We start from the raw sequence: 57,671 nt of genomic DNA, 5'->3' as shown, positions 1-57,671 counted from the left end.
ATTTATAGTAGTCAATTAGTGATGTAAGATATCCAAATATCGTTATAAAAACCATAGTGGGTAATGAGGCAATAAGCACTCCAGGAAGTAATGATGATCATGGCACTTTAAATGCTGGACTGACTTTAAACAATAATGATAGTCCTACATATAAATTGAGCATTAAGTAAAGTGAAAAAACAATGTAAAAGTAAATACTTCTGCCTAGGTCGCTGGCTTTATGTACTCCAAACAGTTTGTAAACTGATAAGTATAGTAATGAAGATATAAAAATATAAAGTGCAATGCAAACAACAATTAAAAATCCTTTAAGTCTATTAAAAAAGTAATTACCCGTTGTTTCATGTTTATAAATATAATTTATGCTATAGGTAAACTTCCCAAAGCCACTAGATGAAATAATCAAAGAAGCTAAAAATAAAGTAATTATCAAAATGTATGTTTTAGCATTTCAAGTCTGCGGTATTGAATTTATAAATGATTCTAGTCCAGGAATTATTCTTCTAAGAATTTCATCATTAAATAAGCTACTAAAATCACCAGGAATTAATGATATAGCAACACTAACACTCATTATTATAGGTATAAATGATACTAATGAATAGAATGCAAATGATACAGGAATAAAAACAAATTCCCTGCTAGTAAATCTTTTGTAAACTCTACCAACAAGCTCGCTTAATTTGTTTTTATTCTTTTTTAGTCTTATAGGCACAGCAATTAGCATAATTATTTTGATAAAAAACTTAATCACAATTTCCAAAAGCGATGTTTTAGTTTTTTTAACAGACAAAATATTTTTGCTAAATAACGATTTTTTTAGCATCTTATTATATGTTCTGTTCATTTTCTTAACATTTTTATTCGTATATAAATTCATTATGCTACCTTATTCAAAATTATACTTGCTTTAGCAGCATTTTTACTATGAATGCTTTTATTAAGGGGCTGTATTATTAAAAGTTAAATTAAGGATATAAAAAAATAGAAGTTGCCTTCTATTTGATCTTAATTATCTTTCTTTGCTTTCAACTACAGAATAGTCAAAGTCTGTTGGAACTTTTTTGCCAAAGTGTTCAACTTCAACAGTAACTTTATGAATAGATTCATTTGCTTCTAACACTTTACCAAGTGTGCCTTTAAATGGCCCATCAATAATTTCTACTATTTCACCAACAGTAAATTTGTCAATAATTTTGCCTGAATTAAAGTCTTCAATTAATTGCTTTTCTTTTTCAAAAGCTAAATCAATTTCCTTTTTAGTAACTGGAGTTGGTTTAGTTCCTTTTCCAGCAGAACCAATAAGCCCTGTCACATATTGTGTGTTACGCACAACAAATCAAGCTTTATCAGTCATATCCATGTTAATGAAAATGTATCCACCATACATGTTGCTCATCTTAACTTTATATGGCTCACCAAGCGCTTTTTTCTCAGCTTCTTTTGCAGTTAAAACAGGTTTTTTGAAAATTTTAAATGCACCTTCTTCAGTAGCATTTTGATTAAAACACTCTTCGACTTGTTCACTAACAATACGGTTTTTTAAAGACTCAACAACCTTATCCTCTTTACCTGAAACCGTACTAATCATATATCACATAAAACGTTGCATAAGTACTAAACGCCTCCTGTTTTAATTCCTGATTTTGTGAAAATAAAAGTAATTAAAGTAACAAAGCCAACAACAATTAAAGTAAATATCATCGAGAAAACAATAACTTGCACAAAAGCTGCTCAACTCTTTTTAGATGACGGCCATCTAACTCTTTTTAATTCTTTAACAAATTTACGCACCAAAAACTTTTTCTTTTTTGCTTCTTTTGTTTCTGCTTCAATTTTATTTTTCTTAACCATTATTTTTCTTCCTTGTGCATTGTGTGCTTATTACATTTTCTACAAAACTTTTTAACTGTAATTCTATCAACAGACATCAGGCTTTTATTGGTGGAATAATTCATGCTGTGGCATTCTTCACAACTTAGTGTTACTTTTTTTCTAAGCATAGTTTTAATTATATATAAAATCTTAAAATTTTAAGCTTTTAAATTCTATGAGACTCAGGCAGAATAAAAAGTTATTATTTTTCTAACAATAGCCTCTTTAAAAAGATTCAATTTATATGTTGAATGCGGCGATCATTTTTTAGACAAAAGCAGCTGAATATTATGAACATCATTTTTACTAAAATACCTATAAAACAGCCTTTTAAAGTCTTCTTCATCAGCCTTTTGATAGACTTCATTCTCTGCAGAATCATCAGTAATATAAATCATTTCATCAATTGATGACATGTTTAAATCAATAGAGCGTTTTCTGCGTAGTCAAAAATTTAGTTTGTTTAAACAAAAATTTTTGACAACTTGATTAACATAAGCATAAAAATTAGAATCACTTTGGTATTTATACTTGCGTAAAATATTAGGGCATTCGTATAAAAATTCATTGTAAATATCATCAGCAGTGATTGGCACTTTTCTATATGAAAAAATAGCTTTGTTAATTGCATTATAAATTTCTTGTTTTAGGCAATGATTAATTGCCATAATTATCTCTAAATTAGACATATTGGGCAATATTTGCTCCAATTGATTATTATTTGCTAAGTGTTTTTTAAACGTAAAAATACTTTTATTCACTTCTATTAACTAATTCAAATAATAAAATTCCTGTAGCCACAGATACATTCATTGACTGAACAGTACCAAATTGTGGAATATAAACTTTGACATCCGTTGCATTAACTACTGGTTTAGAAACGCCTTTTTCTTCATTACCAACTACTAGTGCGCAATTGCCTGTATATTGAACTTTGTTATAAGGCACTGCATTTTCATCTAATAATGAAGAGTAAATTCAAAAACCTCATTTTTTAAGCTTTTCAATGCTTGAGGCAATGTTGCTAACTTTAATGATTTTGACTCCTACAAACCCGCCTGAACTTACTTTTAAGACTGTTGAAGTAACATCAGTAGATCTATCTTTAGGAATAATAATATGTTTGATTCCTGCTGCATTTGCTGTTCTTATGATTGCTCCAAAATTGTGTGGATCATGTATATGGTCTAAAATTAATACATTTTTAGGATTATCTTTTTTAATGACATCTATTTCATAGTAATTAAAATCTTTTAAAAACAGCAAGTATCCTTGATGATTTTCTGAGTTATATTCTTTAAAAAATGAAGCATCTTTGACTACTATTTTTATATTTGAAAACTCCTTAAGTTTATCAGCGTGTGATTTACTTAGAACATAAACAGCTTCAATTGGCAATTTGGCCTTAATTGCGTCTATAACTGAGTTTTTGCCACACATATATAATTTTTTCATAAAGATACCCTCAATTTTTAATAAATTAGTTTAGTGTTGATAAGTGCTAAATTAAGCTATTTTTAATTAATTTTTCTCTTAATTTATCGGCTTTTTTATAGTCTTTTATGCCTATAAAATAGCGTCATTGGTCATATATCTCTAAATATCTATTATAAAAGCTTATGTTTGTTAATTCTTTGTGGAAAAGTGAAAGTAAGAAAAATAAATCTTTTGCCCTCTCTAATGATGGTTCTTTATTAAATTTCTTAATTTCATTATTTAGCATAAAGTTAAAGTCAGAAAACTCAAGCTGTGAAACTGCTTCTAAGCCTTTAGTAACAAATTCTGATTTACTGTAGTTTTCTTTGTTAAGAATTTCATTTTTGTAATTTACAAAAATTTTAAATAACACTTTTTTATACTTATTTTCTATAGCTTTCATGTTTTCAATAAGCTCACTAGTTATATTAATGCTTGCACTAACTTTAGCATTGAAAAATATCAACTTTAAAATTGCTGCTCCATATTTATTTATAAAATCTTCTGCAAGTATAACGTTGCCTACTGATTTAGACATTTTTTCGCCATCAAGATTAAGCTGCCCACAACGAATTCACTCTTTAGCTAATTGCTTTTGATATAAGGCATAATGTTGAATATTTTCATTTTCATGGTGTGGAAATGTTAAATCCATTCCGCCACCATGGATATCAACACCATCGCTTCCAAAATGCTTGTCAATAAGTGCACTACATTCAGTGTGTCAACCAGGTCTGCCCATACCAAAACTAGATCTAAATTTAATGCCTACTGCTGTAGATTTTCAAAGAGCAAAATCGCCTTTAAACCTTTTAAGCAAGCTGTTTTCGTCAAAAACCATATTGTCAATATTTTGATTAGAAACTAGTCCATAGTTACTTTTATTTTTTAAAACATCAAATCAAACATTACCATTTGCATCTTTGTATGCATTTTCAGTCTGATATAGTTTTTCAACATATTTATTGATGACATTTATATTTTTAGTTACTTTTTCAATTTTGCTAATTGTATTCACATTAAGCATTCTTAATAATCTTTGATAGCTTTTAAAATAAAACGAAGCAACTTCACTTTCTTTAACGTCCATCTGAATTGCTTTATTAATGATTTTGTCATCAACATCAGTAATGTTGTGAACAAATTTAAATTCCTTGTTCAATTCCCTATAAGCCTTAAGCATAAAGTCAAAAGTAATAATTGGCCTTAGATTTCCTATATGAGGCTCATTATAAACTGTCGGCCCACAAACATAAATTTTTAACATAACAAAATTATATTATAGTAAGCAATTATTGATTATTTACAGCTTTTTAATATTTGTTTTTTAGTAGAACAATTTATGCGCTTAGCTTTATAAATTTTGCTTGTATTAAAATATAAAACTTATAACTATAAATTAATTTTAAAATTTTGTTAACATTTTTAATTTTTTATTTAAAATAAATATGTTATGAATTTTCACAACCTATATAATCGAAAGAGCACAATTATGAACATTAAGAATATTTTCTTAATGATGTTTTAATTTGGCTCTAATTTATTAGGTATTTTCAAAATTAATATTTATTGTTTTGTTAATTTATCAGTAGCGAAATAAAGTAGGGCAAAATCCTTCTTTATTTTGTTTTTTATTAACTTTCAAACTCTTAGTTCATAACACTGAAACTTTTTTAAATAATTTAGATACTAATAACGCTATAAATTAGCCTAATATGGAGGCTTATGCCTAAAATTAATCTTAAGAAACATGTGTGACATAAATATGCAATCTCTGGTGGTGTTTTAGCTGGAATAACAGCAATAACACTTGGCGCAATGTATGGTTATTCAAAAACTTCAAATGAAAAGTTAGGAAGAAAAAACTTTACTGATGAAGCTGAATTAAAAAATATTTTTATAGACAGAAATGCTAAGCCTGAATCATATTTTTTAGAAGTACACAATAATAAGCACAAAGTACACTATGATCCGCTCACTGAAGTTGTAACTGATGGCAAAACTAAATTAAGTTCAACTGAGTACTTGGACAAATATTACGCAAAGCACCACGCTTTGCCATATTTGAACATAAAATATGGTTCATTCAACTTTTATAACCAATACATTGAAGCTGTTAGCCCACTAGAGTTTTACAAATTCACTGAATGATTCATGAAAAATGTGTCTTGAGGCCCTGAAATTATCACTCTTAAGTCATTTTCAATTGTCAAAGGTGTTGAAATGGCTGGAAACAGCATAACTTTAGGTTCACACTCAAACAAAAACAAAGAATACACAACCATCAAGTTTTTCCCTGATGCATTTTTTGGCACACTTCCAATTTACTCTAGCCTAAGTGGTAGAGGTAATGCTCAAGATTCACTAACTTACAAACTAAACAAAAGTGTGTTAAATGAACCTGAATTAAGAAAGTTTTTAGAAAACATTGGCAAGTATAATGCACTTGCTAATATTTCAAACAAAACTATCAATGAGCAATTCTTTAGAGGAATTACAAATGTTAGATATCTAAAAAATCAAAAAGTTTTTGCGCTAAGACGTCCAGAATGAGAAAAAGAAGTTTTAAAAACTACTTATTCAGCTGTTGAAAAAAACAGATTGGTTCAAAAATCACCTTATTTATTAGTTGTAGCAGCTAATAATTTGGCTGAGGCTAAAGAAAAATTTGCAAGCAAGCTAAAAGAATACAAAGATAAAGATTCACTAAAACTTTTAGATGGTTTTAGTGCTGAAAATGTTAACTTTGAAGAAAAAGTTATTGCAAATGCAGAAATTAAAGTAAATGAATACAACAATACAAATGAAATAGTTGACAAGCAATTACTTATTCATTTTGAAGATGGTTCATCATACACAATCCACAGTGCTTTTGGCGAAATTTTAAATGCAACACAAGAGCAAAATGGTCAAAAATCATTTAAAACTTTAGGCAAATATGTGCAATTTGATAAAGCTTTAAAAGATGCTAAAAATTTAATTGAAGATTTAACTTCTCGTTTCATTGAACAAATTAGAGCTAGATTTGAGTCAAATAAATTTTCTGAAGAAGTTCTTAAAAAATCACTACCGCAATTTAGTGTATTAAATGGGCTTTATAGAGAGTGACTAACTTTAAGACAAACCATAGAAAATATGGAGGCTGACTTACGTAACTATGCGGGGGCAAGAAAAGCTTTTGAGGATGCTGATAAATTAATAAAAAAACTTGAAGAAGAAATTAAAAAAGCAAATAGTGACGAAACTAAAAAGAAAGATTTAGAAGCTCAAAAAACAAAAGCAAATGCTGATAAAAAAGCTGCTGAAACTGTGATCAACATTGAAATTTTCAAAAAAACTCGTGAAGCTAGAATCAAAGAGAGAGAAAATTTTATTAAATCTCTTGAAGGCCAGGCCACACAGTTCAAAGAGGCTATAAGCAAGGCAAAATCAGATGCTAAGCTAAAGCACACTTTAGAACAAGAACTAAGAAGAATTGAATTTACAGTAAAAAATGCTCATCAGTTAAATGAAGATGACAATAGTTTATTGAATGAGCTAAAGGGTATTAATGGCACCGGTTCAAATGGCAATCACAATGACAATCAGCAAAAGCTGGTTGATGCTTTAACCAAAGTAATAACTAAAAACAAGGATAAAGCTTCAGCTTTATTAGATACAGTCAAAAAATCTGGAAAAATAATTGAGCTTACAAGTAAATTATCTTCTCAATTTGGCATTAAAACAGATGAAATTGAAACATTAAATGCACTTGTTGCAATGTATGATTCATTTACTAATGATCCAAGCATTGATAAATTGCAAGCAGAATCATTTTCATCTAAAAACTCTGATGAAAAAGTTAAGCTTTTAAAGCAAGTTGATAAAACTGTTTTTGAAACTAATCAACAATTAAACAGATTAGTTACTGGAGCAAACCCAACAGAGCAATTTGTCGAAAAAGACTATTTTGCAGTAGATGTGGCTTATTTACCTAATGAGCTAATTTCTATAGAAACATTAGTTGATGCTAATACTAAAGCAAAACTAAATTGAAGAGATTTTTACAACTTGGATGAATTCGTTAAAGACAGAAAAAATATTTTGCCTGATGGTGCAACAGAATTTTTTGCTTACTCTAAGTTTGTTAATGACCAAAAAGATGAATTAAGCAAGAAAAATGCACACTTGGGCGCCGATTTTGATTATTCCAAAATTTCTGACAAGCGTGAATCTGTTAAAGAAGATTTAGCAAAGGTAGATGCTGAGATAGCTAAATTTGACAATAAAGTTGAGGCGGTTAAAAAACTAGTTGCGCCTTATTTTGAAAACAAAGACTTGTTCCCTGACGAATTTTCATTGCTATATTCAGAAGTTCTAGATCCTAAAGCCAACAAAAAGAATTTTGATGAGTTTTGAAGTTCTAATGCTGATGTAGTTTTAGAATACTTAACAAAAGCTTTAGGTGATGAAAATGGCACTAATGATGAAGAAGGCAAAACAATTAATGGTTTTATCAAAAAACATAGCCAAGCAGAGTTCACTGAGCTAACTAAACTTTTTGCAGAAAGCTCAAAATTAATTGAAAAAATTAATTCAGGCAAGTCAACTGATGATGATAAATTAAAAGAAATAGAACTAGGCAAAAAGATCAGAGATCTTAGAGATAAAATTGACGAAAATGATGACCACATTAAAAACAAAATTGCTAGAGTTATAAATGCTAAAATTGATTTCCAGAAAGCAATCAACTTAGTTAATGAACTTAAAAAAGATATTGCTGAGTATAAGAAAAATATTGCAAAAAGATATAACTCAACCTTCTTGATGCAATTATCAGACTACCAATTAAGATTTTTAAGCTCACAAAGTGTTAAAGAAAACAGTGAATTAGCAAATGCATATAAAAAGCTAATTAGCTCATTTAATAACTCATCAGCTAACTTGAATAAAAAAGTTGAAGAGTACATTAATTTAGTTGAAGAAAACAAGAAGCAAATTGCTAAGACACTAAGTAATGAAGATTATGCTGGCTGATATTCATTACTAAAACATGGTGATGAAGCTGCTATTGGGAAAAAGTTAAAAGAGACTCAAACAACTATTAATAAAAGACAAATTAGAGAGACAGCATTTAAAACCAAATGAGAGAAAACTGCAAAAAGTGCATTGTTAGAAGTGCTTAAAAATCACAAACTTGATGATTCTAAAACATTAACAGATACTTTAAAATCATATGCTGACCGCGTGCTTGCTATAATTAAAGAATTTTTTGAAAAAGCCAGTGATAAATCGCAGTCAGTTTACGACCAACTTAAGAAAAAATATGTTGATGACTTGAAAAAGATTGAGGATTCTTTAAAGAGTAAAAAATCCGAGAAAGCTTCACTAAGTGGCAAATCTGAAAGTGCTGCAAAAATTACTAAACTAAATCAAGAAATAGATAAACTTTTTGCTGAATCAGTTGTTGTTGCTGAGCAATTAGAACAACTCAAATTTTTCAAAAACTGGCATAAAACAGGCTTTAATGAATTAAATGATATTAAGAAAAAAATTGATTCAAACACTCTCCCTGCCTTGCATTTATTAATTCCATTCAACAAGCTTGAAGCTGAATTAAGCGTGTTCTTAAATGATAAAGATTCTGCATTGGAAACTAACTTATTTAAAGAACTTAATAGACTTAAAAAGGTTTTAAGCGAGATAAATTCAGAAATAAGAACCAAAATTAGACCAATGGTTCATAACGAGGCTAAGGCTTACTTTGAAGCATATGAGTCATACCTAACTTACAAGACAGAACTTGATGGACTAAGAGCAGATAAGGACTTATTAGAACAAGGCAATAAGTACCTTATGGAATTAAAGAGAGACAAAGAGCATCCCGATTATGCTAACTTCTACAACAATCTTTACAAAAAGTTTGAAGAAGATTCAAGCAAAATTGAAGCATCATTGCTTGGTTCATTGTCACTAAAAGATGATCTTCTTTCAATATTTGAATCTAAAGCAAAAAGTGAAAAAGCAAATGTTGCGACATTTAAAAAAGATTTATCAAGCTTTACAAATGCTTTAGCTAAAGATATTATGCATGATGAAGTTGTAGCAAGAGCTGCCTCATACTTAAATGATTTTAAAAAATCTAATTCTACACTTGCTAGTGAAATGAAGAAAATTGAAGCATCAGAAAATTCTTCAGAGCTAGGCAAGAATCTAAAAACATTTAATGAAACCATAACAGGCGCATATGAAAAAGAAGCAGAAACCTTTATAAAAACTTTCAAGGAAAACATAATTGTTGAACAATACAAACTTCTTTTTAGAGAACTTAAAGCTTCAAAAGCTGGCGAGGAAAATGAATCTGAAGGCAACAAGAAAGTTCCTGAGTTTTTAAAGAAATTTGAAAGGGCATCTAATGGTGGCGGATCTGTTAGAGATAGGGTAAGCAGATTAAGAAGCTTACCTCTTCCAGGCAGCAGCGGCACAAGAAATCAAATAAATTCTGAACTTGATAATTTCCTAAATGCCCTATATTCTAACGTTAATGGTGTTGAAGTTTCAACAATTGAAACATTTAAAAAATTTGTTGCTGAGTTGCAGAAAAAAGCAACTAATTTAGTTTCTAAAATACTTAGTGAAAACCAAAAACATAAATCTCAAAAAGATAAATTTTCTAATGAACTTCTAAAACATTTCAATGCTGAAGTTGAATCAATTTACAAACAAATTGGTAAAGATGACTATGACAACTCAAATGTTGTTTCTGGCTTGTCTGCACTTTCAAATATAGTTTCAGAATTCAATAAAAAATTTAATATCGAAACATCGCAAAATAGTGAACTAGCTAACTATGTGGCTGAGTTTAATAATTTATCAAAAAGACTAGAAGAAATTGTTAAGGATCTATCAGCTTACAAAACACTGATATTAGGTTTTCTAAATAATGAAGGTTGGGAAACAAGAACAAATGCTAATATTTCGAAATTCCAAACATCATGATTTACTACACCATTTATTGAGTTGCTTAAATCTGATAGTACCAAATTAGAAAAACTTACTAGTTATATTAGCAACAAAAAAGATTTAGATGAAAATACCAAAAAAGCTTATTTACAGGCTTTAACGGCTGAAAACTTAGACAAAATAAAGGCCGAACTTGATAAATTTAAAGATCTTCCGCAGCTAACTCCAAAAGCGGGCACAAGTGCTATAAATCCAGAAGTTCTATTCAACTCATTTGTTAAAAGGATGACTGAAGTTGAAAAACACATTGATAAAAGTGTTGAAGAATTTGGTGAATATCTAGGCAGCTTGGGTGAATACTTTGATACCTTAATTGCTCCTGCTTTAAGAGACCATAAATTATATAAAGCATACAATCACTCATTAGCTCATTCAGCTAAAATTGTTGAAAACATTAGAAAAACTCAATTGCTAAAAGAAGCTAGAGAACTAGATAAAAATGTTCAAGCAAGACAAATAACTAATGAAGACGATGTTATTGTGGCTAAGTCAAAAATTGAGCTTATTGACATACTAACTAAGAAAAATATTCTTAAACCTAATGCTACAAAAGAGGAAATTGATAAATTAATATTCAAAGCTGACATTTCTGATATTAACAAAAAAGGAAGTGTGCTTGAAGTAACTATCAAAAATGTTGATTCTGAAAATCCTTTTGGTTCACAAACTAAATTTGGAAGCAAATTTGTTAAGTTTTCAGTAGATGCTAATGCTAATAAAAGTGTTCTTAAAAATATGAATGAATTTTTCTCAGTATTAGGCTACAAGAAAATGGTTGCTCCTTCAGTTATAAAAGAAGAAAATGAAGTTAACAACCCTGAAACAGGCAAATCTGAAAGATCATATGATGTTTTTGCTGATGCATATGAAGGATTAACAGACGAGCTTTTAAAAGAAGTGCCTTATGCTGGTGAATGATTAGATGGCTTACATATTAAAAAGTCAATTAACTCTGATGGGGTTATGGAATACTCACTAGAAAATGGTAAATATTTAGGTTTTACCAAAAACAGCCGTGTTGGATTGTGAGCTATTTTAAAAATGTCTGATCCAAACTTTAAAGGTATATCAACTGACTTTCTTAAATTTGTTGGAGCTCATGAATATGGCCACCATATAACCTTAAATGGTGCACATGATTTAAGTAATAAAGGTAGTGATCCAATATTTGTTAGTGCTCTTACACCAAATTCAACTCCTAATATTAACAACTACTACAGCAAGGATGCTGTTGAGCTATACTTAAAAGCACGTACTCATGTTGAATTAGGCACAAAACGTCTATTAGATGAGTTTGGCGCTTTAAAAGACTATGGTGAATATGCTGAATTCCGTTTTGCTAAGAAGGGCAAAGATGGCAAGATAACTTTTGAAGATAAGACTGAAGATGCAATTAAATCACTGGAAAAAGAATCAGACATTTGGGGTGTTGGTTTAGAAGACAGAGATTTATGAAAAGCCCTATCAAACAAGAACAGACGTTTCTTGCAAGACTTTGCTGGAATGCTAGAAGCTGTTAAAAATAGAAGAGAGCAAAATGGCTTAACAGCAAATGGTGATGAAAAATGATTAAGTCCTTTTGATATGTGAGTTATTAATGCTATTGACTACTACTCAGGTACGCTTAACCCAACTGTTAACAGCGCATTTAAAGATGCAGCCAAAGTTAAATATATGGTTAAGAATGATAAAGGCGAGTATGAGTTCAAAGAGGCTAGCCTTTCAATGCTTAAAGGCATAATCAAAGATGGTAAGGGCAATTTAATTGAATTTGAAGAAGTTACTAAAAATGGTTCAAAACAAATTGAGCCTAAAGTTGTTGAAGGAATTAAAGATGCTGAAGGCAACTATAAATTAATAACTAAAGTTCTAATGCATAATGCTGATGGCTCTCCTGTAATTAGTGTTCCTTTAAATGTTGACTTAACTGACACAAAGAGTCTATATTATGACAAGAATGCTGTTAAATTTGTTAATGACAAAATAAATACAATTGTTAAAACAATTAAGTCATTAATAGTTGACAGGTTTAATATTAATGGTTGAGACACTTCTGACACTCGTTTGTCGTTAGACCCAAAAATTATTGTTGATTATCCTGAAACTAGGAATATATTTGGTGCAGGATTGCCAAGTGATGTAACTAAGATGTTCTTTAACATTTACAAGAACTATCTTACTAATAGAGATCCTGACCAGGGAACCTATAAAAAAGGCACAGACGGCAAAACACCATTTATAAAATACTACAACAAAGATGGTTCAGAAAACACATCGGCCGACTTCCCTAAATCAATTCCAAGTAACTTAATTTATGGAAATCCTATACATTATATAAACAGAAATAATAATGGCATCCCTGCAAGCACAAGCACTTCATCAACTGACATAAAACTAGGCCATGTTCTTAGCGCGTTATTCAATTCAGGTAACTCACTAAACAACAACATAAATGGTGGCGCTGGCCAAGTGTTGTGAATTGACAAAGACACAATCTATATGCCTAACGTTAAGTTAGAAACAGCATTTACTGATCCTTTCTTTGCTCAAACACTCCCTAGTGACTATCTTCAAGTGTTTAACTCTAAGAAAATCATTAAATGATTGTCTAAATACACACCAACTTTCATAACATCAAGCGCCAACCCTAATGGTGTTTGAAATATGCTTAATAGTTCAGGTCAAATTGTTACATTCCCAGATACTTCACAAGCTGACTTTACACAAGTAACTAAATTAAAAATGAACTACACGGAAAGTCTAAAACGTTTAGATCATAATGTGTTAACTGGTTTATTTAATTCATTTGCTTCTGAAGTTATAAAAGATGGCTCTATTGAGTTTGAAGACTACAAGAAATGGTTAGACTTTGTTAACGTTGACTTGACTAAAGCTAAATATGATAAAACTACTGATACAGTTAACTGAACATTGGATTATGTAAAGTCTAAAATTGATATAGAAAAATTCAAAAAAGCCTATAAAACAGAGATAATAGACAAATTAGGTAATATGACAGAAATGTCCGAAGAAGAGAAAAATGTCTTCAGAGAATTCTACAAAAAAGCTAATGAAGATTCTACCAACCAAATGTGAGCTAATGACATTATGAGAAGATTTAGCTCATCACTATTTGCAATGTTTAACTCGGCTTTAACATTTGACAAGCTTAAAGATAAAAATAAAGATGCAATGTGAATCTTTGACCAAAAACATGGCTATGGAGAGTTTAAAAAACAAGAGTTTAAAATTAATGGCGCTGATAGAAAGAAATGAGAAATTGGTGCTGAAGACACAATCAAAACTTATGGAAGTATCGCAAAAGACTTTGGTGTTGACTTAAAAGCCATAAACTTAGTCGACTCCCTTGTGTTTGATAGCAAAATTCAACTTTACACAGACCAAACAATTGTGCATGTTTCATTACAACAATTTGAGCTAGTTAATATATTCACATCATTAGCTAACGCTGCCTTCCATACAGGGCCATCTGATGATGTTAAGAATTACTTTATTAACAAAACTGAGCGTAAATTTAATGAATTGTTCTCTGACTATACATATAACTTTGCTGAAGTTATAAACCGTGATAACTTGCAAATAACATACTCTCCTTCAAATCATGACTTTGGCAACACTCCTTCATTCTTATCAAATATTAGTGAAGCTAATACAGGATTAGAATATGTTGTTGATGGTACTACTACTGCTAAGTGAAAATCTAAAGCACTTAAATTAAGTGATAGGGGCGGTCGTGGTGGAATTACGAATGCAATCTTGGATTATGAAAGATTGGCTGATAATGAAGAAAAACATAAAGCAAATGCACTAAATCTAAGATACAAAAAGGCAATTTTATCAGATGATAAAAACCTTAGCGATGATTCAAACTACAACAACAGTTACTTTGGAGAGTTTCAATCAATTAATAATGGTTGATTTAAAGACAGATGATACCGTGACTTTTTAAACTTTAAACTTTATGATGATAAAGGTGCTGAAATAGTTGATGACACTATCAGAATTAAAGACTTGGAAGGAAAAGTAGTTAATACTAGGGCTAGAGCTTACTGACAATACTACATTCAGTCACAAGGTGTTGGTAAGAGAAACATTTCAGGTATCTGAAGAGATGGAAGCAAGGATGCTGTGGCAATGTTTGGTTATCTATCAAGCGATGTTGCTGACAAAGCAAACTATCTAGCTTTTAAAGATAGACAAACTGGAGAAATTAAAACTCTTAAACTAACCAAAGATAACACAAGCAACATGTTCTATTACAAAAATCAACACATTGAAAACGAAAAGAAATTCAATGAAGCTAAGAGTGATGAAGAAAGAAGCAAAATCCGTCATACTCTGGCAGATGAACAATATGACTACAGTGACTCTAACGGCAAGCATAAGGGTAAAGGATTTGTTTCTTGAGTAAGTGACTATGGCATTATGTCTAAATATAGAAATGCCATATTATTGCCAGGACATACATATTCAGTTTACTTCTCTAGTGATGAGCAAGGAACTAAAGATATACTAAATACAGACCTAGGATCATGGGAATCAATTGCTGAAAACGGTAAGACATTCTCACAAGCTTCAATAAGAATGGCTAAGGGCGAGAAGCCTTATAAAATAGATGAAAACGGCAATAATGTTTATGAAAATATATTATATGTTTATGACCAATTTAATGGGGTTAAATAATAAAGGAGACTAACATGAAAAGAATTAAAAAGCTTTTATTAGGTGCAATTGCATTCAATTCTGCCTTAGTGCCACTTGTGGCTGCTAAGTGCGGCAAAATTGAAAGAAATTATGACCTTGGCCTAGTTTCTGAACCTATTAACTCCCTTAATTACATTAAGTTTTCATCTGTTAATAAAGTCTTGCCATCTTTAGTTGAAGCTCCTATTAAAGCAGCTCCTGATGAAGCGCTTAAAAGAATTTTAAGCCTTCCTGAGTTACCTATTGGTTCATATAACAATGAACAAAGACTAACTCCGCAAGAAATTAAAGAGGGCAAAACTCAAATTGATAAATATTTTGAAAAAGTTGCCCCTGCAGCTACTCCTAGTTCTAGATTTTATCCACTTGATCAATTGGGCTCAACAACTGGTTCGCTTAGTTCTGACAGAGATGAGTATCAGCCAGTAAGCATCTTGCAATCTGGTGGTAATGCAATTCAGTCTATGAACATTTTGCTTAACGAAGGCAAGAGTCGTTGAAGCAATGGCGACGAAGTAGTTGCTGATGATTATATTGATGCCATTCACTATATTCTAGACTTATCAACAGGTAGTCAAAAGTTAACAACTATTTTGCAAAGAAAGTTCGCTTATGCACAAGCTGTTGTTGATATTCAGCAAGAGTACATAAAAGAATTTGGCATCACTTACCAAAACCCATTTCAATATCCATTATTTAAAAAAATAGATAAAAAAGTTATATATGACGTTTTCGATCCGTCATATAAAGAACTTTATCCATCACAAATTGAACAAATTCTTAAAGACGGTAAATTTAAGGGCAAAAATTTAAGCCAAAGTGAAGTTAATGAACTCAAAACTAAAGAGCGCAAAATTCTAGATAAACTTAAGGATGCAGTTAAAAAATTAGGACTATATTCTGGAAGAATTTACTGAAATTATTCAAATAGAGAAATTCTTTCAAGTGTTCCATACTCACCTGACTTTGATCCTGACAAGGACGAAACAATCATTATGCTTCCTAACCCTGAATACTTGCATGGCAAGCATAGTGAAGAGGAATTAAAACAAATTCCACAACGTAAAGCTGTAAAAATTAAGAAATATCTTTTTAGTGATCCTAGACAAAAGTATTCTGATTTGTTTAAAGAACTTATGAAAAAATCAAGAGCACTAAAAGCTAAGCTTTCAATTTCTTACAATGACAGCAACGTTGATTCATATAATCAGGCTGTAAATAAGCTTTATAAGGAAAATACTTTAGTTAATGACTTTATAGATTCATTCAAACCTAAACACTATAGATGACATAGAGAACTAGCTCTAGATGAGTATTCATTAAGAGTTGAATACTCAGCGAGTGAGCCTTCGTCACTGTCAAATGTTGTGCAAGATATGCAGTCAAACTTATTCCCAATTAACCGTAAGTTTGTAGAAATAAACGGTGGAATTAATGAATTTGGACTAAAACAAGAAAAATTCCTAACTGCTGGTTCTTTTCTTCTAAGCGATTTAGTGCTTGGTCCACAAGGATACTTATTGCTTACTAAAAATCCAAAATATTATTCTTCAGATAAAACATCAAGTGAAAGAATCAAAATCTTCTTTAGCTCTGATCCTAATATAAATGCAGCCTTATATGATGATAAATATATAGCAGCAACTAGAATTCCTGCAATTCAACAATTAGCATACTGAACTGATAAAGAATATAGAAAATACATGAAAAAATCATCAGGTTTTGGAACAATTGCTTTAGCTTTCAACCTTGATGATGAAAGATTTAGAAAGCTTTCTAACAATTCTGATTCAAAATACTTGTATGATGAAGATTTAAGAAATGCTATCTACTATGCAATTAATAGAGATGAAATGCTTAATATAGTTGGCTGAAACTCTTCATATCCAGTTATAACATGAACTGCTTTTGGTCAAGGATCTTCATCATTTGGTGATGCTATTGAAGTAGGTTTTGACCACTTGGAAACATATACAAAATATGACACTGAGTTTAAAACACCTATTCCAGTGCAAAACTATAGTCACTTAAATCACTTGTCTAAATCATATAAATTTGAACATGTTGATAGAACTGACAAAGGTTTTCAATTGAAAATAGCTAATCAATATATGGATGCATTTAAGAAAAAACATCCTAACTTGAAGAAAATAACACTTAAATATATTTCAAATTCAACTGACGAGCATCAAAATGCTGGTATTGCCTTACAAGATTTTATGTCTAAAGCATTTAATGGATTTTTAGATATAGAAATTAAGAGCTTGCCTGAAAACGTTTATGAAGACTTTAGAACAAAAGGTGAATTTGACTTGCTTTATAGAAACTTTGATGCCTTCGGTTCTGATGCGTATAGTTATGTAAAAGTGTTCTTTAGAACTGATGGTATAGATAGCGAAAATGCTAAGCAAACTGGTTTTAGAAACAACCCTTCGGGTTCATGAACATATGAAAAGTACTTTAAAGAATTAGGCTATAAATTAGATGAAAACGGCAAAGTTATAATTTCGGATGAAGATAAAAAGATAGTTGATAAAATCAAATTCCGTTTAGGTTTAGCTAACTCTGCTGAAAGAGTTTGAAATAAAATTGTTGAGCTTTCTTTAAGAAAAGAAACATACAAAGACGAGCAAGGACATATTCAACACGAATCATTAAGTCAATTTAATGACAGAGTCACATCATTCTTTACTAACCAGTTTACTGATGAAGAAATAAAAGAAGGCTGAACTGAACAAAGTGCTTTTGCCATAATAGCCGGCTTAGAAAAAATAGTTCGTGAAGCTGCACCTGTTGTGCCATTAATGGAAGTTGATACTTACTGAGAAATTTCTAGAGTAGGTGGTACTGAAAGTTTATTTACTTACTCATTACAATTTGCTTATGACACGGCATTTCCGCCTAAGAAAAACTTGCCAACTGATGTAAGAGAAGAGGAGTTATAGGAGTATTTATGGAAAATTTAAAACAGAAAAATGAAAGTTCATTTTTTGTTGATGATCTTTCAGAAATATCAGGAAAATTAGTTGAACAAAAGCAACTAGTAGACTTTGATAACAAATTTAAACGTAAGTTAAAATGACATCAAAAAATATTTAACATAAAATCGCCTTGAGTGGCAAGTATGCTAAAAGCATTTGCAGTCATTTTAGAGTTTTTTCTAGTTGCCTTTATTGTTATTACTATAACTTTCTTCTTAATTAACTCAGTTCCTGGTGGCACAGGTTTAACAGCCGGCTTAGATGAAGCAGCTAGAAGAGCTGTTGAAGAAAAATACGGATTAAACCAGCCTCTTATTATTAGATATGGCATTTATTTGAAAAACATAATTCACCTAGACTTCGGAATTTCGTTATCAGTTTTCCCTGGGGAAAGAATTAATGATTTTGTGTGAGTACGTTTTTACAAGAGTTTCTTAATTGGAATTTTCTCAGTTATGCTTACTTTAGTAATGGGAATTCCTTTAGGAGTTTATGTAGGTATGAATCCTGATAAACTTCCTGATCATATTGCGACTTTAGTTGTCTCAATTTTCTCATCAATTCCATCACTAGTATTTGCCCTATGGCTCTTATTGATAGGCAGAAAATTAAATCTTCCATATATTTTCAATGAAAAAGATATCTCAACTTATGTTCTCCCTGGCTTAGCCCTTTCATTAGGTTCAATAATTGTATATATTAAATATATAAGAACTGAACTTAATAGAGAACTAAACTCACAACACTGCAAATTCTGTTATCTAAAAGGTATTACAAAACGTCGTTTTGTTTGAACACATGCACTCAAACCAGCACTATTCCCAATTGCAACATTTTTCCCAGTTGTTATATTCGGTAGCTTTATTGGTAGCGTGTTTATTGAACAAATCTTCTTTATAACTGGTTCTGGTGGCTTGCTGCTTAATGCTATTACTTCAAAGGACTTTAATATAATTTTATTTATGGTGACCTTATTCTCTTTAATAACAATTCTTTCATATACATGCCGTGATGCACTTTATAAGATAATTGACCCAAGAGTGAGAAGAAAGGGCTAAAATGGCTAAGCTATCTGAATGAATTAAGAATTGAAACAATAAGAGAAAAAGAAGGGAAGAAAGCCCAAATAATGTCCTTGGCGAAGAATTAGCACCAAACAGATTTTTAAGACCTTTAGCTTACAAAGAATGACAAATTGTTGGAAATTTATTTGAGTTTAATGAAACTAGCAAAATGCATAAGCAACAAAATTCTTTTGTTGAGTTCTTCTATCGTTTTAGTCGCTCATTTGCTGGCGTATTTGGTTTTGTAACTCTTGTTATATTAATATTGCTAGCTCTTATTATTCCTTTAGTAACAAAACATAACCCATTAGAATTGTCTGTTGAAAACAGATTTGAAACATTCTTTACAAACGGTCACATTTTTGGTACAGATTCAGTAGGTAGAGACTTATGAGCTAGATTATGATATGGCCTTAGATATTCACTTGCTTTATCATTTATTGCAACATTTATTCAAGTTATAGTTGGCTTAATTATTGGAATTATGATGGGTCACTTTAGAATATTTGACAAAATAATGACCTTCATTATTAAAATAATTTCAAACGTTCCATCAATAATCATTCTTATTACAATTACTATTATTATTAAGCCAACTTTCTGAGTAATGATCTTTGCCTTATCATTTACATCATGAGCTGGTATTGCTAACCAAATGCGTTCTCAAGTATTGCGTGCTAAGTCATTTGAGTGAGTTAGTGCATCTAAAATTTTGGGAACTCCAACATATAAAGTGTTGATGAATTACTTGCCAATTTTAATTCCGCTACTAATTACTGAAATAGTATTTCACATCCCAGGAATTATTCTTTCAGAAACATCACTAGCTTTTATAGGTTTGTCTATTCCAAACGTCGCTACTTTAGGAAACTTAATTAGTGAAGGATCAAAAAACTTTACAGTTTTCCCACGTTATGTACTTGTACCTTCATTTATGCTTATTTTAGTTACTGCTTCTATTCAATTAATGTCAGGTGCAGTGCAAGATAGCTTGCTAAGACAAAGATAGGAAAAATATGAATCAAGAAGAAACACAAATTAAGCATAATAAATCGCAAGGCTATAACAAAAAGTTTCCTAAACCACTTATTTATAATAATTTTCCTGCGCCTTTAGATATGATGGAAATAAAGGCCGAAAAAGATAAAGGTTTTTGAAGGAGTTTTATTGACTACTGAAAAAACCTTGGTAAGCAAATCAAGAGAATATTTAAAAAAGATAAAACCGAAGTTGACTTGTTTACAGGCACAAAAGTCGAAGATGTTTTTGGAGTCCCAACTAATGTTGCTGCTGAAATTGAAGATATTTACTTAACATTTAAAAATCCTGCTAATCCTAAGGAAAAGAACTTAGTACTTAGGGGACCAAGCTTAAAAATATATGAAGGTAAGATTCATGCCCTTATCGGTGAATCTGGTTCTGGCAAGTCTGTTATTACATCCTTACTTTATGGTCTTACTGGATCAAATGCCATAATTGAAGGTGGCAAGATTAGATTATATGGTCTAGAAGTGCAAAACTTTACAACATATAACTGAGAGAAATCTAAACTAAGAGGAAGAATTATTTCTGCTGTTTTCCAAAACCCTATGTCAATATTGGATCCAACAATGAAGGTTGGAAACCAAATAATGGAAGGTATGTTAGTTAATAAGCTAGTAAAAAACAAAAAAGAAGCTTATCAAGAATCTTTAAAATACTTGAGATTAACTAAAATTAACAATCCTGAAGATATTATGAAGAAATATCCTCATGAGCTCTCAGGGGGTATGATTCAAAGGGTTGCAATTGCATCAATTGTATCATTGAAACCAAAAATTTTGGTTATGGATGAGCCTACTACTGCTCTAGACCCTACTGTGCAGGCCTTAGTTCTTGACATTATTAGAGAGTTACAAGAAACTTTTAATATAGCAATTGCCTTTATTACTCATGACCTAGGTGTTGTTGCTTCTATATCTGACTTTATAAATATTATGTATGCAGGTCAGATTGTTGAATCAGGCACAAAAGAAGAAATTCTTTACAATGCTCAGCATCCATATACTTGAGGCTTGATTACATCAATGCCTGATTATAATAGAGGTGAAAGGCTACAAGTTATTAGAGGTGCAGTGCCTTCAAATTTAAATAATATTGAAGGTGATGCATTTGCTGTTCGTAACGATTATGCCTTAAATGTAGACTTTTTTGATGAACCACCAATGTATCAAATTTCTCCAACTCATTTTGTAAAAAGCAATTTATTGAATGAGCAAGCTCCTGAATACGAGCCGCCTAAAGTTATTAGAAAATTATGAAATAAATATGACGAAACCTTAAAATCTATTTATGGTGATAACTTTTTAGTGGATAACTCTGTATATGATCATTACAAGCAAAAAGCTGATGAACATAATAAGATAGCTAATGAGCTAAATGATGAAAGACAAAGCATTCTAGAAAAAAGAAATGATAATGAAAATGCTGGGGATGAGCCTTCAAAGAAACCAGATACAGAAAGTAATAATTCTGCCAAAAAAGTCTATAAAACAGCCAACAAGGGCAAAGTATCAATGTTTTTTGATAAGTATTATGGCGATTCAAGTGGAGGCATAAATGAGTAAACAGTACTATGTTGAAAAAAGAGCTTTTGGTAACACACTTTATCGTGAAGTTGTTGAAGGAACAGATGAAATGCTTAATGCTTATCCAGAAAAAAATGCTTTGGTTCAAATTAGGAACCTAGACATTGTCTATGGCTCGGGTGCTAAATCATTTCCTGCTATTAAAGATTTAAATTTAAATATTTATGATGGTGAAGTTCTAGGACTGGTTGGGGAATCTGGTTCAGGTAAATCTACAACAGGTAGAGCCATCATCGGTCTAACTCCTTATGAGTTTGGTCAAATTAAAATTTTAGATAGAATTGTGCCTAAAAACATTGATAAGGGGTGAAAGTTTAGTAAAAAATACAAAGATACTATTAACTTTATGGTAAACAAAGTTCAAATGATCTTTCAAGATCCAACAAACTCACTTAACCCTTTTAAAAATGTTGAATATGTTGTTGGTGAAGGTTTATCAAATACTAAGAATGCTAAGTTAATTTATCTTACTGACTTTGATGAAGCAACTTTTATGGCTATAAATAGCTTGATTCAGTTAAAAGATCCTGAAAATATTATTTATGACTCTCCTCTTAAAAAATATCAAGAAGAGGGGGAAACTATTGAATCATCATACAATTTTGTTTTTGTTGAGTTTGTTAAACTTTTAGAGCAAAGAGCAAGTGAAAAACCAGAAATTTATGATGACATATATAAGAAGATTTTGGTTGAAAAAGAAGAAAGAGACAAAATGTCTAGTCTTTCTGAAAAGCAATGCAAGAGATTTTTAGTTATAGACATTTTGAAACAAGTTGGTTTAGATGACACTGTTTTAGGAAGATTCCCATTGGAATTTTCAGGTGGTCAGCAACAACGTCTTGGAATTTGTAGAGCTGTTGTTTTAAGGCCTAAATTATTAATAGCTGATGAACCAATTTCTGCTTTAGACGTATCAATACAAGCACAAGTTATAAATATTTTTAATGATTTAAAAGAAAAATACCACCTTACAATTTTATTTATAGCCCATGACTTAAGAATGGTTGAATATGTTTCTGACAGGATAGCTGTTATCAACCGTGGAACTTTACTAGAAATTGGCCCAACTGATGAAATTATAAATAACCCTTACCACCCATATACAAAGAGCTTGCTAGATGCCGTTCCTTCTATTGAAAAGGAAAAGGGCTCTCTTATGGGAAAAATTTATGATCATAAAATTCATAACTATACAGAAGAATATCAACCTAAGTGACATAATGTTGGAAACAAACATTTTGTTCTAGCAACTGCTTCTGAAATAGAACAATACAGGCTTGAATCTGGAACAAAAGAGAGACACTAGTCTCTTTTTTGTTTAACATTGTTTTATAGAACTTTTGGCTTTATTTCTTCTCATAATTTACCTAAATTAAATTACTAATGAACAATTAATTTAGAATAATTACTATCCTTAAAAATTTCTAGTTTGTAACTCTTATATTCAGGAGTTGGATTTAAGTTTAACTTAAAGTGTAATTCTAACTTTCCAGGATTAATAAATTCGTAATCAAATTCAATATCTTTTTCATAATCAGACAATTTTGATAATACATCCTTGACAATTGCAGACACAATATTATTCTCTAAATATGGGACATTATTGTCGTCAAATTTAATGAATTTATAATAGCTTGCTGGCGATAAATTAGGAAATGAAACTGATAAATGATTTATTTTTTCTTTTTCAACAGGGATTATTTTGCTTCCGTTAGATTTTTTAACAGATAGCACAACAAATGGTGTTACTGTTGCTGCAACACCTGCTGTAGCTAGTGTGGGATATAGAATTCACTTAGCTTTCTTGCCCATTTCTAAACCTTTCAAACATTTCTATTGTTGGATTTTCCTTTAGTTCAATTATTTCTTTTATTTGCTCACTTGAAAATTTAAATTTATAAGGTTGCGTTCTCTCATCACTTTTATCATTAATTTTTAGTTTTATTAATCCTGAATATGGATCCAACATAGGTCTTATCACTTTTTGACTATTGTTTATTACTACACTGTGCTCTGAATTCTTGCTCTTTTCATTTGTCTTTCATATCAGTCTATAACTAGTATTGAAATTGCCTTTAAAATTAAAAGGTATGAATAGACCTTTATTTTGACCTGAGACTGAATTTACCAACTTGCCTTGTTTATAGTCAAATTCATAGTAATCATTTATGACTATATTTTTTATATCCACGCCTTTGTTATAAATTGATGATGTTGTTTCTGTCTCTACTGGTATTGCACTTTTGCTTAAAGATTGGTTATGAATAGAATCAATTAACAGGGTTCCAAATGACTGATTTTTTATAAAATGAGCGTTCGCATCCATAACTTTTTTAAGACCGTCAAAACTGTCCTGGTTTGGATATGTTTCTTTTAAATAAGGAGTGCCCTCTCACTCTCTTTTGTAGAATCCAGTTTCATTATGTTTGCTACTTTCTGATTTAATTTGAACTAAATTTACTAACTTTTTATCCTGAGATAGTGGGTTAATGTTAATGTTCATATTCAGATATTTCACTTCTTCTTTTGTTTTACCAAATTCATCGAATCTGAAATTGTAATACTCAGGAATTTTAATAACAGCTTTATTTTTTATTGCATTTATTGTTTTATCCCTGTTATGTAATTTGCTTAATTTGACTTCCCAAAAGTCATGGTCTCGACCGCTTGCTGAGTAGATTGATTTAATTGGAAAAGTTACGACAATATTTTCTAAATCATCAAATGTTAAGCCTAAATAATCAGAAGTAAGGGTCATTACTTGAAGCATTGCGCTACCATCAGTTGTTCTAGAAACATAGTATTTAGTGTCTTTTAAAGAATCATATTCATCAAAATTCTTTTCAAGCTCATCTTTGTAAAACTTTATATTCTGTGTGTTCTCAGGTGTTTGCTCAACTACCTTATTATTAATTGAGAGGCTAAAGCTTAAATCTTCGTCACTATCAATTGATGTAGGTGAAACTCTTCAATATCTAAGTACAAATTTATTGCCATTAAAAATCCTCCTAATTTCAATGGCTCCTCTTTTAAATAAATTCTTATGCCTTTTTAAGGAAGTATCAAAAAATGAAAATGCTTTCCCAGAATCAGATCAATCCACATATCGTATGCCCGTGGCATTAGTTAGATATTCTCTGTTGTCAATATAAACCACATTTGACTGTTTTATAGTGCTATTATTCAAATCGCTTATTAATAAATTACCTGGTAATATAATAGTAAACAAACTCCTCAATTGCATTTTTTCTTAATCTATAATAAGCTGATTTTGACATAATACTTTTAGCACTATTTTCATTATGATCTATAAAATATTGTTTAATAAATTCTGCATTGTTTTCATTCATATAGTCAAATGTTCCATAAAACCTAGACTTATAATTACTTAACGAATCATCCTTGTAGCCAAATAATTTGCTTGCCTTTTCCCTTATTAATTTTGCTTTGTTCATTTCATTATCAATAAAGCAAAGAGTTTTAATCATGTTTATTTTTTCTTTGATTGGAATTTCTGATGTTGTGTCTTTTATATAATGGTTTTTGTCCATTTTTCTCCTTTCACTATAAATAAGGGAGTTTCTATGGCAAAGATAAAAAAGTTGAAAAAAATGGGAAAAGAAGCCTGTTTTTCCCATTTTTTGCAATTTGTTCTAGTTAATTTTCTGATTTTTCAAAAAATCTGCTGATTAAAGGTTGTGTGTTTTTAGTAATTGAAATTAGTTCAAGATTCAGTTTTAATATTTCCTTAACTAAATTATTCTTGTCTTCATTTGTTTTAAGGTTGCAGTATAAAATATCATTTTCAATATAAAAGTCTATATTATTTGATTCTAAATATGGCTTAAGAAGCAGATGGTTATTCACTTTTATCTTAGTATTAAAATGATTGTTGTCTTTTTCTAAATCATTTATCGAGCCTGAGTATAATAATTTTCCTTCAGATAGCAAAGTAAAGCTGTCAATATATTTTTCTAATTCATCTAGGATATGACTAGAAATAAAAATTGTTTTGCCTTCCAAATGTAACTGTTTTAAAGTATTAAACAGTTTAATTCTTGAACTAGGATCCAAGTTAGCAGCAGGCTCATCTAATATCAAAATTTCAGGATCATTAATGAGCGCTTGAATTAGCATAATAGATTTCTTTTGGCCTGAAGACATATAAGCAGGACTTTTGGACATATCTGGCACATGAAAACCATAGTTGTCCATAATATAATTTATTCTGTCTTTGATAACTTTTTTATCAACTCCTGACATTAGTGCAAGTGAGTAAAGATATTCAGTAGCTGATAAATTTTTAGGAAAAATAGTCACTTCAGGAATATACCCTATTTTCTTTTTAGCAGATGAATTGGTAAATTCTAAGCCGTTAATAAATATTTTTCCAAACATACCAGGATAGAAACCTAAAATGGATCTTATTGTCGTTGTTTTGCCAGATCCATTATTGCCTACAAAGCCATGAAATTGTCCTTTTTTAACATTAAAACTCAAGTCGTCTACGGCTTTTTTATAGGTCTGTGGGGCAATTTTAAATATCATTGATAAATGTTGTACCGAAAGAGCTACATCAGCTTCAGGCTTATGATACTGTTTATGTTTAGCTTCAGCAAACATATGGCTATTTTCTCTTCATTTTTTATAAATTGAAACTAATGAATTTCTATTCTTTTTCATTATTTAAAATTCTTTCTTTCAAATTGTAAATAGCCTAATGTTATAAATGTCAATGATACTAAAAGTGTTATTCCTATGGATGTCGGTGTTTCTATGTAATTTTTTCTTTCAAGTTCAATTAAATTGTCATTTAATTTAACTACTTTAATGATGCTTTGTTTGTAGTTTTTGTTGAATTTGCTGAATTTGTCTTTGCTTTCTGATAAATAAGGAATCAAATTTTTGGTCTCTAGTAAATTAGCAAAATTACCGTTTTGCCTTTCGCCCACTATATTAAATATATTAATTGTTCAAAATAGTTGGCTAAAAGCATTAATTGCTCTTTCACGCATAATTGATATATAACTATTTAATCTTGTTTTTTGAATTTCACTAAGTGTTTTTGTATCAAATCTTGCCTTTATATAATCATCAAGTGCTGACGAATACTCCTTAAAATTAGGGCTTTGTAACAAATCATATGATAAGATAGTGCTCTTATCTTTTAAATGCTCAAGCAACTTTTTAAGGTTTTGATCTTTTTCACTTTTGGCTTTTTCTTCAATTTTGGTTTTTACAAGATCAAAATTATGTTTTTCTTCAAGCAATGTATATTTAGTTAATCCGGTTAGAAAATCAATTATTTCTAGAGCATTAACCGCGTCCACAGTCCCTGTTAAATAGCCTTTTAGGCCTAAAATATTGAACAGAACATTTTTTATTAAGTCAAAGTTCTTTTTCTCTAAGATTTTATTAATTACTTTTTTAGTGAACTCATCAAAGTTTTCAAAATTTCTATTTTGAATGTCATTAAAACCAATTCTAAAAAGTGGTTTTTCTTCAAATCTATCTCAATCAAATATGTCCTTGAAATTGCTGATGTTGTAGCCTAAAGAATAAAGATCATTGCTTGTTGTTTTAACCAAAATTTGATTATTGATGTCTAAGTTGTACTTGGTTTTTAGATATTCAATTGCATCTTTATTTAATTCACCAGTTTTTTTATTTATTACGCTTGATTTATTGTCTAAAATGTTGTAATTTAAAGTGACATTTCAGTTTCTTAAATTTCTATCATAAGCTGTAAAAGTAGGGAAATAATATTCTTTAAAGTTTGACCAGTATATGTGTGAGTAAAATGATTTTTTAACTTTGTTTGCTAACTCTTCAATTGATTCTCTTTTTTCAACTTTAAAGGTTTTAGAAAAAGGATTAAATGCTAAATTTTCTTGATTTTCTAGCATATTAGCAGTACTTTGATTCTCAATTAATAAATCATCTTGAGACTTAATTCTTTTATTTAAATTCTCAACTGCTTTTGACGAATCGCCCTTTAAATCAGGCGAATTAGGAATAAGTATTATTGGTCTGTTAGCAGCTTGATACGTGGTTTGTATTACATCAGTACCTGATGAAAACTTAATAAATCCTAGCGTCATAATTCCTAAAACAGGAATAACTGACACTATAACTTGAAACACTTTGGATTCTACAAAATTTTGCACAATTGCTGCTATTCCTAAAGCAAGAGTGGCGCATAATAAACCTGCACCAAAAAATGATAATGATGAAAGCAGTGCTTTTGTAAATTTGAATGGAATAATTAGCTGACTAATAAAAAACATTGTGCTCATTAATGCCATTGAAATAATAAGACCAATTACACTAGCTAACACGTTAGTAAAAAATATGTGCTTTCTTCTAATTGGCTTTGAATAAAGTAAGTATTCTATTCCTTCGTTTTTGTAACGATAAAAAAATGTTTGTGTTACAAAAGATGAAATAACAAAAGAAGCTATCATACAGAAATTAGCTGAAAGTTCGATATACTGATTGCTGTCTAATATTCTTTGCACATCACCTGTGCCTATTGCAAGTCTTACGCAAGTAACTAAGATTATATAAAAACTCCCTATAACTAAGGGTGAAATATAAGAGCTTGCTAAGCGGAAGTAAATCTTAAGTTGCATTCTGAAAAATGCACCCATTTTTCCTCCTTTTAAAATTTAGCGGCTAAATTTTATTGTTTATTTAAGAAAAAAGTGTTCAATGGTTTTTCCCAATCCAGCTTTTTTATTGGTAAATGGGGAAATAACATCAGCAATATTTTTAAGACTCTGGGTTGAGTTTTTCATGGCAATTAATTGGCCAACACGGTTAACACATGTTGCGTCATTTAATGTATCGCCAATATGCACACATTCTTCAGGACTAACGCCTCTAGCCTTAGCATAAGCTATTTCCGCTAAGCCTTTAGTTGAGCCTGTTGGTGTAAGTTCTAAAACTTCATTGCGATTGCCTGTAAAGGCTATTTCACATGTCTCTCTGAATCTTTCCTTTAGCATCATTGCAAAAGCATATAACTTTTTCTTGCATGGGTGTCAAAGCACCATTTTGTTAATTTCAGTGTCATTTTTAAAATGTCTATATCTTTTTGCTTTGCCTCTAGTTCAGCGTAATGCAATTGATATTAATCAATTGTGTGTGAAAGCTAAATCCTTTGTGTCAGAGTTAAAAATCACACTTATGCCGTGCTTAACTATTTCACTATAGATTTTCTCAACATCGTTTTTTTCAAACTTACCAAAGTGAATCACCTTACCATCTTGCTTAATGTAAGCTCCATTCCAAGCAATGAAATTATCTAAACATTGCATTGGTTCTAAAAACACATTTGATGGCTTAGTTGGCGGTCTGCCTGTTGAAACAACAACTTCAATTCCTGCTTCTCTAGCTTTTTTTATATACTCTAAATTTTCAGCACTAATTCTTTTATGACCATTAATTTTTAAATCTATGGTTGTGCCATCTAAATCAACAAAAATGATCTTAGGTTTAACTACATTTTTCATAATTTAAATTCTATATTAATTTTAAGTTTATCCAATAATGTTAGTAACTATTAGCTTGGTGGGAACATTTATGGAAAATTTAAAATCATATATTTGGCTTATTAAGCAAATGTTTATTGTGTGCACTATAATTATGGAAAGCAAAACTTTACTGGAGGCTTATGAATGTTGTTGTAATTGGCTCAGTAAATTATGATCTTTATGCAAAGATCGATAATGAAATTGTCTTAAAAGACTCTAATCCTTCAAATATTTATAGCACATTGGGTGGTGTTGCTTATAATGTTGCAAAGAATCTAAAGCTTGCAAATGTCAACGCAACTTTAATTGCTGCTGTTGGTAATGATTTAGAGGCACAATGAATTAAAGAGCAATTAGATAATGACTTAATTAGTTATAGACTAATTGTCAAAAATGACTATAAATCAGCCAAATACGTCGCTTTTTTAGACAAGAATTCTGATATGAATGTTGCTGCTAGTGATACTAAAATAACTGAAGCAGTTAATTATGATGATTTAATGAAGTACAAAGACATATTGGACAGTGCCACTTATATTTGTCTGGATGCTAATCTTAGTGAAGACTTGATTACTAAAATTTGCAAAAATTATGGTCATAAATTTATTATTGCTGAAGGGGTTTCTTCTCATAAGATTTTAAAGTTTAAGCCTGTTTTACAGTACTTTTCGCTAGTTAAAGCTAATAAAATTGAGTTTCAGAATCTGCTTGATTCTTCTGAAAAAGATATATTTATATTGGCTCAAGAAGCAGTTAAAAATGGAGCAAAAGCAGTTGTGATTACTGATGGAGAAAATGGCAGCTTGTATTTTGATAAAGAAGAAAAAACTGAATTTTACAGACCTAATTCTATAAAGCCCCTATCTGCTTCTGGCGCTGGTGATGCATTTTGTGCAGGCTTAATTTATGGGCTTATTAATAAGCTACAAATTTTGAAGATTGCAACAATTTTTTCAAAATTTACACTTCTTAGTGTTAAAACAGTTAATGACGAATTAAATGAGAATACTTTAATAAAAGAATATATGGAGGTTAACTAATATGAATATAGTTTTTAGTAAGGAAGTTGAAAGCGCTTTAAAACATAAAAGACCTGTTGTGGCTTTAGAATCAACAATTATTACCCATGGAATGCCTTATCCTAAAAATGTTGAAATGGCACTTAATGTGGAAAATATAATTCGTAAGCAAGGTGCTGTTCCTGCAACAATAGCCATAATTAACGGAATAATTCATGTTGGTCTTGAAAATGATGAAATAAATGAGCTTGCTAAATTAAAAGATGTTATCAAAACTAGCAAGAGAGACTTTGGATATGTTTTAGCTAACAAGAAAAATGGTGGAACAACTGTTTCAGGAACAATTTTAGTTGCACAAAAAGTCGGAATCTCTGTTTTTGCAACTGGTGGAATCGGCGGTGTTCATAGAGGGGCTGAGAAAACATTTGATATTTCAAGAGATTTGGAAGAATTATCTTCAAATAATATTTTAGTAGTTTGCGCTGGCGCCAAATTAATTCTAGATTTAGGTCTTACATTAGAATACTTAGAAACTAAAGGTGTTGAAGTACTAGGATATAACACTGATAAACTGCCTGCTTTTTATTCTTCATCTAGTGAATTTAATACAACATATAATATTCGCTCTCCTTATGAAGTTGCTTCTATAATGAAGGAAAAATGAGAGTTTACAAATGGCGGAATTGTTTTAGCTAACCCTATTCCTGAGCAATATGGCCTTAAGTATGATTATATTTTGGATAACATAAATAAGGCTATAAAGCAGGCAAATGATGAAGGTATTAGTGGTAAAAAAACAACACCATATTTATTATCTAGGGTGCTTGAGTTAACTGAAGGCAAAAGTCTTGAAGCTAATATTCAATTAGTTTATAATAATGCAAAAGTTGCGGCTGAAATTGCCGTTGAGTTTGCTAAATTAAAATAAATTATTTTTACTTTGATAACTTTAAAAAGTGAGAGTTCCATAAGACTTTCACATTTTTTTGCAGTTACATCTATTAATTTTTAACTTTGCTTTAAAATACTTCCGATTAATTAAGGACTCATAATTTGAAATAGTTAACATTTTTTTATTATATTTTAGTCAAAAATTTTTATAAGGAAAGCTATGAAAATTAAAAAACTATTGTTGATTACCCCTTTTACTTCTGCATCTATAGCTTTTGTTGCAGCTAGCTGTGGAAAAGGCGATTCTGCAGTTCCTGAGATAATAAATACTGATGCCAGCAGGATAGAAATTCCGGCTGATGAAAAAACTGAAACTAATTCAGCAAGTTTTGTTGAAAATAGTGGCAGTACTGTCGAATCTTCCACAATTGAAAACAACACTAATTCAACTACTAGTAATGATGACAATAATCAAGAAGCACCAAAGAACAATGACTTAAATACACAAACTTCACCAAATACAGATGAAATGGAAATTGTTGGCACTTATAAACTAAACAATATTAATGATATGCCACCAAGAAACGAACCAAGCATAAAGGAAAATATTGTAGAAGTTCCATCTATTACTCCTGAAGAAGCTAAAAAACTTCGTAAGAAGCTTGAAGATATTTGAAAAAAACATAAGTACGGCTTTGCGAGTTTTCATACATTTGATGATGTATTAAAACAGCTAAGAGTTTATGTAGGTGATGAAATTTCAAAATTTCTAAATTTGACTAATAGTGACATTGCTAATGATTCAATTAACAAAAATAATCCAAAAAAGATAATTGACTTATCTGTTGGTGATGAGAAATTCACTCTAAAATTTGGTGACATAAAGGACACGGTCCCAACTGTTTATTCATATAAAGGCGAGGATAATAGTCAATTTTACGTTTATGGTACTCAAAGTAAGGATTTTAATATTACTAATTCTAAAAAAATTGTGATAAATCAACTTGGATACTATAAAGATTCAAAAGGTGACTTTTTTAAAGTTGTAACTGTCCCTAAAAATACAGTTGAAGTTCCAATGACTCTGCCATTAAAAGTTAATTCATTGGCTGAAACATTCAAGGAATTGAAAGAAAAAGAAGTTACAAACTTAGATAAATGAGATACTAAAAACATAATTAGTCTTCTGTCGACATTTTATGGGGCTTCTAACTTTAATCAATCATTAGAAAGCTGAAACACAGAAAATGTTAAAAATATGACCTCAGTTTTTGCAGATGCAAAAAGTTTTAATAGTTCTTTAAGCAATTGAAAAACTGATAGTGTTACTTCAATGGAAGATATGTTTGCCGGTGCTGAAAGTTTTAATCAAGATATCAGCAAATGAAACACTAAAAATGTAACAGATATGTCAAGAATGTTTTTATAAATTCTTAAAGTAAAAAGCGCCTTTTTTGAGTATCGGAAAAATAATACCAATTTTTGGAAGTTCTAACAAGAGAATGACTAAAAGAGTAAAAAAAAATAAAGAAAAGATACTTTTGAGTACTCAAAAGTGCGGAATTTTGTGTTGATGTTAATTTTTATTGCATTTGCTTAGCACATTTAAAGCCAGAAATTCCTTTATAAATTCTTGGGTGTGAATTTATAAAATCTGCTATTGGTTTTAGATCTTGACCAACATATCTATCTATAGATTTTCCTTTTGGAACGTATCTTCTTAATAGTCTATGAGCATTTTCGATACTACCTTTTTCTGATGATGAATAAGGGTGGCAATGAAAAATTTCTCTGATATATTCTATCTCTGGAAGTTTGTAATTTTCACTTCCGTTATCAATAGTTAATGTGTCAATAATAAGATTATTGTTCTTAATCAATTTCTCTAAATTTTCTTTTATTGCTTTTGCATTTCTTCTAGATAGAGTGCAATAAAACATTCTAGATTTTCTGTTGATTAATGTAAGAATGCAATAATTATCAGATCTTAAACCAATTACAGTGTCCATTTCATAATCGTTGTCATTTAATCTTAAATTAACTGATTCTGGACGTTCAGTAATAAGTTTGCCTATTGTCTTTTTCTTGGTTTCGTGCTTTACAGTTGTGCGGCTTCCATATTTGCCATTTGATTTATATGGAAGAATATCTAATTTTAGACCAAAAGTACTATGTTTAGCCAATATACGGTAAAAGTTTTGAACTGATGGAATATATGAATTCTGAAGTTTTCCTTGTGCTTCTAGTTTTCTTATGTATTTAAAAATAATGCTAGCAACAGACTGTTTAACGGCTTTATTTTCCAAGTTAAAACTATTTCTATTCTTTAAATAAAAGTATAGTAACTGCTCGTAAAACTTAAAAAAGTCAATGTGCTTCATCAGCAATTTAGGATTGTTTTCTAATCTTTTTGAATCGTTCCTTGTTTCAATTAAGTTTAAAAATTTGAGAGCACTAATTACATATATCGTTTTGCCTTTTAAATCCATACCACACAATTTACATTTCTTTTGGTATTTAGCATAACCACGCTTTGTCTCAATTTTAATTCTGTCAAATAAGTTATAAATTGATCTTGATTTAAACCCTACGATGTTAGAAACAGTTTTCATATCATAGCCTGCAATTAGTCTTTCAAGAATTTCTTTAAGTCTTAATGGGCTAATGTTATTTTTATTGGTTTTGAGATTTGACTTAGTTAGTATTTCATCTCAATGTGTTTCATCAATCACATAATGTACATAATTAAACTTGTACTTGCTGTGCAAATTTAGTTTTTTTTAAACAAGCATATGTCAGTTGAATAACTAGTATTTTTGTCATTGCTAATCATATATAATTTAAAAGCCTTTCTTTTTAAGTTAGTTACTCAAATTTTAACAAAAGGCAATAGAAAGCACCGCAAGTTAACTTGTGGTGCTTTTTACTTCGTTAATGAATAGTCAAGAATGTTTTGAGCAGCAACTAGCTTTAATAGTAAATTAGGTAACTGAAATGTCTCAAATGTAAAAAGTATGGAAAGAATGTTTGCTGATGCACACAATTTTAACCAAGATATTAGTGGTTGAAATGTAGAAAATGTACAGTCTATGTATGGAATGTTTGGTGGAGCTAAATCATTTGACCAAGACATAAGTTCTTGAAAACTTTTTGATAATGTCTACTATCAAGATTTTACAAACAGAGATTCAGCATTAAATCATGATCATTTGCCGCCTAAGTTCAAAACTCCTTCAAATAGAAGCAGATAAATATTACATTGTTTAACTTTATTTGATTTTTTCAATTAATCAACAATCTGCTTAATTTTTTATTAGTTTGAGTATAACATCAAGAAATATAAGGACTTTTATCATGAAAACAAAACACAAGTTTTTTCTAATAGCTAGCTCGGCGCCATTATTATTAACTTCAATTGCCGCTAGTTGCACAAAGAATAAAAACGGAAACAAAAATACTCCAATAAATTCTGGAAATGTTGTTGTTTCTATTGTTGAATCTGAGGGCACGAATACAAATAAGCAAAATACTGAATCTAACTCTGATGCAAGTAACAGTAATAATATGAATTATACATCTGATGATAATGTAAAAAATAATGCTGAGAATCTTCCTAAAGATAATAAATATGATGTTATGCCTGCAGATCAGTCACCAACTACACTTGGTAAAAGCAATAACTTAACAGAAGAGACTTATGCTAAAATGCCTTCTGTTTCTGAAAAAACAGAACACAAGCCGGTTATGATTGAAGAAAAAATAACAACAAAGGAGCAAAAAAGTTTAAAAGAAAAAATAGTTGCTTTATGAAAAAAACATAAATATGGCTTTGCTGATTTTCATACTTATGGTGATGTTTTGGAACAATTAAAAGTATATATTAATGATAAGTCATCAAAATTTTTAAAACTTTCAGAAAATAAATTAACAAACCAGTCAATAAAAAAGGATAACAGTAAACAAATAATTGATCTGCTTATTGGAGAAGAGAATCTTACTTTAAGATTTGGAGATATAAAAGATTCAGTTCCTTTAATTTATGCTATTAAAGGAGATGAATCTAATGAAACCGTTTCATACATAAAGGAAAATAAGGAACTCAAAGTGTTTACTGATAAAGATATTATAGTGAAACAATTAGGCTATTTTAAAGGCAAATCGGCAGATATTATTGTTACTGCTACAGTTCCTGAAAACACAGTCGAAGTGCCTGAACATCTTCCTTTAAAAATTGATTCACTTACCGAAACATTCGCCGGTTTAAAGAAAAAAGAAGTTAAAAACTTGGATAAATGAGACACTAAAAATATAAAAAACTTACTTTCAACATTTAGTAAGGCATCTAACTTTGATCAATTATTAGACAAATGAGACACATCTAATGTTAAAAGTATGGCTTCTACATTCTTTGAAGCAACTAGCTTTAACCAGCCCTTAAGTTCTTGAAATACAAGCAATGTCACATCAATGTACTCTATGTTTTCTGGTGCGCAAAAATTTAATCAAGATATAAGCGGATGAAAAACCGATAATGTCACAGATATGGCAGATATGTTTTGGGGAGCAAGTTCCTTCAATGGCGAATTAGATAGCTGAAATGTTTCTAATGTACAAAGTATGGACAGAATGTTTGCTGAGACTGACAACTTTAATCAAGAACTTAAAAGTTGGAAAGTAGAAAAAGTTTTATCAATGTATGGAATGTTTGGAAGCGCAAAATCATTTGATCGTGACATCAGTCACTGAAAACTTCACTCAGCGGTCAATCATCAACATTTTACAAATAAAGACTCAAAATTACAGCAGAAGCATATGCCTCCTAAATTTAGAACAAATTCGTCAAAGTAAGCACATAAAATTCTTTTTGTGCTTTTTTACACTAGTTTTAGTTTATTTTTTTTAATGAAGTTTTGCACAAACAAAATAAAATTTAATTGTTTATTGAGATTCGCAACAAATGTGCAATCAAATAATTTTATTGATTTATAAATCAGGAGATTAGATGAAAAAGCGTCTTGGATTTCTTTTGACTACAGGCTTATTATTAACAACAATCAGTTGCAGTAATCAAAACACTAATATTCAAAATAGTAATGAAACAACAACAGGCTTTCCAGAAACTAATAAAAATCAAAATAAAACAAAATCTGCTAATGAAAATAACGATAGAAAAAATTCAAAGTCAGCTGATTCAAAATTAATAAAAGATGCTAATCATCAACCAGATAAACATCATCTTGATAAGGAGTCTGTTAGTCAAGCCCAAATTCTTTCTCCATCTTTCAAAAAGACAAGTTATCAAATAAAATCTTTAGATTTATATATCAATCCTAAAATTAGTGAAATTGACTTTTACAATATTGATGGCATAAATTATGTTTCAATTGATGACTTTTTAAAAATTTCAGATGGAATAATTGATATTGACAAAAGTTATCAGAATGTTAATTACCAGTCCAAATTTTATAACCTACACAAGAAAATTGATTGATTTAATAAAGATAATATTTTTACCATTAACTCTATAAATAAATATAATTCGACTTCTGATAACTCTTTATTGAATAAAACACATTCTATTAAATTTGATTATGAAAATCAACAATTAACTTTATCAAGCTATGAGTTTTTAGACTCTATATTACCAATAGAAAGTGAGCACAACTTAAGATTCACCATTCAAAATGAATCTCGTATTAATGATAATCCTGTTATTATAGACCTAAAAAAATATGATCTTAAAATGGAAGAAGTTAATGGAAAAATTTTGCTTCCTTTTGCTGTTTTAAATCAGCTAATTTTGGCCGAATCATCTTATCAGTTCTACTTTAATAATAATGAACTATTAATATTTAGTTTTTATCAATTGCACAATCCTGAAAACTTAGAGTATAGAAAAAAGTTAAATAGTGGAAAGTATAATAAATATCTTTCAAATGAATTAAAAGAGTTTCAATTTAAATTCTTGCATTTCCTTTTTGATAACTTCTATGGAATAAAAGGTAAAGATGAAAATTGAGCTTTGAAACTTTTAGAAAAACATAAAATACATTTATTGGAATCAGACGAAAAACACTATAAAACAGTTCATAAAATCATAAATAGCTTGAATGATTTACACACAAAATTGTTTATGAATGGATACAATCAAACCGAAAGCCAATATGATGATTTCAACAATGAGTTTAATGACACAAACAGAATAAAAAAATACTGAAAACTATATTTTAAACTCAAGAAAATGGATTCTAGCCCAACAAATGATTTCATTACAACAACACTAACGCCCGACAATAAAACATTAATTGTGCGTTTTGATGCGCTCATAAATGGAATTACAGACTATCTTAGTCCTATACTTGATGAGTACAAGTCCAAAGGAATAACTAATGTTGTTTTAGATTTTTCTCATATGCTTGGCGGATCTTTATATGCTGTGTTTGAACTTATGGGTTTTCTAACTGATAAACCTTTTGACTACAAGTTGTTTAATCCGAAATCAGGTTCTAAAAAAGCTATGCAAGTTCAGTCTAAAACATTGAAGAAGGATTTTAAGTTTTTCCTTTTAACTTCACCAATAACTTATTCTTCAGGTAATCTATTTACTGGTATTGTTAAAGATAATAAGATTGCTAAAATAATGGGTTTTAAAACAGCTGGTGGTGCTTCATACTTAAAAATGTCTGTTTTTCCTACGGGCAATATAACAGTTTTAAGTAGTAACAATGTTTTTGCTAATAAAAATTTTGATAGCTACGAAAATGGCGTTAACCCTGACATTCAATTTCCTAAAAATAGTGATGGATCTAATGATTATGAAAAGTTATTTGATGCTTCGTTTATTCAAGCTATAGTAAACAAAAATTAACGTATATGTGTTTTATAGATACAAAAAATCAGGAACCCCTGATTTTATTTTTTGTTTTTTAAGTAATTTGCAATTGCAACTGTTGCTTCAGATAAAACATTAGAATTGCTTTTATTATTTGAATCTATTATTACATAAGGTATATTGTATTTTGACGCCAAGTCAACAAAAGTTCTTTTGTAAATGCTGAGCAGGTGCTTAAAATATTCTTCATTTTCATAAAAGTTATCAATTTCAACTTTTCTGCCTCTTTGAAATATTCTTTGCTTGAAAGTTTCTCAGTTAATGTCTATAAAAAGAGCAAAGTCTGGGTTACACTTCGAATCATAAATGTGTGCAAAAAGTTTGTCAAATGCTTCAAAATATTTTTTATTCTTTTTGCTCAAAGTAGCTTTTGCAAAAATATAGTGTTCTAAAATAAATCTGTCTAAAAATATATGATCTTCTATAATGTTGTGATTTTTTAGAAATTCTTCTTTATGTTTATAAAATGAATCTGTTAAAGACTCTATTAAAAATGACTGAAAAGCAATATCGGTGTTCGGTTGTTTTTCATAACACCATTTTAAGAATGTATTAAATACAGGATCATCATCACTAAACTCTTCAATAAAGATTGAATTAGGATAATAATCGCTTAGTTTTTTAACTAATGTACTCTTGCCACTACTTATCATTCCACTTATGCCAATTATCATTTTAGCCTCTTTTAAAGGTGTTTTTGTGATTTGAAATAATTTCTAAAGCTTTTTCAAAAACTTCATCTTCATTCAAGTTGTCGGTTTCTATGATTCTATACTCTAAATTAAATTTCTCAGCTTGTTTTATAAACAAATCTTTATATAAATTGTAAAGAGTCTTGAAGTACTCTTCATTAGCATAGAAATTATCAATTTCCACTTGTCTTCCACGCTCAAAAATTCTTTTATGAAATGTTTCTCAACTCATATCTAAGTAAATAGCAATATCAGGAGTTTCATCCTTGGTGATTAAATGAGTAAATAAAGCATCATAACCATCTAAATAATTTTGACCTTTAGGTCTTAAATTTACATTTGCAAATATGTAGTGCTCAATGCTAAAACGATCTAAAAATATATGATCCGTTTCTCAATTTTTATTTAGCTTGTTAAATTCATCGATTAATTCACTTAATTTAGTTGTGTGGTTTTCCACAACATATGATTGAAAGCCAATAGTTAAGTTCGGTTGCTTTTCGTACAGTCATTTTAAAAAAGTATTAAACACTTCGCTATCTTCATCATATTCTTTAAGCATTAATGAAGTATTAAAGTGCTTGTGTAATTTTGCTGTTAGTGTGCTTTTGCCACTGCTTATCATTCCGCTTATTCCTATTAGCATATCATTCTCCTTGTAATTTTAAAAAACATAATTATTTTACATATTTTAAGTACTTAAAAAAGCCAAAAAATTAAAGTATCATAACCTGTATAGAAAAAGAAAAAAACTTTTTCATTTTTGGTTTTATATGCCTGTAAAACAAGCTTTTTGGTCTGTTTTGCATAAGTTCTAGAATGCATAATGATCTCTTTGTTAAATATCTTTGTTTAAATTCCATAATGCCTGTTTTATAGCACTGCAATGATTAAATAAAATCAGCTCAGTTTTTTTCTCTGAGCTGATAATAATTTTCGGTTAATTATCTCTTAGACTTATCATAATTTATACCAGAAGCAGCAGGGCCAGGAGCCAGTCCACTAAAGGCCATAATCGAAATAAGTGTAAGAACATATGGAATAGCCTTAATTAGTTCACCAAATTTTTGTACTTTGTCTTTTGTTTCAACAGTAACAACTTTGTCGAATTCAACACTAAGTAATCATGCACCCATTTGTTGGAAGAATCCAAAGAATAAGGCACAAACAGGAACAATTAAGACATTTCAGTGAGACATAATCATAATTGCTAAGGCAAGGAAACCAAAACCGTTAGTTTGACCAGTAAATGGTAATTTTTGGGCAAACACACCACCCGCCATTCCTGCTATACATCCAGAAATAACAATTCCTGTTCATTTGTATTTGTAAACATTAATACCAGCTACGTCAACAGCTTGGGGATTTTCACCAACTGCTTTGAAACGTAAACCTCATTTTGTTTTGTTTAGAGCAAATCACGAAATAACTACAACAGCAATTAGCAAGAATAATTTAAAGCTTAAAATGTTTCCAAAATTGTTGTAGTTAGTGCTTAATGCAAGTTCTTTAACAGTATGATCAATTTGTTTGTGTGCATTACCTAAAAGAGAAGGGTTCATGATAGCAGCACAAATACCAACTGATAAAAGGTTTAATGCAACACCAGTAATTGTGTGTTCAGCCTTTAGTTTTATTGTTGCTAAACCTAGCAATAGTGAAAATAGTGAGCCAAATAAAGCAGCAAATATGAGTGAGATTATCTCGAGACCAGGCACATCTAAATTAAGGCCACTGATTCTTCCGCCACTTGTAAAAAGGGCTGAAGTAATACAGTATCCAAGTGCGCCAACTGACATTGTACCTTCGATCGCAATATTAACTGTTCCTGATCTTTCAGCAAATATTCCGGCAATAGCTGCTAGTCCAAGAACACAGGCGAAGAATAATGTTTCGTTAGTTATAAATGCTATACTTTCCATTAATTACCTCCTGTTACTACAGCCTCTATTGCTTTAATTTTTTCTTTATATTGATGGAACAAGTCTTGATTTATGCTGGTGCTTGAATTTTCATCGCCAGAATCGTTTTTAACTTCAATTCCTTTATATGAATCTAATAAGTCTTTTTTGTAAGCAGCATAATTGGCTTTAATTTGAGCAAGTTCTTCTTGCGACTTTGCTAGCTCAGCACTTAATTTATTAACTAATTCGGCATCATTTTGTGCTTGAGCACTTTTTAGCTGCTTGTGAAGATCATTAATCATTTGTTTTTTATCTTCGTAAAGATAAAATAGCTCGTTTTTGAATTGCTCTAAATTATGTTCTTTGACTATTTTATAGTGCTTTTGGTCATATAATCCTTGAGCAAAAATTAATCTTGATTCAATAAATAAATAATTTTCTAACAATTCTTCTTGAATCTTTTTAAGTTCAATTTTCAATTGAGTTAGTTTAACGTTTTTAAGATTCTTGATATCTTTAATGTCAAAGTAACCATATCTTGATAATTCTTGATTAAGTGAAACTTTATCTTTAGCTAACTTTTGGAAAATTTTCTCTATCTCGTTGTTTGATAGTTTTTTATCTAGCTTTTTGTCAGTTCCTTGTTTAACTTTAATTAAAGCTTCGTTCTCAAGTTCTCTAATTTTGCTCTTAATCTCTTTATATTTTGGTTTATTTTCTGCATACACTTTACGAGCTTCAATAAGAAGTAATTTAGTGTTTTCTTTAACTGCTTTAACTTTTTCTTTATAGGTTTGGTAATGGCCTTTGTACACTTTTTGAGTCAGCAAGGAAATTCATAACCTAAATTTCCGAATAGGCCTGAAATTAGTAAACATTAAGGCAAGAGCTGATGTGAATATAATAACACCAACAACTAGATCAATACCACCTTCTTTAACACCACTTGTTGAGTAAAAACTAATTAATTCAATTCTAGAAAACTCTAACATTGTGTAGAACACAGATGAGAAAAGAATTCCTATTGGCGAGTTAATACCAATTAATGATATAGCTATCGTGTCAAAACCTAGTGGTAGCGGACTGGAAAGCGTTATAACATCATACTGCTTAGCTTTAAAGACAAAGTGGATAAATCCAGCAAGTCCAGCTAGTGCACCAGAAAGGCCCATTGATAAAACAGTTGTTAATTTTTGGTTAACACCAGCATATGAACTAGCGTCTTTATTAAGTCCGTTCATTTTGATTTTGTAACCTAAAGAGGTAAATGCAAAAATCATATATAAAGTTAATGAAACAAATGCTACTAGTACTATTCCAAAAATTCAAAATGAACTTTTGTCAAAAAATCCACCTGAAATGTTAATAGGGGCTGAACCAGTCGATGCATTTTTAAACACAAAGCTGTTGTTGAATGGTGATTTAGAACCAAATATAAAACTGCCAATATAAACAGCCACTCAGTTAAGCAAAATAGTTGAAACAACTTCGTGTATGTTGAAAAATGCTTTACATAATCCAGCTATTGCAGCATATAAAAATCCTATGACAATTGAAAGCAGCATTATTAAGAACACTAACCCTTGGTTTTTAATAACACCATTACTTTCAATTACATTGCTTTGATTAATTAATGCTAAACAAATAACGCCTGAAAGTGACATTTGTCCAGCAACCCCAATGTTGAATAGCCCTGTTTTAAAGGAGAATCCGACACCAATTGATGCTAGTGAGTAAATAATAAATATATAAACTCAGTCAATGTTTCCTTTAGTTGCTGTTGCATTGAAAACTTGTGCAAAGAACTCAAATGGATTAGTTTGGAAAAATACTAAAAGCACAATGCTTGAGACAAAAATTCCAAATACAACTGATCAAATTGAGTTATATGCCTTTCTTCTTGTAGAAACAGCACTATCAGCATTTACACCTTTTTTAACCTTGCTTCAGAAATTTCTAAAGAATGATAAAACAGGGTTTTGTTGTTTTTCAACACTCTTATTCATTGCCCTCTCCTTCTGTTTCATCATCCTTGTTTGATGCGGCCATTAATAAACCAATTTCGGTTCTATTAAATTGTGCTGCAGGTTTAAGATCTAATATTCTGCCATCATTAATAACGGCAATTGTGTCAGCTAAAGCCAAAATTTCATCAAGCTCATATGAAATTAATAATATAGCTTTGCCTGCCTGTTTTTCTAAGAGAATTTTCTTATGGATTAAGTCAATTGCTCCAACGTCAAGTCCTCTGGTTGGCTGTACTATCACAAGTAAATTATGATCAGTGCTCATTTCTCTACCAACAATTGCTTTTTGTTGATTACCACCAGAAAGCGATCTAGCCAAGGAATTACCGTGGTTAGTGCCTCTAACATCAAAGTTAGCAACAATATTTTGGAACAATTCTTCTTTTTTGTTGGCTTTAATAAAACCAAAAGGCGCATAAGTTTTATCATTTAGCAATCTTAAAATAGAGTTATCTCTGATACTAAAGTCTAAAACCAGTCCATGCTTGTGTCTGTCGCCTGGCACAATGTTAATTTTGGCTGCTCTGTTCTTTTTATCAACACTTCAGTTGGTAATATTAAACTCAGCAACTGATTTTGGATTATTTGCATCAAAATCAGGATTTTTGATTTTAATTTCACCGTGTGTAGGTTTAACTAAGCCCGCTAAAACATATTCTAATGTTTCTTGACCGTTGCCCTCAACACCAGCTATTGCCAAAATTTCGCCTGGGTGAACTTTAAATGACACATCTTTTAGAGAAACTGAGTCTCTAGTTTTCTTAGTTGAAACATTTTTAAATGAGATAAGCTCAGGTTTATCATAACTATCAAACATCGCAGTATTTTTTGTTTCAACAACTTTTTGACCAACCATAGCCTCAGCTAGCTGTGAAATAGATGTTTTGGATACATCATATGTTCCAATAACCTTTCCTTTTCTTAAAACAGTTGCTTCATCTGCAACTTGTTTAACTTCGTTGAGTTTATGGGAAATAAAAATGATGGTTTTACCGTTTTCCTTAAACACTTGCATTGTTTTAAGTAAACCTTGAATTTCTTGGTCTGTTAAAACAGCTGTAGGTTCATCAAAAATCAAAATTTCAGCATCACGATAAAGCATCTTCATAATCTCAACTTTTTGTTGAGTTGCCACAGTTGCTTTAGATGTTTTTTGGTTTAGATTAAAGTGTAAATCATATAGCTCTTGAATACTTTTGATTTTAGCTTTAGCTAACTTAAGATCCAAAGTGCCCATTGAATAGTTGTAAGTAAATTCAGAACCCATAATTACATTTTGTAAATTAGTATAAGCTGCAACTAATTTAAAATGTTGGTGAACCATACCAATACCTATTTCATTAGCTTGGTTAGGGTTCTTAACAATTACTGATTTACCATTAATTTTGACTGACCCTTCAGTTGGTTCATATAAGCCAAACAAAATTGATGTTAGCGTACTTTTGCCAGCACCATTTTCACCAATAAGCGCGTGAATTGAGCCTTTTTTAACTTTGAAAGTAACATCATCATTAGCTCTTATACCAACAAAGTCCTTAGTAACATGCTCAAATTCAACCGCATATTCATGCTCCATAAAACCCCCTTTCTTGTATAAAATATATTTAAGTAAATACAATTTAATTATATATAAATGTTTTTTGATGCTAGCCTTTTTGGAATGCTAAATTCAGTAATTAGTAAGGGAATTTATGAATAAAAATATAAAGTTAATGAATATTGATATCAGAAAAATAGAAAAACTAGCTTCGTATGATCAAAATAAAAAATTTAGAATTCTTATAATATTTTTTCTAGGTTTTCTAACTCTTTTAACTTTTTTTATGATTATGTTTGCCTTAGTTTATTCTAAGCAAAGAATTTTGCTTATTACTTTTAGTGTAGTAGCATCACTTAGTTTTTTACTGCTTGTGTTTTTAATTGGCCCATTTTGTACACTTTTAGCGTCGAGTAAATGAATGAATTTTTTAATGAACAAAAAGCCTGAGGAAAATATTTGAAGTAAATATCATCCAGGCAACTTATCGATCGTATTTAACTTATTTATAGGTATTTTAGTATTTAATATGCTTAATGGTAAAGCAATGAAAATAACTAAAAATGAGAGGAAAGTTATAGAGTCGGTTTTACTATTTCATTAGTTCAATTTGCCTGTTTCACACTGCTATAGGTAAATATTAAATTTAATATAATATATATGGTTTAAAAACTAAACTAGGAAATTTAATTTTTGAACTTTATATATTTGAATTAGGGATCAAAATGAAGAAAAATAAATTCTATCTATTTTTAGGGGCTGCTCCTGTTTTATCAGTGCCATTGGTCGCTGCATCTTGTGGTGACAAGTACTTTAAAGAAACAGAAGTTGATGGTGTAAAAACTATTTCAACACTTGCACACATTACTTCTCGTAAAGGGCTTAAACTAAGAGAAGGCTTAACTGTTGAAAATGCGCCTAAAGCAACCTTTATAACTGATGAAGGTTCTGTTCACGATGAATCATTCAACCAATCAGGCTGAGAAGCAGTTCATAAAGTTTCTTACGAACTTGGTTTAGACAAAGCTCAAGTCAGCGGCAACAAAAATTTAAGAAACAAAGTTTATGAACCTAAAAAAGGTCAATTACTTGAAGCTTACAAAAACGCTATTGACAGTGGCTTTAAATACATTGTTCTTTGTGGATTCACACACCAAGCTGCACTTGTTGGTTTAGATGCAAACTACATCAAGAAAATTAAAGATAATAACATTGTCTTTATTACTGTTGACTTTGATCTTTTCACAGAGAATGACGCGAATGTTAAAACATTTATTGAAAAAATAGGTGAAGGACACTTAGTTCCGGTTATCTTTGACACTAAACAAGCTGCTTATATAGCAGGACGTGCACTTGCAGATTACTTCTCACAAGTTTATAAAGATCAACCTGAAAAACGTACAATTGGTGCATTTGGTGGTATTCCTTATCCAGCAGTTTCTGACTTTATAGCTGGTACTTTCCAAGGTATTATTGACTGAAATAAAGAACACCCAGATGTTAAGACTAAGTCATTAAATGAAACTATTGAGCTAAATACTTTATTTACTTCAGGAACACCTCAAGCTACTACAGCTATTAACTCTGTAGTTAAAGCTACAGCTTCTTACCCTGTTGCTGGTTCATTATCAACTGACACAGCAAAAGAAATTAAAAAATTAGCTGATAAAGATAAATTCATTATTGGTGTTGATGCTGACCAAAAGAATGCATTGAAAGGTCACAGAATCTTTACATCAGTTATGAAATTAATAGGTCAAGCAGTTTACAACATTTTAGCTGACTTATATAGCAAAGGTGAAAACCAACTAGATCTTCAATCAGGATTTGAAATTGGTAAGAAGAATGGTATTCCAACAGTCTTTGGCTATGGCGACACCGAAGACAAACAATATGTAGGCGTTGCAACATCAGGATTATTAGATAATAAAAACGATGAAATAGCTAACAAAGCATTAAAAGATGCAACCGCATACTATGTACAAAAGAAGGCTGATATTCAAAAATCTTTAAAAGATCAAATAGAAACAGCTAAAAAAGCATTAGGAAATAAATTCCCTTCTGACCCTGGTGGTCAATTCCAAAAAATGGTTGACTGATTGGCTTCTGAAACAAGAAAATAACCTTAATCAACATAAAAAAACCGGGCTTGCTGCCTGGTTTTTGTATATTAATTTTTAGCCAATCTTACTAATTTTATTAAATATACAAGTGCGTATATATAGTCATATGCTAATTTAAATCCAAAGTATATTGTTAGCTTCATGAATTCTTTTTTGGTCGAGTGATTACTTACTGTAGCGTTAAATGCTTTGTTGTATCTAGTAATTAATCATCAGTCAAATGCCATATAAGAAATCATTAAAGCAAAGCCTATTGATGGAAATAGCGCATTAATTCATGAGTTGAATATAAAGGCACTTAATATAAAAATGAAAAAGAAGCTTATGGTCAAGAATATTATGATTGCATACACAAATTTTATTTTTATTAAATCAAAGTAAGCTAAGGTTGCCATTATTGATAATATAACAATTGGTAGCAGAATAACTCCAAATGTTTTAGCTAAAGCTAGGTATTTAATACTTGCGCCAGTAGCAAAGGTTCCTAATAATTCTACAAGTGCAAATGATAAAAGAACAATTCCAAGCAGCATCATGCTTAAAGTTATTATTATTAACTGTGCCCAGAAGTTCATTTTTGGACCTACAATAAACTCGATAAAAATGAGCACTAAAAGACCTAATGCAAGACCAAGTCCAATAAATGGATTTCTTTGTAAGTAATCTAGTGCTTTAGGAAAGAGTAATAACAACATAATAGCACTAATAAATGCTATTGCTGTTGCATAAGAGAACCAACCAACAGAAGCTCCTAGAAAAGCATTCTTTCTACTTGCTACAGATGAAGCGTTCTCAAATCTTCTAAAGTTATTTTGGCTGCTATTTTGATTTTCTATTAATCTGTTTTCCATATCACTATTATACATTTATATAAAAATAAGTTTTTAAGGATTTATTTTGCCTTTTTGGCTATATTTTACTTTTTTTTAAATATGCATAAATTTCCAAAATGCCTATTTTATGGCGCTTTAGTTTTATAATTTTATTTATGAAGATAAGCATTCTTGACCATGGGCTATTAACTGACCAAAATAACTATGAAAAAGCTTACAAAGAAGTAATTGAACTTTGTCAATATGTTAAGGATTTAAATCTTTATTCTTTTTGAATTAGTGAGCAACACAATGTTAATTCATTGGTTATTTCTAGTCCGCTTATTCTTCTTGATCATTTAGCTAACAGTGTTAGTGGCATAAAATTAGGGTGTGGCGGCATTATGCTTGCTAATTATCAAGCATATAATGTTGCAGAGCAGATTCAAACATTAAATTTATTGCATCCAGAGCGTTTTATTTATGGATTTGGCTCAAATATAGGCACAAAAGAAACAATTGAGCTTTTAAAACCATCATTAACTTCAACTGAATATCAGCAAAAAATTATTGCTGTTAATGAATATTTAAACAACAAGAAAAAGTTTGATTTTAAGATAAATCCTAACATAAACAAACCTGTTGACATTGTTATGTTGGTAACATCTGAACAAAGCGCAATTTTTGCGGCTCAACATAAATTTAAAATTAACTATGGCTGGTTTTTGAACCCATCTAAAGTGTATGCTGAAAATGTTATTAATTCATACATTGAGACCTATAAAACAGCCTGAAACGAAAATCCGCCGGAAGTTACTTTTAGTGTAAATGTGGTAAGTGGCATTGACTATGAATCATCAATGAGAAATCATAATTTAATTGCTTTTTATCGTTCTTTTGCTGATCCTAATCATTTTGCTTATTACCCTCCATATAGTGAGTTTGAAAAATTTGTGTTTAGTGAAGAGCAGAGCAAAAATTTCTTGCGTTTGCATAAAAGTATTTTTAATGTCTTTGATGATGAAAGCATGAATAAACTTAATAATTTGTGCGAATTTTTAAAAATAAATCACTTAATGATTCTGCCTACTGTTGCTGATATAAATGATCGAAAAAGAGCTGTCAAGAATGTTGCTGATTTTTATGTAAAAAGAGGTAAAAATGAAAAAAGTTGTTAAGTATTTAGTTGTTGAAAAACTAGAAGGTAAAGACCAATTTTATTTAAGATTTACACCTGAAATGCAAGATGACATAGGAACAATTGGCTTTATTCAATATAAAAACACTGACAAAAAAGTGTTGCACAAAGATGATATTTTCTTAAACTTGGAAGCTTCAAAGGCAATATTAACACTAAAAATGCCTTTTGATGCTACAGTTGTTGAAATTAATAAAGAAGCTATGGCTAATCCTAAGTTATTAAGTTCACCAAAAGATAGTGAAAACTGAGTAATGATTTTAAGCGATATTGACCCTAAAACATTAGAACAATTAGAAGACTTTTAATATGCATACATTAAACTCTGTTAAAGAATTAGACTCGCTTATAAATGAAGCTGATGCTATTGTAATTGGAATTGGTTCAGGAATGACTAGTGCTGATGGCATAGGCTATAGCGGACAAAGATTTGTTCAAAATTTTAAAGACTTTATTGATGAATTTAAGTTTCTAGATATGCTTCAAGCGAGCGTTTATCACTTTGATGATATTCAAAATTATTGGGCATTCCATTCTAGATTTATGAAACTCAATTACTTCGACCAGCCTGCAAGTGAAAGCTTTTTGAAACTAAAAGAATATTTAAAAGGCAAAAACTATCACATAATCACAACAAATAGTGATAACTCATTAGAAGCAGCAGACTTTGAAGAAGACAAAATATTCTATATTCAAGGGAAATACAACTTGCTTCAGTGTTCAAAAATGTGCCATAACACACTTTATTCAAATGATAAAGCTGTTTATGAAATGATCGAAAAGCAAAAGGATATGAAGGTTCCTTTAGAGCTTATTCCACGTTGTCCTAAGTGTAATAACTTTTTAGAAGTTAATAAAAGACTTAAAGGCAAAGGAATGGTTGAAGATAAGCGTTTTTTTGAAGAGAAAAAAATGTATGAAGACTTTATTTATAGGCATAAAGGTCAAAAAATACTTTTTTGAGAAATAGGGGTTGGATTCTCAACACCAACATTAATTAAGTTTCCTTTTTGAGAAATGACCAAAGAGTTTTCTAACTCAAAATATGTTGCAATGAACAATAAATCTTATAGAACTCCGCAAGAAATAAGACAAAGAACTTATGTTTGAACAGATGATATCAAACAAACTATTAATAAATTATTAGAGGTTAAAAATGATTTTAGTAGAGCCAATTAGAAATGGTAAATATGTTAAAGATGGTGCATATTGATTAGCTATCCAAATTTGAGCAATGAATCACTTGAGACTAAATGAAAAAATAGTGTTTCCTGGTATTGCTGCTCCCCATATTCAATTAGGTTACTTCCAAAATCCTGAAGTTGAAGTTAACTTTAAGTATTTAAAAGACCACAACTTGGAAGTTGTTCGTCGTAATACTGGTGGTGGTGCAATTTACATTGATGATAATTCTGTTAACGTTTGCTACTTAATTCCATATGACGAAAAGGACAATATTTTAGGCAATTACGACAAATTCTATGAACCAACAATTAAGATGTTAAAAGAACTAGGAGCAAAAGATGTTGTGCAATCAGGCAAAAACGACTTAACTATTGACGGCAGAAAAGTTAGTGGTGCAGCCATGATGCTTAATGGCGATGTTATTTATGGTGGTAACTCTCTTTTATACAAAGTTGACTATGACGCAATGGTTGATTCATTAAAACCTAATCGTAAAAAAATTGAAGCAAAAGGCGTTAAATCAATAAGACAAAGAGTTGCTCCTTTAAGTGACTATTTTGACGAACCATACCGTAATCTAGACATTTTTGAATTTAAAGACCTTGTTATTAAAAAGCTTTTTGGTGTTGATGATTTAAGTAAAGTAAAACGTTATGAATTAACTGAAGAAGACTGAGCACAAGTTGATGAATTAGTAAATACTAAGTACAAAAACTGAGACTGAAACTATGGTCTAAGTCCTAGATATGAATATAACCGTGATGCAAGACTTGCAATTGGTACAATTAACTTCTCTCTTGCTGTTGAAGGCCAAAGAATTGAAAAAATTAAGATCAGCGGTGACTTTTTTGCTAAAAAAGATATAACTGAATTAGAAAAAGCACTAGTTGGCACAAAAATGACATATGAGAACTTAGTTAAGGCTTTCAAAGATGCTGACTTGCAAAGTTATTTCTTTAATGAAATAAAAGCTGAAGAAGTTGCAAAAATAATATTAGATGAAGAATAAAAATGGTATTGATTTATGTTTTTTTCATAAATCAATATTTTTGAATATGGCTGTTTTATAGGGGTATATATGATTTTAGTTGAGCCTATTAGAAATGGTAAATATATAAAAGATGGCGCATATTATCTTGCTACACAAATCTGAGCATTAAGTCATTTAAAATTTGATGAAATTGTTGCTTTTCCCGCAGTTTTAGATCCCTATGTGCAAATAGGATATTTTCAAAATCCTGAAGTTGAAGTTAATTTTAAATACTTAAAAGAACATAACATTCCAATAGTTCGTAGAGATACTGGTGGCGGAGCTATTTATATTGATAGTAATCAAATGGGAGTTTGCTATTTAATTCCGTATAAAGATAATGAAAGTATTTTAGGAAATTATGAAAAATTCCTGGAGCCAGCTATAAAAATCATTAAGGAATTAGGTGCTAAAAATGTTGTTCAGTCAGGTAAAAATGACTTAACAATTGATGGATTTAAAGTCAGCGGTGCGGCAATGGCACTAATTGGTGACACAATTTATGGTGGAAATACTTATATTTATAAAATCGATTATGATGCAATGTCACAGGTACTAAAGCCAAATAGAAAGAAAATTGAAGCCAAGGGAATTAAATCAGTAAGACAAAGAATCGCACCATTAAGTGACTATTTTAATGAGCCATACAAAAATATGGATATTTTTGAGTTTAAGGATTTGGTTGTCAAAAAATTGTTTAATGTTGATGATTTAAGTAATGTAAAAAGATATGTGCTAACAGAAAATGATTGAAAACAAATTGATGAGTTAGTTAATGCAAAATACAAAAATTGAGACTGAAACTATGGTCTAAGTCCAAGATATGAATATAACCGTGATGCAAGACTTGCAATTGGTACAATTAATTTTTCTCTTGCTGTTAAAGGTCAAAGAATTGAAAGAATTAAAATTAGTGGTGACTTTTTTGCTAAAGCCGATATTAACGAACTTGAAAAATCTTTAGTTGGTATAAAAATGGATTATGATGAGCTTTCTAATGCTATAAAACAGGCAAATTTGGAAAAATACTTCTTTAATGAAATAAGTGTGGATGATGTTGTTAGAACAATTTTAAGCGAGGATGATAATGAATAAATATGAACAGCTTTTTAGGCCTTTTAAATTAGGTAATTACTCACTTAAAAATCGTTTTGTCCTTTCGCCAATGACTTTAAGCTTGGCAACTAAGGATGGAAAAGTCACAATAGAAGAAGAAAAATATTCAGCCAGAAGAGCAGATTGCGCGCCTTTATTAATTTCAGGGGGAACATATTTTGATGACTTTGGTCAGCTTTTTGAATATGGATATAGTGCAAAAAGTGATGATGACATTGAATCATTAAAAAAGCTTGCTAAAGCTATGAAATCAAAAGGCAACATTGCAATTTTGCAGTTAGCTCATGCTGGTAAATTTTCTAAAGCAAGCCTTAAAAAATATGGCTATCTTTATGGACCATCATATGAAAAAAATCATATCCCTGTAGAACATGAAGTATTTGAATTAAGCATAAGTCAGATAAAACAAATTGTAAAAGATTATGCAAGTGCAACTAAAAGAGCTATTGCTGCTGGTTTTGATGGGATCGAAATATCAATGGCGCAAAGATTACTTATTCAAACTTTTTTTAGTTCAATAGTTAACAAGCGCAATGACGAATATTCATCAGACAGTTTTGAAAACAGATCTAGATTGTGCCTAGAAATAGTTGAAGAGATAAGAAAAATGATTAATCAGTATGCAGATGAAAACTTTATTTTTGGGTTCCGTGCTACTCCTGAAGAAACATATGGTGCTGAGTTAGGGTATAGCATAATTGATTTTATCCAACTTATAGAAGAAATTATTAAAAAGGGCAAGATAAACTACTTAGCAATTGCTTCTTGAGGTCATGATATATATTTAAACAAAGTTAGATCAGAAAATGAGTATAAGGGACAGTTAGTTAACAAAGTTATCTATGACAAATTTAAGGGCATTCTTCCTATAATCTCATCAGGAGGTATTAACACTCCTCAAAAATGTTTAGATGCTCTTGAATATTCTGATTTAGTTGGCTTAAGCTCTGTTTTTGTAGCAGATCCTGAATTTGTTCAAAAAATTGAAAACGATCAAGAGGACAAGATCAATTTAAATATAAGTTTTTCTCAATTAAAAGATTTAGCAATTCCTGAATCATCATTTAAAGGCATTGTTGAAATGTTTGGTTTTTGCGAAACTATTCCAACTGAGTCATTAAAAACCTTAGAAGAGAATTCAAAATCATAAACAAATTAAAAAAGCCGCTATGGCTTTTTTATAATGCTTTGGGGCTAGCTAATTCAGATCTATTAATGAATTCTTCAACAATTTTTATGAAGTTTTCTCAGTCTTCTTCAAACATCATGTGTCCAGTTTTGGGCATTCATAATGACTGAACACCTTTGACATTTTCTTTGAAATAATTAATACACAAATCCCTGTCTACTACTCCATCATCTTCACCTAAAATCAATAAAGCAGGAACATTGACAGACTGTAAAGCAAGCTCTAATTTATCATGAAAATAGTTGCTTATTAAATATTGACCTAAGCCGACTATTGTTGGATTATTAAAATCATATGGATCAAATGTGTTTTTTACAAGTCTCATTCAAGATTCATTTGAAGTAAATTTTGTTACATCATAATATAACGATTTAAAAAAACCTATAAATTCATCAAAAGTTTTAGGAAAGTAATCTCTTAGAAAGGCTTCGGTAACATTTTGTGATGACTTATTTGTTGGTGCTAAATAAATTAATTTTTTAAATAATTCAGGTCTTTTTTGATAAGCAAGAGAAATAGTACCTCCGCCCATAGAATGCCCGATTAAAATAATGTTTTTTAATTTGTTATCTTCTATAAACTTGATTAATAAATCAGAATAGCATTCAACGGTGGCTTCATCTCCTTCTTTAATTTCAGTATGATTATTCCCGGGAAATTGCAAGGCATAATAATTTGACTTTGTTCAATAGTTTTCAAAAATTTTGAATGAATTTGGCGACGAATTAAATCCGTGGCAGAAAATTATGTTTTCATCTGGATTATTATTATCTTTGAAAACAAAATCATATTTATAAATTACATTCATATTATTTGTCCAAAAATGGTTCTAGAATTTTTATAAATGAATCTCAGTCTTCTAAATACATCATATGCCCTGTTTTTGGAATTCAGTGAGTTTCAACATCTTTTACATACTTTTTAAAATAATCAATGCACTCTTCTCTTAAAATTACGCCATCTTTTTCACCTAAAATTAGTAAAGTTGGAACCTTAACAATTTTCAAAGTTTCTTCTATTGCATTAAAAACATTCATATCAGGTGTTCCAAGTTTAACAATATCAGGATTGTTATATAAGTAAGGATCAAAATTTTCTTTTTGCTCTTTAACTCAATTTGGATCAGATGTAAACTTAGAAATGTCATAATAAAGAGAACGCATAAGATCTAAAAAGCCTTCGTAATCTTTAGGAAAATAGTCTTTTTTATATCTATCATATAATGCTAAAGCTGGCTTATTCATTGGCGCTAAATAAACTAGTTTCTTAAATAAATCAGGTCTTAATTGATAAGCTAAAGATATAGTTCCACCTCCTAGTGAATGACCTATCAAGGTAACATTTTTTAGATTATTTTTCTCAACAAATTCAACTAATAATTTTGCAAAACAAAAAACACTAGGTTCATCTCCATCTAAAACAGGTGTTAGATTACTTGCTGGAAACTGAAGAGAATAATAGTTTGATTTTGTTCAATAATTTTTAAAAATATCAAATCTGTCTGCTGTCGAATTAAGTCCATGGCAAAAAATTATATTCTCGTTTGGGTTGTTATTATCTTTAAAAACAACATTATATTTATAAATTGGCTTCATAATAAAATTATACATTTAAGCCTATGAAACAAATAAATTGGAAAAAGGAAATAAAAAAATGCTCTCTTTCGAGAACAAATGGCTGCCCCAGTTAGATTCGAACTAACGCGTGACGGAACCAAAACCCGTTGCCTTACCGCTTGGCTATGGGGCAAAATGGTGGAGGGGGAGGGATTCGAACCCCCGAACCGTGAGGAAGTGGGTTACAGCCACCCGCGTTTGGCCGCTTCGCTACCCCTCCAAAAGCTATTTTAAAAAAATAGCAAAAATATTATAACATCAAATAAAATAAAAACAATTTAATTATTAAATATCTGGTTCTTTTTTAATAATATAAATGTTGCTATTAATAATTAGTAAATCGCCGTTTTTAACTTTAGAATTTCTTCCTTCGGGCTTTTTATTATTAATTAAAACTTTGTTTTTTTCTAAATAAAACTTGGCTCCGCCTCCTGTTTGGATAAGTCCAATTTTTTTTAATAGCTGACCGATAGTAATAAAGTCTTTGTGAATAAAAATTTCTGGTTTCATTTTACCTTCTAAGAGGAGTTATTATTTGTTTTGAATTAGGATTATCTTTTGAAAATAAAACAATGTTTTGAATTTTTTCATCAATTAAAATATATGTCTCACCTTCAGTTATCGAAATAGCATCTTTTAAGTAATTGAAATTCATGTCAAAGACAAAAGGAGAGCCTTCTAAAGTAAATTTGGCTGTTCTAACATTTGAATCGCCTAATTCATCTATTTTTGTGTAAACGTTTATTTCTTGGTTAGAAATTTTAAGTTCAATTCTATTTTGTTTATCAGCGGATGAGTTTATTCATATTTTATTTAAAAGATTGTTGAATTCTGATTTTTCAATAGTAATTTTATGTTTAGTTTCCGATATTGCTTTGTTAAATAGCTGCTCAACATTATGATAAGGTAAATCAGTAATTCTTGCAGTTATTGTAGTATCATCGTATTCAACACCAAATTTAATTGAGTTATAAAACATTGTGACAGTTTTAGGCACGTCAGTTGGAAGAAGCTCTTTGACATCTTTTGCGTTAACACTGAAGTCAAAATCCTCTAAAATCTGATTTGTTTTAATTGTGTAATAAGCCAATCTGAATGTGTCTGTTGCTGCTAAATTTAATTTATTACCTGAACTTTTGAAATTAATACATTTGTAAATTAAATTCGCGCCGTTGCTTGCTGCAAAGGCAACGTTTTTGACTGCTTTTTTAAATTCTTCGGTATTGATTTGAAACTTTTTGATATTAATGTTTTCATCAATTTGAGGAAATGAACTAATTTCATTTAATGTTAATGTATAAACTGAATCTTGTTGTTTTATTTCCATTTTATTGAAATAGGTTTTTATTTCAATAAAACCATTAAGTTTTTTGATTATATTTTTGAAATAGTTAGCTTGAACTAATAATTCGCCATCTTCTTCAACAATAATTTTGTTGTCATCAACTTTAATTTTTTTAACAATGTTAGTTATTTCATTTGTTGCTTCAAATTTAACAAAATTATGGTTTGCAGTTATTTTGATGCATCTCATTCCATATAGAGAACTAATTGGATCAGAGAATCTTGAAACAACTTCGATAATGTCATCTAAAAAATTTTTGTTTATAATAATTTTCATATTTTCCTTAATTAATAAATATATGTTTTGTTAATTTGTGGATAAGTAACAAAAAATACAATTTTTGGTGAATTTCAAGCCATTTTTAGCTTTTTTGTACTTTTTTAATTGTTTAAAACCGCTTTTTAAAATGTTAGTTTTTCTTAAAAATCTCGTTGCTTATCTCTGATATAGTTCTCTTAAAAGTAATATCTGATTGCTCTGTTTCTTTTTCGATTTTTCTAACTGCATTAATAATGGTTGAATGATCTCTATTGCCAAAAAATCTACCGATTTGTTCTAATGAAAGATCTAATTGTTTTTTAACAATCCAAATAGCTATATGTCTTGCTAAAACAACATCTTTTCTTCTACTTTTACCTAATATTTCAGAGCGCGATAATTTGTAGTATTTTGCGACGTATTCAATAATCACATCAGGTGTAACTTTTTCTTTAACTTGTTGGATATCTTTAAGAATGGAGTTAACTATAGCTAATGTATATCTAGAATTTGTTTTTACGATTTCTGAGTTATAAAATCTTAGTCTATTTACGGCTCCTATTAAGCTTCTAATGCTGTTGGCATAGTTTTTAACAATGAAATTTTTAGCATCATCTTCTCATAATTCAGGTGTCATCTTGTTAATGTCAATCATGTAGTCCAAAATTTTTAAAAGATCAGCTTTTTGTGGTTCATCAATTGAAAGTTGTAAGCCCATTGAAAGGCGACTAATTAAACGAGCGTCAAATGAATTTTGCAATGAATATATAGGTCTATCTGAGCAAATTATTGTTGTTCTTTTTTGATTTATTCTGCTATCTAAAATATTGAAGATTAGTTCGATTGTGGCTTTTTTATTGCCGATTCCGTAACTTTGGAAGTCATCAAACATAACAATATCAGCATTATCAAAATGATTTCTAATTTGCTTTAGTTTACGTTGGTCATTTTCTTGGAGAAAATATGAAATGTCTCTTGTAAAAGAATTAGCATTTATGTATTTAACTGAGACCTCTTTTTTAAGAAGCTCATTACATATTGCATTAAGCAAGTGAGTTTTTCCTATTCCAGATTTGCCATAAATAAATATAGGATTATAGTCTTCTTCGCCTTCAACAATTAGTTTTGCGATTCTAATTGCTTCTTTGTTAAAGTTGCCTTCTACATAGTTTTCAAAAGTTTTAGTTTTATCAACTTCACGATTCGAAAGCTCAATGTTTTCTATGGCTGCTTCTTTTCGCTCTCTTTTTACTTTCTTTTTAACAGCAGAATCAAGCAAAACAAAGCTAAATGTACACTTGCGTTCAAAAGTTTCATCTAAAGATTTTTGAATACTGCTTTCATAAGCTCTTATAACATATTGTGAGTTTGGAGTTACGTTAGTTGTTCCGATAGTTATATGGCCAATTTTTGAGACATCTTTGATTTCGAAGTTGGCAAAAAAGTTTTTATAAAGCATTTGGTCACCTAATTCTTGTCTAAGAATATCCAAAAAAGTTTCGGTATATGACTTTAAAGCAATTTCTTTATCATTTGGGCTGTTAATATTCAT

45 protein-coding genes and 2 tRNA genes (1 of these 47 running past the window's edge) are annotated in these 57,671 nt (G+C 30.1%); 20 read left to right on the top strand and 27 right to left on the bottom strand.

Annotation, left to right across the window (positions count from 1 at the left end):
- The 7 genes from MAGA_RS00230 to MAGA_RS00205 all read right to left on the bottom strand — a co-directional run.
- Nucleotides 1-880, bottom strand: the 5' portion of a protein-coding gene (locus tag MAGA_RS00230) for a YihY/virulence factor BrkB family protein (protein ID WP_013021714.1). The gene continues 155 nt to the left of window position 1, outside the view; the window shows 880 of its 1,035 coding nt (coding positions 1-880); its start codon is at nt 878-880; its stop codon lies beyond the left edge, outside the window.
- 132 nt (nt 881-1,012) lie between these two features.
- A complete protein-coding gene (gene nusG / locus MAGA_RS00225) occupies nt 1,013-1,612 on the bottom strand; it encodes a transcription termination/antitermination protein NusG (RefSeq protein WP_013021713.1) in 600 nt (199 codons plus the stop codon).
- 5 nt (nt 1,613-1,617) lie between these two features.
- Complete coding sequence (gene secE / locus MAGA_RS00220; RefSeq protein WP_013021712.1) at nt 1,618-1,854, bottom strand: preprotein translocase subunit SecE; 237 nt, start codon at nt 1,852-1,854, stop codon at nt 1,618-1,620.
- A complete protein-coding gene (rpmG, locus tag MAGA_RS04415) occupies nt 1,854-2,003 on the bottom strand; it encodes a 50S ribosomal protein L33 (protein WP_004024222.1) in 150 nt (49 codons plus the stop codon). Before rpmG ends, secE begins: the two co-directional genes overlap by 1 nt.
- 45 nt (nt 2,004-2,048) lie before the next feature.
- Nucleotides 2,049-2,564: an RNA polymerase sigma factor gene (locus MAGA_RS00215; RefSeq protein ID WP_226876328.1), complete on the bottom strand. Its 516-nt coding sequence runs from the start codon at nt 2,562-2,564 to the stop codon at nt 2,049-2,051.
- 64 nt (nt 2,565-2,628) lie between these two features.
- Nucleotides 2,629-3,330, bottom strand: coding sequence for a 23S rRNA (guanosine(2251)-2'-O)-methyltransferase RlmB (rlmB, locus tag MAGA_RS00210; protein WP_013021710.1), 702 nt, complete (start codon nt 3,328-3,330; stop codon nt 2,629-2,631).
- Between the two features lie 46 nt (nt 3,331-3,376).
- Nucleotides 3,377-4,618: a class I tRNA ligase family protein gene (locus tag MAGA_RS00205; protein ID WP_013021709.1), complete on the bottom strand. Its 1,242-nt coding sequence runs from the start codon at nt 4,616-4,618 to the stop codon at nt 3,377-3,379.
- A 458-nt stretch (nt 4,619-5,076) separates the two neighbouring features.
- Here MAGA_RS00205 and MAGA_RS00200 point away from each other — a divergent pair, with 458 nt between their 5' ends.
- From MAGA_RS00200 to MAGA_RS00175, 6 genes are read left to right on the top strand one after another with little or no spacing between them, the layout of a single operon-like run.
- Complete coding sequence (locus tag MAGA_RS00200) at nt 5,077-15,057, top strand: PDxFFG protein (RefSeq protein WP_013021708.1); 9,981 nt, start codon at nt 5,077-5,079, stop codon at nt 15,055-15,057.
- A 14-nt stretch (nt 15,058-15,071) separates the two neighbouring features.
- Nucleotides 15,072-18,023, top strand: a complete 2,952-nt coding sequence (locus tag MAGA_RS00195; protein WP_013021707.1) for an ABC transporter substrate-binding protein — start codon at nt 15,072-15,074, stop codon at nt 18,021-18,023.
- A gap of 8 nt (nt 18,024-18,031) precedes the next feature.
- Entirely contained in the window at nt 18,032-19,117 is a 1,086-nt protein-coding gene (locus MAGA_RS00190; protein WP_013021706.1) for an ABC transporter permease, read from the top strand.
- Between the two features lies 1 nt (nt 19,118).
- The gene (locus MAGA_RS00185) at nt 19,119-20,132 is read left to right on the top strand and encodes an ABC transporter permease (protein ID WP_013021705.1); all 1,014 of its coding nucleotides are present in this window, start codon (nt 19,119-19,121) and stop codon (nt 20,130-20,132) included.
- A gap of 7 nt (nt 20,133-20,139) precedes the next feature.
- Nucleotides 20,140-21,729 (top strand): ABC transporter ATP-binding protein, encoded by a 1,590-nt coding sequence (locus tag MAGA_RS00180; protein ID WP_013021704.1) that lies wholly within the window; start codon nt 20,140-20,142, stop codon nt 21,727-21,729.
- Complete coding sequence (locus MAGA_RS00175) at nt 21,722-23,056, top strand: ABC transporter ATP-binding protein (RefSeq protein WP_013021703.1); 1,335 nt, start codon at nt 21,722-21,724, stop codon at nt 23,054-23,056. Before MAGA_RS00180 ends, MAGA_RS00175 begins: the two co-directional genes overlap by 8 nt.
- Nucleotides 23,057-23,130: 74 nt before the next feature.
- On the opposite strand, the gene MAGA_RS00170 is transcribed toward MAGA_RS00175, so the two are convergent.
- From MAGA_RS00170 to MAGA_RS00145, 6 genes are all read right to left on the bottom strand, one after another.
- Nucleotides 23,131-23,562, bottom strand: coding sequence for an MHO_1590 family protein (locus MAGA_RS00170; protein ID WP_042509391.1), 432 nt, complete (start codon nt 23,560-23,562; stop codon nt 23,131-23,133).
- On the bottom strand, nt 23,546-24,937 hold the full coding sequence (locus MAGA_RS00165; RefSeq protein WP_235619428.1) for an MHO_1580 family protein: 1,392 nt from the start codon (nt 24,935-24,937) through the stop codon (nt 23,546-23,548). The genes MAGA_RS00170 and MAGA_RS00165 overlap by 17 nt, the downstream gene beginning before the upstream one ends.
- A 16-nt stretch (nt 24,938-24,953) precedes the next feature.
- Nucleotides 24,954-25,301 carry a hypothetical protein gene (locus MAGA_RS00160; protein WP_013021700.1) on the bottom strand — a complete coding sequence of 116 codons (348 nt, stop codon included), beginning with the start codon at nt 25,299-25,301 and terminating at the stop codon, nt 24,954-24,956.
- 106 nt (nt 25,302-25,407) lie between these two features.
- On the bottom strand, nt 25,408-26,433 hold the full coding sequence (locus tag MAGA_RS00155; RefSeq protein WP_042509389.1) for an ABC transporter ATP-binding protein: 1,026 nt from the start codon (nt 26,431-26,433) through the stop codon (nt 25,408-25,410).
- On the bottom strand, nt 26,433-28,400 hold the full coding sequence (locus MAGA_RS00150) for an ABC transporter permease (protein WP_013021698.1): 1,968 nt from the start codon (nt 28,398-28,400) through the stop codon (nt 26,433-26,435). Before MAGA_RS00150 ends, MAGA_RS00155 begins: the two co-directional genes overlap by 1 nt.
- A gap of 39 nt (nt 28,401-28,439) precedes the next feature.
- A complete protein-coding gene (locus MAGA_RS00145) occupies nt 28,440-29,264 on the bottom strand; it encodes an HAD-IIB family hydrolase (protein ID WP_013021697.1) in 825 nt (274 codons plus the stop codon).
- A 161-nt stretch (nt 29,265-29,425) separates the two neighbouring features.
- Between MAGA_RS00145 and MAGA_RS00140 the strand changes: the two genes are divergently transcribed.
- From MAGA_RS00140 to MAGA_RS00130, 3 genes are all read left to right on the top strand, one after another.
- Nucleotides 29,426-30,325, top strand: a complete 900-nt coding sequence (locus tag MAGA_RS00140) for a PfkB family carbohydrate kinase (protein ID WP_013021696.1) — start codon at nt 29,426-29,428, stop codon at nt 30,323-30,325.
- Between the two features lies 1 nt (nt 30,326).
- Nucleotides 30,327-31,232: a pseudouridine-5'-phosphate glycosidase gene (locus MAGA_RS00135; RefSeq protein ID WP_013021695.1), complete on the top strand. Its 906-nt coding sequence runs from the start codon at nt 30,327-30,329 to the stop codon at nt 31,230-31,232.
- A 183-nt stretch (nt 31,233-31,415) separates the two neighbouring features.
- Nucleotides 31,416-32,624: a BspA family leucine-rich repeat surface protein gene (locus MAGA_RS00130; RefSeq protein ID WP_013021694.1), complete on the top strand. Its 1,209-nt coding sequence runs from the start codon at nt 31,416-31,418 to the stop codon at nt 32,622-32,624.
- Between the two features lie 154 nt (nt 32,625-32,778).
- Here the strand turns inward: MAGA_RS00130 and MAGA_RS00125 are convergent, their stop codons facing one another.
- The gene (locus MAGA_RS00125) at nt 32,779-33,807 is read right to left on the bottom strand and encodes an IS30 family transposase (protein ID WP_013021693.1); all 1,029 of its coding nucleotides are present in this window, start codon (nt 33,805-33,807) and stop codon (nt 32,779-32,781) included.
- 336 nt (nt 33,808-34,143) lie between these two features.
- Here MAGA_RS00125 and MAGA_RS00120 point away from each other — a divergent pair, with 336 nt between their 5' ends.
- The 3 genes from MAGA_RS00120 to MAGA_RS00110 all read left to right on the top strand — a co-directional run bounded on the left by MAGA_RS00120 (nt 34,144) and on the right by MAGA_RS00110 (nt 38,063).
- On the top strand, nt 34,144-34,446 hold the full coding sequence (locus MAGA_RS00120; protein ID WP_013021692.1) for a BspA family leucine-rich repeat surface protein: 303 nt from the start codon (nt 34,144-34,146) through the stop codon (nt 34,444-34,446).
- Nucleotides 34,447-34,549: 103 nt separating this feature from the next.
- Nucleotides 34,550-36,043 (top strand): BspA family leucine-rich repeat surface protein, encoded by a 1,494-nt coding sequence (locus tag MAGA_RS00115; protein ID WP_013021691.1) that lies wholly within the window; start codon nt 34,550-34,552, stop codon nt 36,041-36,043.
- Between the two features lie 154 nt (nt 36,044-36,197).
- Complete coding sequence (locus MAGA_RS00110) at nt 36,198-38,063, top strand: S41 family peptidase (RefSeq protein ID WP_013021690.1); 1,866 nt, start codon at nt 36,198-36,200, stop codon at nt 38,061-38,063.
- A 44-nt stretch (nt 38,064-38,107) separates the two neighbouring features.
- On the opposite strand, the gene MAGA_RS00105 is transcribed toward MAGA_RS00110, so the two are convergent.
- From MAGA_RS00105 to MAGA_RS00085, 5 genes are all read right to left on the bottom strand, one after another.
- Nucleotides 38,108-38,761 (bottom strand): deoxynucleoside kinase, encoded by a 654-nt coding sequence (locus MAGA_RS00105; RefSeq protein WP_013021689.1) that lies wholly within the window; start codon nt 38,759-38,761, stop codon nt 38,108-38,110.
- Nucleotide 38,762: 1 nt separating this feature from the next.
- Nucleotides 38,763-39,425, bottom strand: coding sequence for a deoxynucleoside kinase (locus MAGA_RS00100; RefSeq protein ID WP_013021688.1), 663 nt, complete (start codon nt 39,423-39,425; stop codon nt 38,763-38,765).
- Between the two features lie 298 nt (nt 39,426-39,723).
- The gene (locus MAGA_RS00095; RefSeq protein WP_011949199.1) at nt 39,724-40,701 is read right to left on the bottom strand and encodes an ABC transporter permease; all 978 of its coding nucleotides are present in this window, start codon (nt 40,699-40,701) and stop codon (nt 39,724-39,726) included.
- On the bottom strand, nt 40,701-42,689 hold the full coding sequence (locus MAGA_RS00090; protein WP_013021687.1) for an ABC transporter permease subunit: 1,989 nt from the start codon (nt 42,687-42,689) through the stop codon (nt 40,701-40,703). The genes MAGA_RS00095 and MAGA_RS00090 overlap by 1 nt, the downstream gene beginning before the upstream one ends.
- A complete protein-coding gene (locus tag MAGA_RS00085) occupies nt 42,682-44,286 on the bottom strand; it encodes an ABC transporter ATP-binding protein (protein WP_013021686.1) in 1,605 nt (534 codons plus the stop codon). Before MAGA_RS00085 ends, MAGA_RS00090 begins: the two co-directional genes overlap by 8 nt.
- Nucleotides 44,287-44,401: 115 nt before the next feature.
- Here MAGA_RS00085 and MAGA_RS00080 point away from each other — a divergent pair, with 115 nt between their 5' ends.
- Both MAGA_RS00080 and MAGA_RS00075 read left to right on the top strand, forming a co-directional pair.
- Nucleotides 44,402-44,851: an MAG0130/MAG3770 family membrane protein gene (locus MAGA_RS00080; RefSeq protein ID WP_013021685.1), complete on the top strand. Its 450-nt coding sequence runs from the start codon at nt 44,402-44,404 to the stop codon at nt 44,849-44,851.
- Between the two features lie 121 nt (nt 44,852-44,972).
- A complete protein-coding gene (locus MAGA_RS00075; protein ID WP_013021684.1) occupies nt 44,973-46,370 on the top strand; it encodes a BMP family ABC transporter substrate-binding protein in 1,398 nt (465 codons plus the stop codon).
- Between the two features lie 47 nt (nt 46,371-46,417).
- Here MAGA_RS00075 and MAGA_RS00070 read toward each other — a convergent pair whose 3' ends face one another.
- Complete coding sequence (locus MAGA_RS00070) at nt 46,418-47,221, bottom strand: MAG0110 family membrane protein (protein WP_226876327.1); 804 nt, start codon at nt 47,219-47,221, stop codon at nt 46,418-46,420.
- Between the two features lie 137 nt (nt 47,222-47,358).
- Here MAGA_RS00070 and MAGA_RS00065 point away from each other — a divergent pair, with 137 nt between their 5' ends.
- The 6 genes from MAGA_RS00065 to MAGA_RS00040 all read left to right on the top strand — a co-directional run bounded on the left by MAGA_RS00065 (nt 47,359) and on the right by MAGA_RS00040 (nt 52,861).
- Nucleotides 47,359-48,360, top strand: a complete 1,002-nt coding sequence (locus MAGA_RS00065; protein ID WP_013021682.1) for an LLM class flavin-dependent oxidoreductase — start codon at nt 47,359-47,361, stop codon at nt 48,358-48,360.
- Nucleotides 48,344-48,688 carry a calcium-binding protein gene (locus tag MAGA_RS00060; protein ID WP_013021681.1) on the top strand — a complete coding sequence of 115 codons (345 nt, stop codon included), beginning with the start codon at nt 48,344-48,346 and terminating at the stop codon, nt 48,686-48,688. Before MAGA_RS00065 ends, MAGA_RS00060 begins: the two co-directional genes overlap by 17 nt.
- Before the next feature lies 1 nt (nt 48,689).
- Nucleotides 48,690-49,559, top strand: coding sequence for a deacetylase SIR2 (locus MAGA_RS00055; protein ID WP_013021680.1), 870 nt, complete (start codon nt 48,690-48,692; stop codon nt 49,557-49,559).
- The gene (locus MAGA_RS00050) at nt 49,537-50,574 is read left to right on the top strand and encodes a lipoate--protein ligase (RefSeq protein ID WP_013021679.1); all 1,038 of its coding nucleotides are present in this window, start codon (nt 49,537-49,539) and stop codon (nt 50,572-50,574) included. The genes MAGA_RS00055 and MAGA_RS00050 overlap by 23 nt, the downstream gene beginning before the upstream one ends.
- Nucleotides 50,575-50,643: 69 nt before the next feature.
- Nucleotides 50,644-51,690 carry a lipoate--protein ligase gene (locus MAGA_RS00045; protein ID WP_013021678.1) on the top strand — a complete coding sequence of 349 codons (1,047 nt, stop codon included), beginning with the start codon at nt 50,644-50,646 and terminating at the stop codon, nt 51,688-51,690.
- On the top strand, nt 51,683-52,861 hold the full coding sequence (locus tag MAGA_RS00040) for an NADH-dependent flavin oxidoreductase (RefSeq protein WP_013021677.1): 1,179 nt from the start codon (nt 51,683-51,685) through the stop codon (nt 52,859-52,861). The genes MAGA_RS00045 and MAGA_RS00040 overlap by 8 nt, the downstream gene beginning before the upstream one ends.
- 28 nt (nt 52,862-52,889) lie before the next feature.
- On the opposite strand, the gene MAGA_RS00035 is transcribed toward MAGA_RS00040, so the two are convergent.
- The 7 genes from MAGA_RS00035 to dnaA all read right to left on the bottom strand — a co-directional run bounded on the left by MAGA_RS00035 (nt 52,890) and on the right by dnaA (nt 57,671).
- Entirely contained in the window at nt 52,890-53,708 is an 819-nt protein-coding gene (locus MAGA_RS00035; RefSeq protein WP_013021676.1) for an alpha/beta fold hydrolase, read from the bottom strand.
- A gap of 1 nt (nt 53,709) precedes the next feature.
- On the bottom strand, nt 53,710-54,495 hold the full coding sequence (locus MAGA_RS00030) for an alpha/beta fold hydrolase (RefSeq protein ID WP_013021675.1): 786 nt from the start codon (nt 54,493-54,495) through the stop codon (nt 53,710-53,712).
- 79 nt (nt 54,496-54,574) lie between these two features.
- A tRNA-Gln gene (locus tag MAGA_RS00025) sits at nt 54,575-54,649 on the bottom strand.
- Nucleotides 54,650-54,652: 3 nt separating this feature from the next.
- A tRNA-Tyr gene (locus MAGA_RS00020) sits at nt 54,653-54,736 on the bottom strand.
- 65 nt (nt 54,737-54,801) lie between these two features.
- Nucleotides 54,802-55,026, bottom strand: coding sequence for an RNA-binding S4 domain-containing protein (locus MAGA_RS00015; RefSeq protein WP_042509388.1), 225 nt, complete (start codon nt 55,024-55,026; stop codon nt 54,802-54,804).
- A gap of 1 nt (nt 55,027) precedes the next feature.
- Entirely contained in the window at nt 55,028-56,137 is a 1,110-nt protein-coding gene (locus MAGA_RS00010; protein ID WP_013021674.1) for a DNA polymerase III subunit beta, read from the bottom strand.
- Nucleotides 56,138-56,270: 133 nt separating this feature from the next.
- The gene (dnaA, locus tag MAGA_RS00005) at nt 56,271-57,671 is read right to left on the bottom strand and encodes a chromosomal replication initiator protein DnaA (protein WP_011949184.1); all 1,401 of its coding nucleotides are present in this window, start codon (nt 57,669-57,671) and stop codon (nt 56,271-56,273) included.

The organism is Mycoplasmopsis agalactiae, assembly GCF_000089865.1.
Lineage (GTDB): Bacteria > Bacillota_I > Bacilli_A > Mycoplasmatales > Metamycoplasmataceae > Mycoplasmopsis > Mycoplasmopsis agalactiae_B.
Note: the sequence above shows the minus strand (reverse complement) of the source record. Positions and strands in the feature narration are given on the sequence as shown.